Source organism: Bariatricus sp. SGI.161, assembly GCF_050313695.1.
Lineage (GTDB): Bacteria > Bacillota > Clostridia > Lachnospirales > Lachnospiraceae > JAFBIX01.
This window is the reverse complement of the sequence record NZ_JBNPLX010000010.1, coordinates 1-57671: the sequence shown is the minus strand read 5'-3', so window position 1 is coordinate 57671 and position 57671 is coordinate 1. Positions and strand designations below refer to the sequence as shown.

57 protein-coding genes, 1 tRNA gene and 1 riboswitch (1 of these 59 running past the window's edge) are annotated in these 57671 nt (G+C 41.2%); of the genes, 18 read left to right on the top strand and 40 right to left on the bottom strand.

The window, feature by feature from the left end:
- From ACQRBH_RS07770 to rho, 3 genes are all read right to left on the bottom strand, one after another.
- A protein-coding gene (locus ACQRBH_RS07770) for a DUF1385 domain-containing protein (protein WP_235233275.1) crosses the window boundary here: on the bottom strand, positions 1 to 126 show its 5' end (the start). It extends 813 nt beyond the left edge of the window; the window shows 126 of its 939 coding nt (coding positions 1-126); the start codon lies at positions 124 to 126; its stop codon lies beyond the left edge, outside the window.
- Positions 127 to 198: 72 nt separating this feature from the next.
- Positions 199 to 402 carry a 50S ribosomal protein L31 gene (gene rpmE, locus ACQRBH_RS07765; protein WP_235233274.1) on the bottom strand — a complete coding sequence of 68 codons (204 nt, stop codon included), beginning with the start codon at positions 400 to 402 and terminating at the stop codon, positions 199 to 201.
- Between the two features lie 98 nt (positions 403 to 500).
- A complete protein-coding gene (rho, locus tag ACQRBH_RS07760; RefSeq protein WP_235233300.1) occupies positions 501 to 1838 on the bottom strand; it encodes a transcription termination factor Rho in 1338 nt (445 codons plus the stop codon).
- A 186-nt stretch (positions 1839 to 2024) separates the two neighbouring features.
- Here rho and ACQRBH_RS07755 point away from each other — a divergent pair, with 186 nt between their 5' ends.
- From ACQRBH_RS07755 to ACQRBH_RS07735, 5 genes are read left to right on the top strand one after another with little or no spacing between them, the layout of a single operon-like run.
- Positions 2025 to 3173: an NAD(P)-dependent malic enzyme gene (locus ACQRBH_RS07755; RefSeq protein WP_235233273.1), complete on the top strand. Its 1149-nt coding sequence runs from the start codon at positions 2025 to 2027 to the stop codon at positions 3171 to 3173.
- A 1-nt stretch (position 3174) separates the two neighbouring features.
- Positions 3175 to 4098 (top strand): TIGR01212 family radical SAM protein, encoded by a 924-nt coding sequence (locus ACQRBH_RS07750; RefSeq protein WP_427741916.1) that lies wholly within the window; start codon positions 3175 to 3177, stop codon positions 4096 to 4098.
- A 2-nt stretch (positions 4099 to 4100) separates the two neighbouring features.
- Positions 4101 to 4613 (top strand): DUF4364 family protein, encoded by a 513-nt coding sequence (locus ACQRBH_RS07745; RefSeq protein WP_427741917.1) that lies wholly within the window; start codon positions 4101 to 4103, stop codon positions 4611 to 4613.
- A 16-nt stretch (positions 4614 to 4629) separates the two neighbouring features.
- On the top strand, positions 4630 to 5181 hold the full coding sequence (locus ACQRBH_RS07740; RefSeq protein ID WP_427741918.1) for a chromate transporter: 552 nt from the start codon (positions 4630 to 4632) through the stop codon (positions 5179 to 5181).
- Complete coding sequence (locus ACQRBH_RS07735; protein ID WP_235233269.1) at positions 5178 to 5732, top strand: chromate transporter; 555 nt, start codon at positions 5178 to 5180, stop codon at positions 5730 to 5732. The genes ACQRBH_RS07740 and ACQRBH_RS07735 overlap by 4 nt, the downstream gene beginning before the upstream one ends.
- Before the next feature lie 68 nt (positions 5733 to 5800).
- On the opposite strand, the gene hemW is transcribed toward ACQRBH_RS07735, so the two are convergent.
- The 15 genes from hemW to argC all read right to left on the bottom strand — a co-directional run bounded on the left by hemW (position 5801) and on the right by argC (position 22255).
- Positions 5801 to 6913 (bottom strand): radical SAM family heme chaperone HemW, encoded by a 1113-nt coding sequence (hemW, locus tag ACQRBH_RS07730; protein ID WP_427741919.1) that lies wholly within the window; start codon positions 6911 to 6913, stop codon positions 5801 to 5803.
- A complete protein-coding gene (gene lepA, locus ACQRBH_RS07725) occupies positions 6913 to 8724 on the bottom strand; it encodes a translation elongation factor 4 (protein ID WP_235233267.1) in 1812 nt (603 codons plus the stop codon). The genes hemW and lepA overlap by 1 nt, the downstream gene beginning before the upstream one ends.
- Before the next feature lie 65 nt (positions 8725 to 8789).
- The gene (holA, locus tag ACQRBH_RS07720; protein WP_427741920.1) at positions 8790 to 9770 is read right to left on the bottom strand and encodes a DNA polymerase III subunit delta; all 981 of its coding nucleotides are present in this window, start codon (positions 9768 to 9770) and stop codon (positions 8790 to 8792) included.
- 3 nt (positions 9771 to 9773) lie between these two features.
- A complete protein-coding gene (locus ACQRBH_RS07715) occupies positions 9774 to 10787 on the bottom strand; it encodes an alpha-hydroxy-acid oxidizing protein (protein ID WP_427741921.1) in 1014 nt (337 codons plus the stop codon).
- A gap of 92 nt (positions 10788 to 10879) precedes the next feature.
- Positions 10880 to 13081, bottom strand: a complete 2202-nt coding sequence (locus tag ACQRBH_RS07710) for a DNA internalization-related competence protein ComEC/Rec2 (RefSeq protein WP_427741922.1) — start codon at positions 13079 to 13081, stop codon at positions 10880 to 10882.
- Between the two features lie 2 nt (positions 13082 to 13083).
- On the bottom strand, positions 13084 to 14010 hold the full coding sequence (locus ACQRBH_RS07705) for a GerMN domain-containing protein (protein ID WP_427741923.1): 927 nt from the start codon (positions 14008 to 14010) through the stop codon (positions 13084 to 13086).
- 19 nt (positions 14011 to 14029) lie between these two features.
- Positions 14030 to 15364, bottom strand: a complete 1335-nt coding sequence (locus ACQRBH_RS07700; protein WP_427741924.1) for a sensor histidine kinase — start codon at positions 15362 to 15364, stop codon at positions 14030 to 14032.
- 88 nt (positions 15365 to 15452) lie between these two features.
- The gene (locus tag ACQRBH_RS07695) at positions 15453 to 16142 is read right to left on the bottom strand and encodes a response regulator transcription factor (RefSeq protein WP_427741925.1); all 690 of its coding nucleotides are present in this window, start codon (positions 16140 to 16142) and stop codon (positions 15453 to 15455) included.
- A gap of 15 nt (positions 16143 to 16157) precedes the next feature.
- Entirely contained in the window at positions 16158 to 16751 is a 594-nt protein-coding gene (locus tag ACQRBH_RS07690; RefSeq protein WP_427741926.1) for a helix-hairpin-helix domain-containing protein, read from the bottom strand.
- 65 nt (positions 16752 to 16816) lie between these two features.
- On the bottom strand, positions 16817 to 17248 hold the full coding sequence (locus ACQRBH_RS07685; RefSeq protein WP_347376239.1) for a DMT family transporter: 432 nt from the start codon (positions 17246 to 17248) through the stop codon (positions 16817 to 16819).
- 56 nt (positions 17249 to 17304) lie between these two features.
- Entirely contained in the window at positions 17305 to 18480 is a 1176-nt protein-coding gene (locus tag ACQRBH_RS07680; RefSeq protein WP_427741928.1) for an aspartate aminotransferase family protein, read from the bottom strand.
- Positions 18481 to 18484: 4 nt separating this feature from the next.
- Positions 18485 to 19384 (bottom strand): acetylglutamate kinase, encoded by a 900-nt coding sequence (argB, locus tag ACQRBH_RS07675; RefSeq protein WP_235233299.1) that lies wholly within the window; start codon positions 19382 to 19384, stop codon positions 18485 to 18487.
- Between the two features lie 78 nt (positions 19385 to 19462).
- On the bottom strand, positions 19463 to 20686 hold the full coding sequence (argJ, locus tag ACQRBH_RS07670; RefSeq protein ID WP_427741929.1) for a bifunctional glutamate N-acetyltransferase/amino-acid acetyltransferase ArgJ: 1224 nt from the start codon (positions 20684 to 20686) through the stop codon (positions 19463 to 19465).
- 31 nt (positions 20687 to 20717) lie between these two features.
- On the bottom strand, positions 20718 to 21161 hold the full coding sequence (locus ACQRBH_RS07665; protein WP_427741930.1) for a GNAT family N-acetyltransferase: 444 nt from the start codon (positions 21159 to 21161) through the stop codon (positions 20718 to 20720).
- Positions 21162 to 21214: 53 nt separating this feature from the next.
- The gene (argC, locus tag ACQRBH_RS07660; protein WP_235233255.1) at positions 21215 to 22255 is read right to left on the bottom strand and encodes an N-acetyl-gamma-glutamyl-phosphate reductase; all 1041 of its coding nucleotides are present in this window, start codon (positions 22253 to 22255) and stop codon (positions 21215 to 21217) included.
- Between the two features lie 602 nt (positions 22256 to 22857).
- Between argC and ACQRBH_RS07655 the strand changes: the two genes are divergently transcribed.
- Complete coding sequence (locus tag ACQRBH_RS07655) at positions 22858 to 24087, top strand: argininosuccinate synthase (protein ID WP_427761298.1); 1230 nt, start codon at positions 22858 to 22860, stop codon at positions 24085 to 24087.
- Positions 24088 to 24149: 62 nt separating this feature from the next.
- Here ACQRBH_RS07655 and ACQRBH_RS07650 read toward each other — a convergent pair whose 3' ends face one another.
- Entirely contained in the window at positions 24150 to 25112 is a 963-nt protein-coding gene (locus ACQRBH_RS07650; protein WP_427761297.1) for a dipeptidase, read from the bottom strand.
- An 87-nt stretch (positions 25113 to 25199) separates the two neighbouring features.
- Here ACQRBH_RS07650 and ACQRBH_RS07645 point away from each other — a divergent pair, with 87 nt between their 5' ends.
- Genes ACQRBH_RS07645 through ACQRBH_RS07635 form a run of 3 tightly spaced genes read left to right on the top strand, consistent with a single transcriptional unit; the run spans position 25200 to position 26434 of the window.
- Positions 25200 to 25943 carry a gamma-glutamyl-gamma-aminobutyrate hydrolase family protein gene (locus tag ACQRBH_RS07645; protein ID WP_235233251.1) on the top strand — a complete coding sequence of 248 codons (744 nt, stop codon included), beginning with the start codon at positions 25200 to 25202 and terminating at the stop codon, positions 25941 to 25943.
- Positions 25944 to 25977: 34 nt separating this feature from the next.
- Positions 25978 to 26160: a hypothetical protein gene (locus ACQRBH_RS07640; protein WP_235233250.1), complete on the top strand. Its 183-nt coding sequence runs from the start codon at positions 25978 to 25980 to the stop codon at positions 26158 to 26160.
- 13 nt (positions 26161 to 26173) lie between these two features.
- Complete coding sequence (locus ACQRBH_RS07635) at positions 26174 to 26434, top strand: spore coat protein (RefSeq protein ID WP_235233249.1); 261 nt, start codon at positions 26174 to 26176, stop codon at positions 26432 to 26434.
- 98 nt (positions 26435 to 26532) lie between these two features.
- Here ACQRBH_RS07635 and ACQRBH_RS07630 read toward each other — a convergent pair whose 3' ends face one another.
- The 6 genes from ACQRBH_RS07630 to ACQRBH_RS07605 all read right to left on the bottom strand — a co-directional run bounded on the left by ACQRBH_RS07630 (position 26533) and on the right by ACQRBH_RS07605 (position 33507).
- On the bottom strand, positions 26533 to 27147 hold the full coding sequence (locus ACQRBH_RS07630) for an HD domain-containing protein (protein WP_427741933.1): 615 nt from the start codon (positions 27145 to 27147) through the stop codon (positions 26533 to 26535).
- 38 nt (positions 27148 to 27185) lie between these two features.
- The gene (locus tag ACQRBH_RS07625) at positions 27186 to 29015 is read right to left on the bottom strand and encodes an ABC transporter ATP-binding protein (protein ID WP_427761296.1); all 1830 of its coding nucleotides are present in this window, start codon (positions 29013 to 29015) and stop codon (positions 27186 to 27188) included.
- Between the two features lies 1 nt (position 29016).
- The gene (locus tag ACQRBH_RS07620; protein ID WP_427761295.1) at positions 29017 to 31260 is read right to left on the bottom strand and encodes an ABC transporter ATP-binding protein; all 2244 of its coding nucleotides are present in this window, start codon (positions 31258 to 31260) and stop codon (positions 29017 to 29019) included.
- A 29-nt stretch (positions 31261 to 31289) separates the two neighbouring features.
- Complete coding sequence (locus tag ACQRBH_RS07615; protein ID WP_235233753.1) at positions 31290 to 31799, bottom strand: MarR family winged helix-turn-helix transcriptional regulator; 510 nt, start codon at positions 31797 to 31799, stop codon at positions 31290 to 31292.
- A 198-nt stretch (positions 31800 to 31997) separates the two neighbouring features.
- The gene (dtd, locus tag ACQRBH_RS07610) at positions 31998 to 32444 is read right to left on the bottom strand and encodes a D-aminoacyl-tRNA deacylase (protein WP_235233755.1); all 447 of its coding nucleotides are present in this window, start codon (positions 32442 to 32444) and stop codon (positions 31998 to 32000) included.
- 160 nt (positions 32445 to 32604) lie between these two features.
- The gene (locus ACQRBH_RS07605; protein ID WP_427761294.1) at positions 32605 to 33507 is read right to left on the bottom strand and encodes a DMT family transporter; all 903 of its coding nucleotides are present in this window, start codon (positions 33505 to 33507) and stop codon (positions 32605 to 32607) included.
- Positions 33508 to 33651: 144 nt separating this feature from the next.
- Between ACQRBH_RS07605 and ACQRBH_RS07600 the strand changes: the two genes are divergently transcribed.
- From ACQRBH_RS07600 to ACQRBH_RS07585, 4 genes are read left to right on the top strand one after another with little or no spacing between them, the layout of a single operon-like run.
- Positions 33652 to 34302, top strand: coding sequence for a hypothetical protein (locus ACQRBH_RS07600; RefSeq protein WP_427761293.1), 651 nt, complete (start codon positions 33652 to 33654; stop codon positions 34300 to 34302).
- A gap of 54 nt (positions 34303 to 34356) precedes the next feature.
- The gene (locus tag ACQRBH_RS07595) at positions 34357 to 34977 is read left to right on the top strand and encodes a TetR/AcrR family transcriptional regulator (protein WP_427761292.1); all 621 of its coding nucleotides are present in this window, start codon (positions 34357 to 34359) and stop codon (positions 34975 to 34977) included.
- Positions 34974 to 35867: an ABC transporter ATP-binding protein gene (locus tag ACQRBH_RS07590; protein ID WP_427761291.1), complete on the top strand. Its 894-nt coding sequence runs from the start codon at positions 34974 to 34976 to the stop codon at positions 35865 to 35867. The genes ACQRBH_RS07595 and ACQRBH_RS07590 overlap by 4 nt, the downstream gene beginning before the upstream one ends.
- Complete coding sequence (locus ACQRBH_RS07585; protein ID WP_235233762.1) at positions 35857 to 36657, top strand: ABC transporter permease subunit; 801 nt, start codon at positions 35857 to 35859, stop codon at positions 36655 to 36657. Before ACQRBH_RS07590 ends, ACQRBH_RS07585 begins: the two co-directional genes overlap by 11 nt.
- A 73-nt stretch (positions 36658 to 36730) precedes the next feature.
- Here ACQRBH_RS07585 and ACQRBH_RS07580 read toward each other — a convergent pair whose 3' ends face one another.
- The 3 genes from ACQRBH_RS07580 to ACQRBH_RS07570 are packed head-to-tail and all read right to left on the bottom strand — an operon-like array spanning position 36731 to position 39033.
- On the bottom strand, positions 36731 to 37897 hold the full coding sequence (locus ACQRBH_RS07580) for a M20 family metallopeptidase (RefSeq protein WP_427761290.1): 1167 nt from the start codon (positions 37895 to 37897) through the stop codon (positions 36731 to 36733).
- 48 nt (positions 37898 to 37945) lie between these two features.
- The gene (locus tag ACQRBH_RS07575; protein ID WP_235233765.1) at positions 37946 to 38212 is read right to left on the bottom strand and encodes a TIGR04076 family protein; all 267 of its coding nucleotides are present in this window, start codon (positions 38210 to 38212) and stop codon (positions 37946 to 37948) included.
- A complete protein-coding gene (locus ACQRBH_RS07570) occupies positions 38212 to 39033 on the bottom strand; it encodes a pyridoxamine kinase (RefSeq protein WP_427761289.1) in 822 nt (273 codons plus the stop codon). Before ACQRBH_RS07570 ends, ACQRBH_RS07575 begins: the two co-directional genes overlap by 1 nt.
- Before the next feature lie 200 nt (positions 39034 to 39233).
- On the opposite strand from ACQRBH_RS07570, the gene ACQRBH_RS07565 reads away from it, so the two are divergent.
- Positions 39234 to 40538 carry a glycosyltransferase gene (locus ACQRBH_RS07565; protein ID WP_427761288.1) on the top strand — a complete coding sequence of 435 codons (1305 nt, stop codon included), beginning with the start codon at positions 39234 to 39236 and terminating at the stop codon, positions 40536 to 40538.
- Between the two features lie 151 nt (positions 40539 to 40689).
- Here ACQRBH_RS07565 and ACQRBH_RS07560 read toward each other — a convergent pair whose 3' ends face one another.
- Positions 40690 to 43209, bottom strand: a complete 2520-nt coding sequence (locus ACQRBH_RS07560; RefSeq protein WP_427761287.1) for a heavy metal translocating P-type ATPase — start codon at positions 43207 to 43209, stop codon at positions 40690 to 40692.
- A gap of 28 nt (positions 43210 to 43237) precedes the next feature.
- A complete protein-coding gene (locus tag ACQRBH_RS07555; RefSeq protein WP_427741945.1) occupies positions 43238 to 43543 on the bottom strand; it encodes a metal-sensing transcriptional repressor in 306 nt (101 codons plus the stop codon).
- Positions 43544 to 43672: 129 nt separating this feature from the next.
- Here ACQRBH_RS07555 and ACQRBH_RS07550 point away from each other — a divergent pair, with 129 nt between their 5' ends.
- A complete protein-coding gene (locus tag ACQRBH_RS07550) occupies positions 43673 to 44023 on the top strand; it encodes a hypothetical protein (RefSeq protein ID WP_235233773.1) in 351 nt (116 codons plus the stop codon).
- Between the two features lie 94 nt (positions 44024 to 44117).
- Here ACQRBH_RS07550 and ACQRBH_RS07545 read toward each other — a convergent pair whose 3' ends face one another.
- The 8 genes from ACQRBH_RS07545 to ACQRBH_RS07510 all read right to left on the bottom strand — a co-directional run bounded on the left by ACQRBH_RS07545 (position 44118) and on the right by ACQRBH_RS07510 (position 54086).
- Positions 44118 to 44984 (bottom strand): DegV family protein, encoded by an 867-nt coding sequence (locus ACQRBH_RS07545; protein WP_427761286.1) that lies wholly within the window; start codon positions 44982 to 44984, stop codon positions 44118 to 44120.
- 110 nt (positions 44985 to 45094) lie between these two features.
- A complete protein-coding gene (locus tag ACQRBH_RS07540; RefSeq protein WP_427761285.1) occupies positions 45095 to 46198 on the bottom strand; it encodes an ABC transporter ATP-binding protein in 1104 nt (367 codons plus the stop codon).
- A gap of 2 nt (positions 46199 to 46200) precedes the next feature.
- A complete protein-coding gene (locus tag ACQRBH_RS07535) occupies positions 46201 to 47265 on the bottom strand; it encodes a FecCD family ABC transporter permease (protein ID WP_427741975.1) in 1065 nt (354 codons plus the stop codon).
- Between the two features lie 41 nt (positions 47266 to 47306).
- Positions 47307 to 48515 carry an ABC transporter substrate-binding protein gene (locus tag ACQRBH_RS07530; protein ID WP_427741949.1) on the bottom strand — a complete coding sequence of 403 codons (1209 nt, stop codon included), beginning with the start codon at positions 48513 to 48515 and terminating at the stop codon, positions 47307 to 47309.
- A 54-nt stretch (positions 48516 to 48569) separates the two neighbouring features.
- Entirely contained in the window at positions 48570 to 51074 is a 2505-nt protein-coding gene (locus tag ACQRBH_RS07525) for a hypothetical protein (protein ID WP_427761284.1), read from the bottom strand.
- A 169-nt stretch (positions 51075 to 51243) separates the two neighbouring features.
- Positions 51244 to 51442: riboswitch (cobalamin riboswitch) on the bottom strand.
- Positions 51443 to 51518: 76 nt separating this feature from the next.
- The gene (locus tag ACQRBH_RS07520) at positions 51519 to 51962 is read right to left on the bottom strand and encodes a prepilin peptidase (RefSeq protein ID WP_427741951.1); all 444 of its coding nucleotides are present in this window, start codon (positions 51960 to 51962) and stop codon (positions 51519 to 51521) included.
- Positions 51946 to 53181, bottom strand: coding sequence for a dicarboxylate/amino acid:cation symporter (locus tag ACQRBH_RS07515; RefSeq protein ID WP_427761283.1), 1236 nt, complete (start codon positions 53179 to 53181; stop codon positions 51946 to 51948). The genes ACQRBH_RS07520 and ACQRBH_RS07515 overlap by 17 nt, the downstream gene beginning before the upstream one ends.
- Before the next feature lie 137 nt (positions 53182 to 53318).
- Complete coding sequence (locus tag ACQRBH_RS07510) at positions 53319 to 54086, bottom strand: ZIP family metal transporter (protein WP_427761282.1); 768 nt, start codon at positions 54084 to 54086, stop codon at positions 53319 to 53321.
- 496 nt (positions 54087 to 54582) lie between these two features.
- On the opposite strand from ACQRBH_RS07510, the gene ACQRBH_RS07505 reads away from it, so the two are divergent.
- Positions 54583 to 54653, top strand: a tRNA-Trp gene (locus ACQRBH_RS07505).
- Between the two features lie 160 nt (positions 54654 to 54813).
- On the opposite strand, the gene ACQRBH_RS07500 is transcribed toward ACQRBH_RS07505, so the two are convergent.
- Positions 54814 to 55470 carry an ECF transporter S component gene (locus ACQRBH_RS07500; RefSeq protein ID WP_427761281.1) on the bottom strand — a complete coding sequence of 219 codons (657 nt, stop codon included), beginning with the start codon at positions 55468 to 55470 and terminating at the stop codon, positions 54814 to 54816.
- A 197-nt stretch (positions 55471 to 55667) separates the two neighbouring features.
- On the opposite strand from ACQRBH_RS07500, the gene coaBC reads away from it, so the two are divergent.
- Complete coding sequence (gene coaBC, locus ACQRBH_RS07495; RefSeq protein ID WP_427761280.1) at positions 55668 to 56888, top strand: bifunctional phosphopantothenoylcysteine decarboxylase/phosphopantothenate--cysteine ligase CoaBC; 1221 nt, start codon at positions 55668 to 55670, stop codon at positions 56886 to 56888.
- Positions 56881 to 57078, top strand: coding sequence for a hypothetical protein (locus ACQRBH_RS07490; protein ID WP_427741958.1), 198 nt, complete (start codon positions 56881 to 56883; stop codon positions 57076 to 57078). Before coaBC ends, ACQRBH_RS07490 begins: the two co-directional genes overlap by 8 nt.
- An 82-nt stretch (positions 57079 to 57160) precedes the next feature.
- On the opposite strand, the gene ACQRBH_RS07485 is transcribed toward ACQRBH_RS07490, so the two are convergent.
- Positions 57161 to 57553 (bottom strand): PepSY domain-containing protein, encoded by a 393-nt coding sequence (locus ACQRBH_RS07485; protein WP_427741959.1) that lies wholly within the window; start codon positions 57551 to 57553, stop codon positions 57161 to 57163.
- Between the last annotated feature and the right edge of the window lie 118 nt (positions 57554 to 57671).

The following is a 57671-nucleotide window of genomic DNA, read 5'->3' as shown; positions in this document are numbered from 1 at the left end:
CTGATAAGTCTCTTTCTGTACAAAAATCTCTCCATCCGGCTTGCGCACTGCCACAGCATAATCATCCTTATGCTTCATCATGATTCCCTCCAGCACTGCCTGTCCGCCAATATTTGATGACTTCATACACAACTCCTTTATTTCTATAAACATAAAAGGGTTGAGATTATATCAACCTCAACCCGATACTTGTAAATATTATTTGTCCATTCCGTATTTCTTATTGAACTTATCAACACGACCACGAGCCTGAGTTGCTTTCTGCTGTCCTGTATAGAATGGATGACATTTAGAACAAATTTCTACGTGAATATCTTCTTTTGTAGATCCTGTTACAAATGTATTGCCACAGTTACAAGTTACAGTTGCCTGATGATATGCTGGATGTATTCCTTCTTTCATGATTTTCACCTCTTCTTTATTTAGTCACATGCACGATGTGCAATTAAATTTCGTTTTCTAAACAGCTTTGTCATTGTATCATAAATATCGTATCTTGTCTAGATTAATTTTGTCTTTTTTACTAATTGAATCAATTCTGCATTATTTCTTGTTCGACTGAACATATTCAGAATATTGTCGACCGCTTCTTCTGCCCTCATTCCATTCAATGCTCTACGCATAGAATCCACAGCCTCCTGCTCTTCCCTGGACAACAAAAGATCTTCTCTTCTTGTCCCAGATTTTGGAATATCTATTGCAGGGAACACTCTTCTTTCTGATAACTTGCGGTCTAATACCAATTCCATATTACCAGTACCTTTAAATTCTTCATAGACCACATCATCCATTTTACTTCCCGTATCTACCAATGCAGTTGCCAATATCGTAAGGCTTCCTCCCTCACGCATATTTCTTGCCGCACCAAAGAACCTCTTTGGCATATGAAGGGCAGCCGGATCAAGACCACCTGATAAAGTCCTTCCTGATGGCGGAACCGTAAGATTATATGCTCTTGCAAGCCTTGTAATACTATCCAATAGAATCATAACATCTTTTTTATGTTCTACCAGACGCTTTGCCCGCTCAATTACCATCTCCGACACACGTTTGTGATGTTCCGGGAGTTCATCAAACGTAGAGTATATCACTTCTACATTATCGCCTTCAATTGCTTCCTTTATATCAGTTACTTCCTCCGGCCGCTCATCGATCAGCAAAATTAACAGATGAATCTCCGGATTATTTTTACGCACAGACAACGCCACCTGCTTCAGCAAGGTCGTCTTACCAGCCTTCGGAGGTGACACGATCATTCCACGCTGTCCTTTTCCAATTGGAGACAGAAGATCCACAATACGCATGGCTGTGCTTGTCTTACCACATTCCAGACGCAGCCTTTCGTTTGGAAAAATTGGAGTCATATCTTCAAAATTCGCTCTGCGCATCGCTTTCATTGGATCCATCTCATTAATCTTCGTCAAATATAACAACGCGCTGAACTTTTCCTGTTGTGTCTTAATTCGAGTATTCCCTTCCAGAATATCTCCGGTCTTCAGATTGAACTTACGAATCTGGGATGGTGATACATAGACATCATTCTCTCCTGGAAGATAATTCGCACTTCGGATAAATCCGTAACCATCCTGATGTACCTCCAGAATTCCCCGTGCCTTGACACCACTGTCCAACCTGTCTATGTCATGCATTTCTTTATCTCCTGTATTGGCAGACATTTCTTTCACCGCATCTCTGGAAACCTGCTTCTCTTTTTCATCCTCCTCGAGCATACGTTCAACCAATTCCGCCTTTTTCATGGTTGAAATACCTTTTAATCCCCTTGCTTTTGCAAGGTCTTTTAAAGTAGACAAAGGCAAAGATTCATACTTCTCTCTCATCATAAACGTTCCTCACATATTCTCCATATAACACAATGGGATTTTTCAAGCTCGATTGAGCTTCTCTTGAATATGGTATGATTATACTACAATTCTTCCATTTTTAAAAGCCTTTTTATTGATTTGCTTTTCCAGGAATGATATGATTATAACCAATGAAAATATAAATGAAAAGGTGGTATCCCCATGACAACAAATGAAAAAGCACTTATGATGCATGAAAAATGGCAGGGAAAGATTGAAACAACCGCAAAATCCCATGTAAATTCCCGTGAAGATCTTGCAATTGCCTATACGCCAGGTGTCGCTGAACCTTGCAAAGTCATAGCAAAAGATAAAGAAGCTGCTTATACCTATACAATCAAATCCAACACCGTTGCTGTCGTTTCTGATGGAAGCGCAGTTCTTGGTCTTGGCAACATCGGTGCTCTTGCCGCTATGCCAGTTATGGAAGGCAAGGCAGTGTTATTCAAAGAATTCGGCGGAGTAAATGCTGTACCTATCTGTCTCGACACACAAGACACAGAAGAGATTATCAAGACTGTCGTCAATATTGCTCCGGCATTCGGCGGTATCAATCTGGAAGATATCAGCGCTCCTCGTTGTTTTGAGATTGAAGAGCGACTGAAAGAATTATTGGACATCCCAGTATTCCACGATGACCAGCATGGAACAGCAATTGTAGTTCTTGCCGGAATCATCAATGCGATGAAAGTAACCGGCAAAAATAAAGAAGATTCCAAAGTCGTTGTTAACGGTGCAGGATCTGCAGGTGTCGCTATAACAAAATTACTTCTTACCTATGGTTTCAAACATATTACCATGTGTGATATTAATGGAATTATAGGTAAAGATTCCCCAAATCTGAACTGGATGCAGCAGAAGATGGTGGAAGTTACAAACCTGGAAGGGAAGGCCGGAACATTGGCAGATGCATTGAAGGGCGCAGATATCTTTGTAGGTGTCTCTGCACCTAATATCGTGACTCAGGAAATGGTTGCTTCTATGAATCAGGATGCTATTCTCTTTGCAATGGCTAATCCAGTACCGGAAATCATGCCTGATCTGGCCAAAGCTGCTGGTGCCAAAGTCGTAGGAACCGGACGATCCGACTTTCCGAATCAAGTCAATAATGTTGTTGCATTCCCTGGTATCTTCAAAGGAGCTTTAGAAGGACGCGCAACTCAGATTACCGAAGAAATGAAATTAGCAACCGCCAAAGCAATTGCAAGTCTGGTCTCTGATGATGAATTGAATGAAAACAACATTCTGCCAGAAGCCTTTGATCCGCGAGTTGCCGATGTTGTCAGCCGCGCAGTAAAGGAATTGATCTAACATGACTATCCGATGGGGAGAAAAAAGATATTATTCTCTTGATTATTATATAAAGCAGACTTATGGAGAAAAACTATATAAGATTTCTCTGGATGGAGGAATGACCTGTCCGAACCGAGATGGCACTTTGGGCCGCCGGGGCTGTATCTTTTGCAGTACCGGCGGTTCAGGTGATTTTGCCTCTAATCGAAGATTGTCAATTACAGAACAGATTGAACAGGGTAAATCTCAAGTAGCCAAAAAGCATTCCGGTGTATCTTACATCGCATATTTTCAGGCATACACCAACACCTATGCCCCTGTTTCTTATCTAAGAGAAGTCTTCACTGAAGCAATTCATCACCCTGACATAAAGATTCTGGATATTGCCACACGACCGGATTGTCTCGGGTCAGATATCATAGAATTATTAGATGAATTAAACCAGATAAAGCCTGTGTGGGTTGAGCTGGGCCTTCAGACCATTCACCCTAAAACTGCCCATTTTATCAGAAGAGGTTATGAACTTCCTGTATTTGAGCAGGCAGTCCAGAAGCTTCGCGCTATTCATATCCCAGTCATCGTTCATATGATTCTAGGGCTCCCCGGAGAAAGTACCAAAGATATTCTTGATACCGTCCATTATCTGAATGCGCAGGATATTCAAGGAGTGAAGTTGCAATTATTACACATACTAAAAGATACAGATCTGGCCGATTACTACAACGAACATCCATTCTCGCTTCTGGATATGGAAGAATATTTTTCGCTCATTGGCCAGTGCCTGTGTCATCTCCGCCCAGATATCGTCATACACAGACTTACTGGTGACGGACCGAAATCTCTTCTGATTGCCCCCTTATGGACGGGAAATAAACGTCAGGTATTAAACAATATGCAGGCATATTTGAAAACTCACGACATATGGCAAGGAAAGGAGTTATGACCATGGACACGTCTTTCAAATTATATAAATTAATTGTTCTCTATATGCTGAATAAAGTAGATTTTCCTCTGACCAATGCTCAGATATCAGAATTCATTCTGGACGAAGGATATACCACTTATTTTAAACTGCAGCAGGCAATATCGGAACTCATCGAGTCTGGTTTCATCCGCGAAGAATCAACGCACAGCAGAACCTTCTACCATCTTACTGAAGAAGGTTCAGAGACGATTCATTTCTTTAAAAATGATATATCTCCTGCCATTCAGCAAGATATCAATACTTTTTTAAAAGAAAAGCAATACGAATTAAAAAATGAAGTTTCTGTCAAATCAGATTACTATCGCAATTCCAATCAGGAATATTCGGTACGATGTCAGGTAATCGAACATGGTGTTCCTCTCATTGACTTGACAGTCACTGCTCCGACAGAAGCCGAAGCCGAAACCATAGCAAATAACTGGACCAAAAAGAACCAGGAAATCTATGCAATGATCATGTCAAATCTGCTATGAACAAAAGGGGGATTTTATGAAATTAAAGAAATTAGGAGACTTATACATTAGTTTTTTTAAAATAGGAGGACTTACTTTCGGCGGTGGACTTGCAATGCTGCCAATGCTTCAGAGAGAAGTAGTGGAAGAACGCCATTGGTGTACCGAAGAAGAAATTCTCGATATGTATGCAATCGGCCAATGTACTCCGGGTATCATTGCCGTGAACACTGCAACTTACGTCGGATATAAACAGGCAGGTTTCACAGGAGGAGTTGCCGGAACACTTGGTGTTATCTCACCTTCCATCATTATTATCTGCTTGATTGCATCCATTTTACAGAACTTTATCCATCTTCCACTCGTTGTACATGCACTTGCAGGAATTCGCGTTATTGTCTGTGCATTAATGCTCAACACCGTTGTATCTATGGCGCGTAAGGGTATTATCGATAAGCTCGGAGCTATTCTGTTTCTTGTAGCTTTTCTTCTGGCATGCTTTACTCCGATTCCTACTGCTGTAATTATCATATTGGCAGGTCTCGTTGGAATCATTGCCAAAAAACTAGAAAGGAGATGTGCCAAATGATATATCTGACACTAGCTTTTGAATTTTTCAAAATCGGCTTATTTTCTGTGGGCGGTGGAATGGCTACACTTCCTTTCCTTATGGATCTGACAGAAAAATACGATTGGTTTACTGCCAGTGAGCTTGCAAATATGGTCGCAATCAGTGAAAGTACCCCTGGACCCGTCGGCATTAATATGGCAACTTACGCCGGATACCAGGCAGCTGGTATTCCTGGCGCTCTGATTGCAACTTTATCATTGACAGCTCCAGCATTAGTTATTATTGTCCTGATCGCCAGATTCTTAGAAAACTTTAGTGAAAATCCTACAGTCAAAGCTGTTTTTTATGGAATCCGTCCTACAGTAGCCGCCCTGATAGGTTATGCAGTATGGGAGCTCTTACAGATTACGATGGTCTGTGCCACTGATGGACAGACACGTCTCAATCTGATCAGCATTACTGTCTGCCTGATAGCATTTATTTTCATGCAGATCAAGCCATTAAAAAAACTGCACCCCCTTGTATGGATTATTATGGGTGCAATCATTGGAATTTTATTTCAAATGTAAATATAATATATCTCAATCTATAAAGAAGGCGCAGTAATCCCTGCGCCTTACATTTATTAGTTATATACTTAGTCTTCCAGAAGGAATTCACTCATCACATAATTACTGATATCAATCCCTCTCTCTGTCAGTCTCACATAATCTCCTGATTCTTCTAACAGTTTTTTATCATACATATCCTGCAAGACATTTCCATAAATATCTTCCATAATGCATCCAAAGTCTTTCTGGAACTTACTTTTTGACACGCCTTCTATCTTTCGAAGCCCCAGGAACATATACTCCTCCATCTGATTTGCCCTGCTTAGGACTTCTGGCTCTTCTCCCTGTGTCCAACGTCTGTTTTGCATCAGAGATGCAGCTCCGGTCCCAATACCCAGATATTCTGCCCGATTCCAATATCCAAGATTATGACGGCATTCATATCCTTCTCTGGCATAATTCGATATCTCATATCTGTGATATCCATATTCCTTAAGAATATCTGCAGTAAGCTGATACATCAGACGTTCTGTATCTTCATCGGGAAGCTCTCTTTTTCTTCTTGCTTTGGCCCGCTCTCCTTCGCCATATTTTTCATAAAATGGCGTGCCAGGCTCAATAATCAGACTATATGCTGATATATGTTCCGGTCCCAATTCTGCCACTGTACTCAGGGTCTTCATCCAATCTTTCAGCGTCTGAAATGGTATTCCCGACATCAGATCTACGTTAATATTGGCAAATCCCTCTTCTCTTGCAAGTGCGAAAGTTTCCAGAAAATCTTCATATGTATGAATCCTGCCAAGCATCTTTAATTCCTGATTATTCGTCGACTGAAGACCTATACTCAGACGATTAATACCAACTTTCCGATAGGACTTCATCTTCATCCGGTCTACAGTACCAGGATTCACTTCTATTGAGATCTCTGCATCTGAATCTACCGGAAAGGTTCCTCTGACAGCATCAAAAATCGCATGAATCTGCCCAGGTTCCAGAATAGACGGTGTCCCTCCGCCAATGAAAACACTGACAATATGATAATCTCCTGACAACACTCCATAAGCACGTATCTGCTCACAAAGTTCTTCTACATACCGCTGTCTTTCTTCAGCCGAAGCAGGTGCTGACAGGAAATCACAGTACCTGCATTTCTTCACACAGAACGGTATATGAACATATAATTCTAATGGTCTCATTACTTATCATCCAGCTTTAATACACTCATAAATGCTTTTTGTGGAATCTCAACATTTCCCACCTGTCGCATACGCTTCTTACCTTCTTTTTGCTTTTCCAGAAGCTTTCTCTTACGGCTGATATCACCACCGTAGCATTTTGCCAACACATCTTTGCGCATCGCTTTTACCGTCTCTCTGGCAATAATCTTACTTCCGATTGCAGCCTGAATCGGAATCTCGAACAACTGTCTTGGAATCTCTTCCTTTAACTTCTCACACATCTTACGTCCGCGTTCATATGCTGTATCTGCATGAATAATAAAGGAAAGCGCATCTACCTCTTCTTTGTTAATCAAAATATCCAGTTTCACAAGATTCGACTGTACATAACCATCCATCTCATAATCGAAGGATGCATAACCTCGGGATCGAGATTTTAATGCATCAAAGAAATCATAGATAATCTCATTCAATGGCAAATGATATCTCAGCACTGCACGAGTCTCTTCAATATATTCCATCCCATCATAAATTCCCCTGCGTTCCTGACACAGATCCATAATGGCACCGATAAACTCGGAAGTTACCATGATCTCAGCCTTAACCATAGGTTCTTCCATATACTCTATTTCTGATGGATCTGGAAGATTAGACGGGTTGGTCAATTCAATAACATCTCCATTGGTTTTATGAACCTTGTAGATAACACCTGGTGCAGTCGTTACCAGATCCAGATTATATTCTCTCTCCAGACGTTCCTGAATAATTTCCAGATGTAATAATCCCAAAAAGCCACATCGGAAACCAAATCCTAATGCAATAGATGTCTCTGGTTCAAACTGCAAAGACGCATCATTTAACTGCAATTTTTCCAGCGCATCTCTAAGATCCGGGTATTTCGCGCCATCTGCCGGATACATGCCACAATAAACCATTGGGTTTACTTTCTTATATCCGGGAAGTGGTTCAGCACATGGTTCCACCGCATTGGTAATCGTATCTCCCACACGAGTATCCTTCACATTCTTCAGACTGGCCGTAATATATCCTACCATTCCTGCGCTTAGCTCCTCACAAGGAATGAACTGTCCTGCGCCAAAGTAGCCCACTTCCACGACCTCAGCCTTTGCTCCGGTCGCCATCATCAGAATCGGAGTTCCCTTTCGAACGGATCCTTCCTTGATTCGACAGAATACTATAACACCTTTATAAGAATCATATAAAGAGTCAAAAATCAAAGCCTGCAAAGGTGCCTCTGGATTTCCCACAGGAGCCGGAATCTTCTCAACAATCTGCTCCAGAACCTGATCCACATTCAATCCGGTTTTTGCAGAGATCAATGGTGCATCCGTTGCCTCGATGCCAATGACATCTTCAATCTCCTCAATCACACGCTCCGGCTCAGCACTTGGAAGATCAATCTTATTAATCACCGGCATAACATCCAGATCATGATCCAATGCCAGATAGACGTTCGCCAGTGTCTGAGCCTCCACACCCTGTGCGGCATCAACTACCAGAATTGCTCCATCACAGGCAGCCAGACTTCTGGAAACTTCATAATTAAAATCCACATGCCCCGGGGTATCAATCAGATTGAAAATATACTCTTCCCCGTTCTTCGCCTTATAAACAATACGCACCGCCTGCGCTTTGATGGTAATTCCTCGCTCTCTCTCCAATTCCATATTGTCAAGAACCTGAGACTGCATCTCCCGGCTGGTAAGCAGACCTGTCATCTCAATAATACGGTCTGCCAGCGTAGATTTTCCGTGATCAATATGCGCTATAATACAAAAATTACGAATTTTACTCTGATCTATTGCCACTGATATCTTTCCCCTTAATCATAAATTTACAATTATTATTTTCAGCAATCGCTGCGCTCAGTATATCACGCAGCACTGTATTTTACAATGAAAAGTTCCACACTCATCACATCATTCAGACGTCCTGTTTTTACCATTTCTTCCGCATTGACTGCTTCTTCCATGATACTTCTAAGCTCTTCCCTGGAAAAAGTTCTGCACTGCTGTATATACTTTCCAGCCACAAAAGGATGGAGTCCTACAGTCTTTGCAATCTGTGATTTTTCATATCCTTTTCCACAAAGATCCTTCACTTCAAGAAGTAGTTTGAACTGGCGGGCCAGAAGATACAAGATTCGCATCGGCGGTTCTTTCAATGCAAGCAGGTCATAATAATAATCCAGGGCTTTTTTCTGCTGTTTTACAGCTACCGCTTCCACCATTTCAAAAATCTTGTTGGTAATCTGGGTCGTACAGATATCATCAATGTCCTGTACCGTAATCTCGTTTCTGCCCAATGTATAGGAGAATAACTTTTCCATCTCTTTTTCCAGATTCTCCATGTCTGTGCCTGTTTTTGACACCAGATAACGAGCTGTAGATTCCTTGATCTGTCTGCCTTCTCTTTTCACATTACTGGCAATCCAATACAAAAGTGTCTTCTCATCCTGGCGTCCCATTTCAACGATCCGCCCCTTATCTTTTGCCGCCTTATACATCTTACCGCGCTTGTCCACTTCATTTTCTACAAATAAGAAGCAGACAGTGTCAGGCATATTTTTCATATAATCTGCTAATTCTGGTGTTGCACTTTTAAAAAAGCCAGAATTTTCTATCACGATCAATCTGCGCTCAGCAAAAAACGGCATCGTTTCCGCCAGATCGATCAATTCTGCCGGATTGATTCCTTTCCCCTCATAATAAGCATAATTCACGGTATCCCCATCTGGGAGTATCGCTTTGGTAAGCTTATCTTTATATTGTTTTTTCAAATAAGCCTCCTCCCCATACAGGAGATATATTTGCTTAAATTGACCTAATTTAATATCCTCATTCAAACTTTTCATGAATTATCTTACCATGTCTCTTGAAATATCTTCCAGGGAATGTGCCCCACACATTGCCATAGTATCCTTTAATTCTGAAGCCAGTTTTTCCGTATAGGCTGCGACACCTTCTCCGGCTCCACCATATACAGCCGTCACGTATGGACGTCCAATCAAAACCGCATCTGCACCAAGTGCTAACGCTTTAAAGATATCGACACCTGAACGAATTCCTCCATCGACAAATACCTTCATATCTTTTCCGACTGCATCCACAATGTCTGCTAATACTTCTGCTGTTGCCGGACACTGATCCAGCACACGTCCTCCATGATTCGATACAACAATTGCTGCCGCCCCGGCTTCTTTCGCCTTCAACGCACCTTTTACAGTCATGATACCTTTCAGAATAAATGGAACTTTTGCTTCTCGCACAATCTCCTGAAGTTCTTCCACTGATTTACTTCCAGCCGGAGGAGTAAGATTCTTCAAAAACGGGAGACCTGCCGCATCGATATCCATTGCCACCGCAAAAGAACCAGAATCCTGAATCATAGTCAACTTTTCTCTTAAAGTATTCATGTCCCACGGTTTTACTGTCGGGATTCCTTTTCCTCCCTTTCCCTTGATTGCTTTGGTTGCTGCCACCATAACTGCCGGATTAGTACCATCTCCGGTAAATGCTGCAATTCCTGCATCTGCACAGGCAGATACCAGGATATCATTGTACTCCAGATCATCATATTTATCTCCATAATGCAACTTCATCGCTCCGATTGGAGCGGCAAAAATCGGATATTTAAAAGACTCTCCAAAAATATTCAATGTAGTGTCCACTGGTTTATTTTCACAGATTGTATCCATGTTCACACATAATTCCTGCCATTTATCATAATTACGAATTGCCACCGTTCCACTTCCCTTTGCTCCAGGTCCCGGCATCTTATTGCCACAAGCCTTTCCATTACATACCGGACAGGCTTTGCAATGTTCTCCCATGCAAGTTTTTGCATGATTCAATACTTCTTCATATGTCATCTTCTATTACCTCTTTTCGTATCATTTAAATCAACTTCCTTTTAGAATTATACTGAATCTTTTTCTTGAATTCAACTGTTTCCCCAATGTAATCACGAATTGTCTGCGTAACAATTCCACTTTATGTACATCTCATTTTTATGGATAATTATCATTACCGCACCTGTTTCTTGTGTTGACTTAATTTTGCATTCTGCTTCTTCCAGCCTGGCAATCGTCTCTTGATGCGGATGTCCGTATCGGTTCTTTTGTCCCGCTGATATAATAGCATATCGTGGTTTCACCACATCTAAGAATTCTTTGCTTGAAGAGTTCTTAGAGCCATGGTGGGCTACTTTCAGTACTTCCCAAGAACAATTTTTATACTTATGTTTCAAAAGATCCGTCAATTCTTCTTCTCCTTTGCCTTCTACATCTCCAGTAAGGAGCATATCATATTCCCCATAGGACACTACCATTACCATGGATGTCTCATTTCCCGTCTCTAATCCTTCTTCGGCTTCACCTGGCTGCAGACAAGTCAGAGTCAGCTCCTCTTCCATGATCTCCTGACCTGGAGCGATCACAACTACACGAATCCCTTCTTTTTTTGCTCTCTCTGCCAATGCCACCAATTCTTCTCCCCACACTTCCTGCACCGGAAGAACCAGAGTATCTATGGTCACTCCTATTTTCTTCCGATCTATCAATTCTTCAATCCCATTCATATGATCACTGTCTCCATGCGTCACGATTACATAGTCAAGGTTAGATACTCCCTGTGACTTTAAAAAAGGCTCAATTCTATATTGTCCTATCTTTTTCACATCACTGCTTCCTCCATCAATCAGATATGTTCCTCCATCCGGTCCTTTGATAAAAATCCCATCCCCTTGCCCAACATCTAAGATTGTCGTCATCAGCTTTCCATCTTCACCCCAGCGAAATCCCAGCACAAATACTGCCGTTCCCAAAAGTGCTGCTGCCAGTACTTTGCACCGGTTTGATTTCTTCCATAGCAAAAGTAAGACCATACACAGCACAACATAATATACTGCAATCTGCCACAACTGTGGTCTGCCAGTCACGATTCTAGATGCCGGAAGCCTAATGGCGATGTTACAACCCTTTTTATAAATCCAGAGAATTACTCCACATATCTTCATAAGGATTTTTGCTATTGGCATACACACCACATAGATTCCGCTTCCTGCCATTCCCAGGAATAACAAGACTGACATAAGTGGAATTACAAAAAGATTCAACAGAAATGAATAAAGTGGAAACTCAAAAAAATAATATAACAAAATGGGAAGTAATACGAGATTGATACTGACGCTGGCCCAGATTCCCTGAAACGCGAAATCTTGAAACGCTGGAAGTACCAGTAGAATTGCCAACACTGCTCCGAAAGATAACCAAAATCCGCCATCGAACAGATAAAGCGGTCTCCACAACAATACTACCACTGCAGCAAAAGCAAATGCTGTCGGCGCATCATAATGCCGACCGGTCATATCTGCCCCGACTCTGAACAGGAACATGACAAGTGCACGCATAGCTGATACTGTACATCCGATCATCAAGATATACATGCACAGAAAAAATATTCCAGCCACCCCTCCAACAGAATATGAACCTGTCAGCCGACGTAACATCCGATACATTCCCAGTCCTACAAAGGAAAGATGCAGCCCTGAAATTGCAAGTATATGCGCAATCCCATTTGCCTGATAAAGCGTTCTTAAATCCTGATCCATAGAGGACTTTTCCCCCAACATCATGGCACTTAATACAGTCCCATCTTCGTCTCCCATCATTCTGATCAATTGCTCTTTCCACTGAAGCCGGAACTTCATAAGCCCAGACCGTAATTTCCATTCTTGTCTATCAATTACAGTCACTTTTTCTGCCCACATCAACCCATGAATATTCCGACACTGATAGTACTGTTTCTGATCAAAATTTCCTGGATTTCTGGCATGTTGAAAAAATGAGACTTCTCCTTCTGCCTGTATGACATTTCCTATATTCACTTGTAAATCGGGATCTATGTATACGATAATCTTAGATTCTTGAAACGATTGTTTCTCATATTGAATAGAATTGTTCTTTAGATATACTGCCTGATATTTATCCTTCTGCTCAAAATAATAGATTTGTCCCTGTAAAGATATTGTATCGCCTTGAGACACAATACATTCAAGCGGTGAAGGACGAAGTTCTTTTACAAACCTCTCTCCTCCAACCGCTATACTCACAGCAACCATCATCAATATTATCAGGCACACACTTAACAATGGCCTGTTTTTCATGACTATTCTTTCTCCTCCACAAGGTTCTGATCTCGTGATAATGGCTTACTAAGATCTACTGTTCCCATGTATGTGATATCAGATTCCCCATTCACCAGAATCTGCACCTGACTGGATGCACCTCCATCAACAATAGAATTAACAATTGCATATATTGTAATTTTAGGATCTATCGTGTAAGTATTATTCAGAAATCCTTCATCAAGATTCACATAACACACATTATCCTTGACCGATACGCCAAGCACCTTGGTTTCCGGCGGAATCACCGGATACAGTCCTTCCCTAGACGGACCCTTCAATAATTGTTCTACTATCAGCTTTTCTATCGATGTATTACTATTATAACGGACACTGATATTTTCTGTTATCAGAGCATTTCCTTGCTCATTGGCAAAATATAGTTTCAGTTCTCCAACCTGGTAAGAATACAACAATGAACCTGTATTCTGCACAAAATCTTCTGCCCGCATATACCCCACTTCTTTACCCAGATTATCAGTTAATGGACTGTTCTCAATAAAAAAGCAGACATACTCTACCTCTGAAAGCTGCGACAAAGTCTGTACCACAGCTGCTTTCAGCAGCACCTCTTTGGCAGCACTCATTTTCTCATAAGTACTGTTAAAATGAATCTCTAATTTTTTATCGGATAACGTCCAGTCTTGTATCTTTAATTTTTCCGGGAACACGCTTTTATATTCTATAGAATCTGGTTCCTTTTGCATCGCATTCAATAAGTTCTGAACCTTTTCCTCCGCATTCTCTCCTTTCATCTCATACTTTTCTTTTACCAAAGCGGTATCTTCTGTATTCACGTAACAGATAAAAGACTCTCCTTCTTCTGGTTCCTTTCCTTTTCTGCATCCTGCCAGAAGTGAAAGACACAGCAGTATGCAAACAATCGTATAGCATCTTTTTCGACTCATATTGCTCTTTCCTCCTGTCCTAAGATACATAAGTCAGCGGAATTCGTATTGTAAATGTCGTTCCCTCTCCCACCTGACTATAAGCCTTAATTGCGCCTCGATGCATCACCACCGCACTTCTTGCAATGGCAAGACCCAACCCAGTTCCACCGATTTCTCTGGAATGGGATTTATCGACACGATAAAACCTTTCAAATATATGTTCCAGCGCCTCTTCAGGGATTCCAATTCCAGAATCGGCAACTTCAATATAACAATTTTTGTGATCCGCGTTCAAAGATACATGAATCCATCCATTCTCTTTATTATACTTAATAGCATTTTCTACAAGATTTGTAATCGCAAGTGACAGTTTCATCTCATCTACTTCAGCGGTTACCGGACGGAAGCTTTCAAATACCACTTCGATATTGCGTGTCGCTGCTATTGGCCGAAGCTGCTTCAGTATTCTTTCTACCAGGGCATTAATATTTTCAGACTTGATATTCAAAGTATTTGCCGTCTTGTCCATCTTCACCAGAGACAGGAGATCATTGATAATCTTATTCTCTCTTTCAATCTCTTCTGACAAATCTCCCATAAATTCCTGATATAGTTCTGCCGGAACATCTTCCTGTGCCAACAACGAATCTGCCAATACCTTCATTGATGTCAGCGGTGTCTTTAATTCATGTGACACATTTGCCACGAATTCATTGCGAGAATCATCCAACACTTTCATTCGTTCTACCATTCTGTTAAATGATTCTGAGATCAATATAGTCTCTGCATAAGTGTTCTCCTGCAGATAATTGTCCTCATATCCATCCGTTACCGCCGCCAAAGAACGACTGATTCTTTGGAATGGCCTCACCATAATGATACCTGCTGCAAAAGCCAACGCCAACAGTACTACAGCAATCGTAAGTTCCAGAATCAAGATTCTTTCATCTAATATCTGCATACTGTCAACAATCGAATCCGTCGATACACTTACAAGCATGACTCCTAATACTTTATCCGATCCCATCTCATAGATTGGAGAAGTCACCTCTATATACCTGTTTTTTGCATCATAATTACTGGTGCCCTTTCCCTGAAAGCACCGGATTACTTCTTCGGATACGATGGTTTTTCCCATATCCATATCATATGTATCTTCTTCAATATGGAACTCTTGATCTATGATCAGAACACGTCCACTATAGATATTAGATAGCTGCACCAGCTCCGTTCTGATCACTTCAGACGCTTCACCAGCCAAGTAATTGGAATTACTCAGTTGATTGCCAAGAATAGTACATTGATTCTGTATCTCTGCAGTTCGTACTTCTACTGCTCTTTTCTCATAACTGCTCAGAATCACCCCTCTCATAATAAGGCCCGGCACAATCCCAGCCAAAAATATCAACAGGGTGATTCGAAAACGCAAGCTCTTAAATACATTCTGTTTAAAATACTTTTTAGCCCCTAAAATAATAACCCACTCCCCATTTTGTATATACGTACTTTGGATCACTTGGATTCATCTCAATCTTCTCCCTAAGCCTACGTATATGTACATCTACTGTTCTTGCATCTCCAGGATATTCATATCCCCATACAATGTTCAACAGATTTTCACGGCTATAGACTTTATTCGGATTCATTGCCAACAATTCCAGAAGATCGAATTCTTTTGCCGTCAGATTAACCTCTTTTTTTCCGATAACCACGCGCCGGCTCTCACAATCAATCGTCATATCACCTTTCACAATAATCTTATCGTTCGCCTTGCTTTGATTACTTTTGCTGACACGACGCATGATTGCTTTGATACGTGCCTTTACTTCCAGAATATTAAATGGCTTCGTTATGTAATCATCTGCGCCATATTCCAATCCCAATATCTTATCCATATCATCACTTCTGGCCGTCAGCATAACAATAGGAACATCTGAAAATTCACGAATCTGCTGGCATACTTCAAATCCATCATGCTTTGGCAGCATAACATCTAATAAAATCATGTCATAGGCATTCTCTCTGGCAAGTTTCAATGCTTCCTCCCCGTCATAAGCACAGTCTACTTCCATTCCATCTTGTTCTAAGCTAAAACGAATTCCTTTTACAATTAATTTTTCATCGTCTACTACCAATACTCTTCTACCCATTCACGCTCTCCCTCGCTAAATCTTTATCTGATCCATAATCTTTTGAAACGTACCTTCTTTAATGCCTTCCACTTCCATTAATTCTTCAATCTTCTGAAAACCGCCATGCTCCTCTCGGTACTGGATAATGGCTGTTGCCTTTGCCTCACCAATTCCATTTAAAGTCTTAAGCTGCTCTTTCGATGCTGTATTCAAATTCACTTTGCCATCTTCTTCTGGATCTGCGCTTTGATTTTCTAAGATTTGCTGTTCTTTTTCTTCTCTGGAAGGAACATATATCTGCTGTCCATCCTCTATCTGCTCCGCCTGATTCAACGCTTCTGCTGATGCTTCATCACTAAGTCCCCCAGCCGCTTCCAATGCCTCATAGATACGGCTGCCTGTATGAAGTCTGTATACTCCTGGATTCACAACCTCGCCACATACATGGACATAGATTGTCTCCTGTTTCTCTTCCGTATCTTCTGTCTCTGCATCTTGCGATGTATCTTCTTTTACTTCTGCCAATTGCACCTGCTCTTTTTCCGCTTCTTTTGAACATCCTGCAAGCAGAAGCAAAACTGCCGCCATAATGATAACTTTTCTTTTTTTCCAGATCTTTCTACGCATAAATTCTCCTTTACAGTCTGTCGTAACTGCAAATACCCCGCATATGCCTAGATAAAGTTATTGTACTATTTCCACTGAAAAATTGCAACTCCAATCAAAGCAATCCCCATGCCGATTACCTTTCTCCACTCAAGTGGTTCTTTCTCTACCCCGAACAATCCCAACAATTCAATAATATACGCAACGATTAACTGAGAGATTACGATCAACAACGCTGCTTTTGCCGGGCCCAGCTGTTCCATGCTCTTGATTACTGTCCATGTAATTCCGGCCCCGATCACACCGCCTAAAAGTACATATTTGGGTTCTACCTTTGCGAGCGTCATTACATTATCCCTGCCCGAGATCAACCATGCCACAAAGCATAATGCAAAAGCACTCAATTGTACCCATCCGTTACTGACCCACATTCCTGTCGTCTTCGTCACCTGTGTATTAAACACGCCTTGTACACTCATTAAAGCCCCTGACAAAAGAGCAATTAAAAAACCAATCATCCGATCTACCTCCTACATTCCTGTAAATAGTATATCCAACGATTGATTTTTTATGTCTACAGCACTTTCTTCAATTTCTCTATCATTTCATCCACATGTTCTTTTTCAATAATCAGTGGCGGAACAAAACGAATTACATCCGCTCCTGCACCGATTACAAGAAGACCTTCCTGCAAAGCAGCATTCGCAATCTCTCCGGTCGGTTTTGTAACCTGAATTCCCTGCATCAGACCTTTGCCCTTTCTTGCTGTCACGCAGTCAGATTCCTGTACCAGAATATCCAACTGTTCTGACAGATATGCTCCAATCTCCTGCACATGGGATACAAGATTCTCCCGTCCAAAGATCTCTACCGTCTTACTGACAGCTGTACATGCCAGTGGATTACCTCCGTATGTTGTGCCATGATCCCCCGGTTCAAGAGAATATTGTGCTACTTCCTCTGTCATAGCAAATGCACCGACAGGAATTCCGCTTCCGATTGCTTTTGCCATGGACATAATATCTGGCTTAATGCCATAAGACTGCCATGCGAACATCGAACCAGTCCGTCCCATGCCACACTGTACTTCATCGCAGATCATCAAAATTCCTTCTTCATCACAGAGCTTACGGATCCCTTTCATGAACTCTTCCGAAGCCACATTGATACCGCCTTCACCTTGTAACGGCTCAAGAATAATTGCACAGGTCTTATCTGTCACAAGCGCTTTCACACTTTCAAGATTATTGTATTCTGCAAATGATACACCAGGAACCAATGGTTCAAACGGCTCTCTGTAAGCATCATGTCCAGTAACAGATACTGCGCCAAAGCTTCTTCCATGAAAAGACTCTTTCATCGCAATGAATTCATAACGCCCTGTTTTTCTCTTATAGGCATATTTTCTTGCAGCTTTTAATGTTCCTTCGACAGCCTCTCCTCCACTATTGGTGAAAAAAATACGATCCATACCTGTTACTCGTTTTAGATCTTCTGCTGCCTTCCCACATGCTGTATGATAATAAAGATTGGATGTATGAAACAGTTGATCTATCTGTGCTTTCAGTGCATCATTCAATTCCTGATTGCCATATCCAAGAGACGATACTGCATAGCCTGCAGCAAAATCCAGATACTTTTTCCCTTCGGTATCATACAGATAGACGCCTTCTCCTTTTTCTAACACAATTGGAAACTGATTATAAGTATGGACCAGTCCATTTTGTGTTGCTTCAATATATTTATTCATATGCTTATTCTCCATAGTAAAATCTTCGATCGCTGTCATTAATAATTGCTGTACCAATACCTTTATTCGTGAATATTTCCAGAAGCAGACAGTGTGGAATCCGTCCATCCAATATATGTACTCTGGACACTCCATGTTCAATTGCATCAATACAATTGTGAAGTTTCGGAAGCATACCGCCTCCCACATATCCGTCATTCATAAGCTTATGTGCTTCGGATACCGTCAATTCTGAGATCAAAGTTGACGGATCTTTTGGATCTTTGTATACACCCTCAATATCCGTCAGAAATGCAAGCTTTTCCGCCCGCATTGCTCTGGCTATCGCACATGCCGCATCATCTGCATTAATATTATAAGTATTGTAATCATCATCCAGGCCGACTGGACATACGATTGGCAGGAAATCCTTCTCCAGCAGATCATACAGAATCGGCGCATTGACTTCTTTTACTTCACCCACAAATCCGATATCTTCTCCTTCTGAATACTTTTTATTCACCGATAAGAGCTTTCCATCTTTTCCACTGATTCCGATTGCTCTGACTCCCAGACTCTCTACCAACTGCACCAGGCTTTTATTTACCTTACCTAATACCATCTCTGCAAGTTCCATAGTTGCCTCATCCGTCACACGAAGTCCATTGACAAATTCTGGCTTCATACCGACCTTGCTGACCCATCTGCTGATCTCTTTTCCTCCTCCATGCACGATAATCGGCTTAAATCCTACCAGTTTCAGAAGAGTCACATCCTGAATCACCTGTGCCTTTAATGCTTCATCTACCATGGCGCTTCCGCCATACTTTACTACGATAATCCTTCGGTTGAACCGTTGAATATACGGAAGTGCTTCTATGAGTACTTCTGCCTTTTCCAGATACTTCTGCATATCTTTGTTCATCTCATCTACTTCCTTTCTATATTGCTGTATCGCCATGATTGCAGCATTATGTTCTTCTGTCATTATATAGCATCACAATTAGCTTCTGTAATCTGCGTTAATCTCAATATATCCATGGGTCAGATCACATCCCCATGCCGTTGCAGAGGCATCACCCATCTTGACATCTGCAATTGCAGTTACTTCAGCTTCTGACAGTATCTTCGTTGCTTCCTCCTCACTGTAATCTACCGCCGTTCCATTTTCAATAATCTGGATCTTGCCGGCCTTGCTCTCAAAGAACAGATCCACTTTTTCCGGATCAAACTGTGCTCCAGAATACCCCATTGCACAAAGGATTCTTCCCCAGTTCGCATCATGTCCTGCAATTGCTGTCTTTGTAAGGTTTGAACAAACGATTGATTTTGCCAGCGTCTTTGCCTGCTCCACACTCTCACAGCCAACGGTTTTTACCTCAAATAAAGCAGTAGCTCCCTCTCCGTCTCCAGCAATCTTTTTGGCCAGATATTCATTGATGGTATGCAGTGCCTCTGCAAAGTTCTTGTAGTCATCACTTCCATATATAATCTCCGGATTCTCAGCCAGTCCATTTGCCAGCAAGATAACGGTATCGTTTGTAGAAGTATCTCCATCTACAGAGATCATATTATAGGTATCGTCCACATCTTCACTCAATGCTTTCTGAAGAGTCTCTTTGGAAATCACTGCATCTGTTGTGATAAATGCAAGCATCGTGCACATATTCGGATGAATCATACCAGATCCTTTTGCCATCCCTCCGATAGTCACCGTCTTTCCTCCGACTTCAATCGTTACTGCCAGCTCTTTTTCACAGGTATCTGTGGTCATAATTGCTTTTGCTGCTTCGGTTCCATTTTCCAAAGTGTCATTCTTCTTTCCTGCCAGAGCATCGATACCAGCCACCAGACGATCGATCGGCATCTGCTTTCCAATGACTCCGGTAGAACCGATCAGAACACCATCTTCCGAGATATTCAGTGCTTTTGCTGCTGCCACTGCCGTATCCTTACAGTATCCAAAGCCTTCCGCACCCGTACAGGCATTGGCAATTCCTGAATTCACGATAACAGCCTGTACTTTTGCGCCACTTTTTACTACCTGCTGGTCCCATTTGACCGGTGCTGCTTTTACAACATTTGTCGTAAATGTTCCTGCAGCCACACATGGTACCTGACTATAGATCATTGCCATATCCGTTCTGTCCTTATACTTGATTCCTGCTGCTGTACTTGCTGCTTCATATCCTTTTGCTGCGGTTACTCCGCCTTCGATCTGTTTCATATTCATCTCTTCCTCTCTTGCTATATTTTTCTTACTGAATAAATGCTGTAATGTTCTCTTCGTTCAAAGTAAAATCATAATAATTCAAGTCCAATCTCTTTGTCCAGCCGATTTCGTTCCAAAATGCATTTCCAATATCATTTTTTGTAAATGCAATCAGAGAAACTTTGTTAATCTTTTCTTTTTTTAATGCCTCCATCGCAAATATGACCATGGACTTTCCGATTCCCCGCATACGATATTCTTCATCCACACACACGTGATACAGACAGCCTCGTCGTCCGTCATGCCCACAAAGGATCGCCCCAACGATTTTACCCTCTTCTTCTGCCACCACACTGGTCGTCGGATTGCGTTGTAAGAAACGTTCGATTCCTTCTCGTGAATCATCGACACTTCGAAGACCAAAGCCATGAATCTTCGTCCAAAGTGCATATACCTGATCGTAATCATCGATTGACATAACTCTTACCATATGTATCTCCCATCTGATTTCATTTTGATATGATTGTTCCATGCCAGAAATGTCTATGGGAACATTGGAACTAGTTCCAGACCTTCACTTTCCGGCAATCCGAACATGAGATTCATATTTTGTACTGCCTGGCCGGCTGCTCCTTTTACCAGGTTATCGATTGCTCCCATCATAATGATACGGTTCGTTCTCGGGTCTATCTTAAAATTAATATCTACATAATTACTTCCCTCCACCCATTTGGTCTCAGGACAGACATCCTTTTCCAGAACACGGATGAACTTCTCATCTTTATAATATTTATCATAAATTGCTTTTACTTCTTCATAAGAAACTTCTTTTTTCAAAGTTGCGTATTCTGTAGCAAGAATTCCTCGATTCATCGGAACCAGATGCGGAGTAAAGTTGATAACGACTTCTTCTCCTGATGCGTATCCCAACTGTTCCTCGATCTCTGGTGTATGTCTGTGAGAGGCAACTCCGTAAGCCTTCATATTCTCATTGACTTCACAGAACAGATTCGGCACCTTAGCCCCTCTTCCTGCTCCCGATGTGCCCGACTTTGCATCCACGATCAATGTATTCATATCAATGATACCTTCTTTTGCCAGCGGATAAGCCGTCAGAATCGAACAGGTTGTGTAACATCCAGGATTTGCAACCAGTCTTGCCTTCTTCACAGCCTCGCGGTTAATCTCACACAGCCCATACACCGCCTCTTCAATAAACTGAGGACTCTTATGTTCAATACCATACCACTTCTCATAAGTTGCCACATCCTTAATACGGAAATCTGCACTCAAGTCTACAATCTTCGTCTTGGAAAGAATCTCCTCATTAATTACAGAAGCACAGAATCCCTGCGGCGTCGCAGTAAAAATCACATCCGCCTGCTCGGCCAACTCTTCCATATTATCATCCAGACACTTCGCATCCACAATCTGAAACATATTCTGGTACACATCCGCATACTTCTTATCTATGTAACTTCTGGAACCATACCACACAATCTTCGCATCCTTATGCCCCATGAGCAATCGAACCAGTTCACCGCCAGCATATCCAGTTGCTCCAATAATTCCAACTTTAATCATATATATTACATCCTTCCCGATTGAATTTTTATAAATTGCACACTTGACAATATTAAACCAATTTACGCAGGTTGTCTAGGTCGGGGACGGGGGTTTTTTCAATTTCCTCCGTCCCAAATTAAATTTGCCGTGTCCCAAATTGTAAGTGCTTGCATAAGTATACATCCAAAATGCATATTATGCAAGCACTTTTCGAGGGTTTTCTTTATTACAATCTTTAGGAACGTATCTGACCATTTTTCTGAATACCTTTTTTGCAAATATTCTCCTTTTTCCTCCGCTTTGCCTTCCTGCTAATTCCCTCTGAATCTGCTGACGACAGTTCCCTCTGAATTCACAACAACAAAAGAAACAGAAGCATATGTTACACTTCTGTTTCTTAATTATAAATGATGTTATCCAAGTTCTTAATGTAAATATCATTCACAATCTTATATAATTGCATATATTATACATTGTTTTTGCATAATATTGCACCCTTTAATCTTTTTATAAATTATTCTTGCATATTTATGTAAAATGGTGTATAGTAATCCTTGCGATTAAGAATGCAGAATTTACTTACGTGTAAAAATATATGTTATTTTAGGAGGATATCTATAATGAAAGAGAAAGTTGTATTAGCCTATTCTGGTGGGCTTGACACCACAGCGGTTATTCCATGGTTAAAGGAAACTTTTGGTTATGAGGTCATCTGTTGCTGTATCAACTGCGGACAGGGCGAAGAATTAGAGGGGTTGGATGAAAGAGCCAAATTATCCGGTGCTTCCAAATTATATATTGAAGATATTGTAGACGATTTCTGCGACAACTATATTGTCCCATGTGTACAGGCACATGCAGTATATGAAAACAAATATCTGTTAGGAACTGCCATGGCACGTCCGGCAATTACAAAACGCCTGGTTGAGATTGCAAGAAAAGAAGGTGCTGTCGCTATCTGTCACGGTGCAACCGGAAAAGGAAATGATCAGATTCGTTTTGAACTTGGTATCCGTGCACTCGCTCCGGACATCAAGATCATTGCTCCATGGAGAATGACAGATCTCTGGACTATGCAGTCTCGTGAAGATGAAATTGCATATTGTAAAGCACACGGTATCGATCTTCCATTTGATGCAAGTCACAGTTACAGCCGCGATCGTAACTTATGGCATATCAGTCATGAAGGTCTGGAACTGGAAGATCCTTCAAAGGAACCAAATTATGAGCATTTACTGGTTCTCAGCGTAACACCAGAAAAAGCACCAGATGAAGGTGAATATGTAACGATGACATTTGAAAAAGGTGTGCCAAAGAGCATCAATGGCGTAGAGATGAAAGTCTCCGACATCATCCGCAAGTTAAATGAACTTGGCGGCAAGCACGGAATTGGCATCTGCGATATCGTAGAGAACCGTGTTGTCGGAATGAAATCTCGTGGCGTATATGAAACTCCTGGTGGAACCATCCTGTATGAAGCTCATCAGCAATTGGAAGAACTGGTATTAGACCGTGCTACATATGAAGTAAAAGAAGAGATGGGTAACAAATTGTCTCAGGTTATCTACGAAGGAAAATGGTTCACACCACTGCGTGAAGCAATTCAGGCATTCATTGAAAGCACACAGGAATATGTAACTGGTGAAGTGAAGTTCAAACTCTACAAAGGAAATATCATTAAAGCCGGAACAACTTCTCCATACTCACTGTACAACGAATCTCTGGCAAGCTTTACAACCGGTGATTTATACGATCATCACGATGCCAGCGGATTCATCAACCTGTTTGGACTTCCATTAAAAGTTCGCGCAATGAAAATGCAAGAATTAGATAAAAATAATAAAAAATAGTAATTTGGGACGGGGGTTTTTTCATTTTCCTCCGTCCCAAATTAAATTTACCCTGTCCCTAATTATATTCTTCGAAGTACTCTTTCGACATTTTCTCCCCAGATCTTATCTAACTGTCGTTCTGTTAATCCGGCTTTTTTTAACGCATCCCACAATCGTTCCATTTGAGAAGCATCTGCAATCTCCTGGACTTCCATACCGTCGAATCCGTCAAAATCCGTACCTATTGCTGGAAATGAGCTTCCTCCTACTCGAATCATATGTAAGATATGTGCGGTCATTTCATTAATTCTGGACTCTTTGGGATTGCCCAGAAATGGTCCGTAAAAATTCAATCCGGCTACGCCACCGCAATTAGCCAGTTCCCGAATCATTTCATCCGTCAGATTTCTTGGATGATTACAGAGTTCTCGACAATTGGAATGGGAAGCCACGACCGGTCCTTTTGCATGCTCCATAACATCCCGAAATGTTCCGTCTGATGCATGGGATACATCTATAATCATTCCCAGTTCTCCCATTCGCTCTACAACTTCTCTTCCAAAATGCGTCAGCCCCTGCCACATACAAGTTGCGTCCTTACTATTGGGATGTCCAATACAATTATTATAATTCCATAAAATCGTTATCAGGCGGACCCCTTCCTTGTAAAGTTTTTCCAGACATTCCATCTTCCCATCTAGAATTCCTCCTTCTTCCACAGTAAGGACAACGGATATTTTATTTTTTTCCACATTCTGTCTAAGTTCCGCATAAGATCTGGCAAATGCGATTTCATCCGAATACTCCTCCAACTGCCTCTTCAGATAAGAGATCATTTCCAGTACATGTTCATACGCTTTTTCATAGCCTCCTATATTTTTATAGTCATCAAAATGTGTAAAGCAGGCAAAAAATTGTGCCTTTGTTCCGGCCTGTTTCATAAAAGGAATGTTAACACTGCAATGATTATCCATCAAATCACCGGTCTGATCGAGATCTATGAGTTTCCATAAAGTATCACAATGCATATCAATAAGTTTCATATCTACTGTCTCCTTCTCATACCTTCATATTACAAGTATACTCTTATTTGCCCCAAAATGAATCCCATTCTGAAAGGAAAATATCTTATGAAACCAATTATTGGAGTCGTCTCTTGTGGATACACTAATAACCGCCAGTTTGTCACCCAGACCTATCTTCAAGCCATCCAGGATGCAGGCGGTATTCCTGTCATCCTCCCTTGCACACAGGCAGAAGAATCTTATTCTTATTACGTGAGAATGTGTGATGGTTTTTTATTCTGCGGAGGTGACGATGTCACGCCCCTTCTTTTTGGAGAGGAATTATTGACCACGCAAGGCAGAACAGACACACAGACAGATCTTTTCCATCTGTCTTTGATGAAATATGTATTATCGTCCCACCTTCCCATCCTTGCTATCTGTCGTGGAATGCAGATTCTGAATATTGCACTCGGAGGCACCATTTTTCAGGATCTGTCTCTGCGCCCGATTTCTTCTCTAAATCACATGCAGCTATCGGAGAACCGAGAAGATACCAGCCATAAGATTACCATTTCATCAAATAGCATACTATATAATATTCTTGGTACTTCTGCTTCTGTTAATAGTTTTCATCATCAGAGTATCCATGTTCTTGGCACGAATCTTAAAATTACAGCCATCGCTTCCGATGGTGTTATAGAAGCTATTGAATCTGTTACTTCTTCTTTCATTATTGGTGTTCAATGGCATCCAGAATGTATGTATCATTCTTTCCAGCCCATGCAGAAATTATTTCTTACATTTGTGGAAAAAGCAAAAAATGCAAAAGATATTCCGTATATTTCCGCTCATCACAGGACACAATAATCAGGAAACCATAGGGAAAAAGGAGGAAACAGATATGGCTGAAATATCAGTACTCGATTTACAGAACCTGCGCCACCTGATCGGCGGATACGACACAAGTCACTGCAAAATGCAGGATTATGCTTCTCAGGCAAAAGACCCTGAAGTAAAAAAACTTTTTCAGGATGCTGCCGATTCTGCCATGAAAAATAAGCAGGACTTGATGAAATTCTTATAGGAGGTAATAAGAGATGTTAGATGAAAAGACAATGGTGAGTGACGCTTTGGCTGGCGTCAACGGCGAGCTTGTCCGCTATGGAGAAATGATTTCCCAGACAGAAAACCAAGAATTAAAGCAATGCCTGAAGCAGATCCGCAATCAGTGTGAAATGTCACAGGAAAAGCTCTATCAGGTAGCAAGAGAAAAAAGTTATTATGTCCCTGCTCAAAAAGCTTCACAGCAGGAAATCAATCATGTCAAATCAGTATTGACCGGACTTTCCATGAAATAGCAAAAATAAAAAGTCTTACCATAAACAAGGCGCTGTCAGAAAACAGAGAGGATATCTCTGACTGACAGCGCCTTGTTTATGAAATAATCCCAGGATGTTTATGCTTCCTGTTCTCCCTGGATATTCTCGCTCTTAATACGTCCCTTCTCTACATTTGGAAGAATGAAATTCTGATAAGCATATTCCCAGAGAGTCTCTGACCCCTCGGCAGTATTCTGGTTTCTTTTCATAATCTGTTCCAGATGCACTCCATGCTCTACCCAGGCTTTTCCATCGGTTGCATCGTTGAGCATCACCGGCTGCAGATTATCCATCGTTCGTGCAAAACGGGCTTCCTTCGTCTCTCTTGCTTCAAATTCTTCCCATATCTTTTTGAATTTTTCACCCTGATCAGGCGGCAGCAACCCAAAGATTCGTTCTGCCGCTTTCTGTTCACGTTCCTTCTGTGTCTTCTTCGCCTCTTCATCGTAAGCATACGTATCGCCGGCATCAATCTCGACAATATCATGGATCAAAAGCATGGTGACCGTCTTAAGCACATCAATCTCTTCATTGGCATATTCACTGAGCAGAATCGTCATGATTGCCATATGCCATGCATGTTCCGCATCATTTTCCTTGCGCTTGCCATCCGACAGATAGGTCTGACGGCCGATAAATTTCTCTTTGTCAATCTCACGTATAAATTCAAATTGTTGTTCCAGACGATCCATCTCTCATTCCTCCATTATCCTGACCAAACACTTCTATCTTAGGCACTTCTCTCAAACTGCGAATTGTAAAGCTCTGCATAGAAACCATTTTGAGCCAGCAGTTCTTCATGATTGCCCTGTTCTATGATATCTCCATCCTTCATGACCAGTATCAGATCCGCATCCCGAATCGTAGACAGACGGTGTGCAATAATAAAACTTGTTCTTCCACGCATCAGGTTATCCATCGCTTTCTGGATTCTTACTTCTGTACGTGTATCTACAGAACTGGTCGCTTCATCCAGAATCAGGATCTTTGGATCTGCCAGAATTGCCCTCGCAATGGTCAAAAGCTGCTTCTGTCCCTGAGACACATTACTTGCTTCTTCATTCAATTCCATATTGTAGCCACCCGGCAGCGTCTGAACGAACCGGTGTACATATGCCGCATTGGCTGCTTCTACCACTTCTTCATGAGTTGCATCCAGCTTCCCATAACGGATATTCTCTTCAATACTACCCTTAAACAGCCAAGTATCCTGCAATACCATTCCGAACATCTGTCGCAATTCACTTCTGTTAAAATCACGGATATCGTGCCCGTCAACTTTGATAGAGCCACTGTTCACATCATAGAATCTCATCAATAATTTTACCATAGTTGTCTTTCCGGCGCCAGTCGGTCCCACAATTGCAATCTTCTGTCCCGGTTCGACTTTTGCGCTGAAATCCTTAATGATCGTATGATCCGGATTGTATCCGAATTTTACATGGTCAAATTCCACCCGGCCTTCCAGACCTTCTACAGATACAGCATTTGGAACTGTCTGATCTTCTTCTGGTTCCTCCAAAAATTCAAACACACGCTCAGAAGCTGCTGCCGTTGACTGCAGCATATTTGCTACCTGTGCCACCTGTTGAATTGGTTGTGTGAAGTTACGTACATATTGGATAAATGACTGAATATCACCAACCTCAATGGCATTTTTCATTGCCAGATATCCGCCCAGAATAACGACCGCTACATATCCAAGATTACCGACAAACTGCATGATCGGCATCATCATTCCTGACAAGAACTGTGACTTCCAGGCTGACTGGCACAGGATATCATTATCCTTATCAAAAGCAGCGATTACGTCATCCTCTTTATTGAATGCCTTCACAATATTGTGTCCGCCATAGACCTCTTCCACCTGTCCATTGACATGCCCCAGGTACTCCTGCTGCCTCATGAAATATTTCTGAGAGCGCTTAACGATTACAGAGATCAATCCCATAGACACCGGCAAAATCAAGATTGCAATCACCGTCATTATTGGACTGATACTTAACATCATGACCAGAACTCCTATGATGGTTGTTACAGATGTGATGACCTGTGTTGCACTTTGGTTAAGGCTCTGACTTAACGTATCTACATCATTGGTAATACGAGATAATATCTCTCCATGAGTCATCTTATCAAAATAATTCATCGGGAGCCGATTAATTTTCTCAGAGATTTCTTTTCTTAAACGATAAGTTAACTTCTGTGACACTCCCGTCATAATGTATCCCTGGATAAAGGAAAATAATGCACTACAGATATACAGACATAATAATGTCAGCAATATTCTGGCAATTTTATCAAAATCAATTCCACTTCCTCCGGATATCTTTCCAACCAGACCATTAAAAATCTCTGTGGTCGCTTTTCCAAGAACCTTTGGACCTACAATATTAAATATCGTACTTCCAATGGCAAATAAAATCACAAAAAGCAATGCAATCTTATACCGCCCGAGGTAGGTCATCAATTTTCCCATTGTTCCTTTAAAATCTTTGGCCTTTTCCCCCGGCATATTGCCGTGGCCAGGTCCATGTCCATGTCCCATGCCTTTTGCCATATTAACCTACCTCCTTCATATCTTCTTCCAGTTCTTTTTCTGACAACTGGGAAGATGCAATCTGATAATAAGTGTCACAGTTTTTCAATAACTCTTTATGCGTTCCTTTGCCCACAATCTTTCCATCATCCAATACAATAATCTGTTCCGCATGCAAAATAGTACTGATTCTCTGTGCAACGATCATTACTGTACTGTCTTCCGTCTTTTCTTTTAATGCAGCACGTAAGGTTACGTCCGTTTTATAATCTAACGCAGAAAAACTATCATCAAAGATATAGACATCCGGATGTTTCGCAATTGCTCTGGCAATGGATAGTCTCTGCTTCTGTCCACCGGATACATTGGAGCCTCCCTGTGAGATCGGACTATGATACTTCTTTTTCTTCGTATCGATAAACTCGGTTGCCTGTGCAATCTCTGCCGCTTCTTTCATCTCATCCTCTGTTCCTTCGGAATTTCCATACATAATATTGGACGCAATATCACCAGAAAAAAGAATACCCTTCTGTGGGACATATCCCAGCTTATCACGCAGATTATGCTGCGTGATATCACGGATATCTTCCCCGTCAATTGTAATCTTTCCTTCTGTCACATCATAGAACCTTGGAATCAAATTTACCAATGTTGACTTCCCACATCCGGTACTTCCGATAAACGCAGTTGTCTGCCCTGGCTTCGCGGTAAATGTAATGTCCTGAAGAACATCTTCTTCTGCCCCTGGATACCGGAAAGAAACATGCTCGAAAGTAACCTCTCCTTTTCCGTCTTCTGGCAGACTCTGAGGCTGATCAGGATCCAGAATTGATGCATCACTGGTCAGGACTTCATCCACACGATCGGCAGAGACAGCTGCTCTCGGCAGCATAACAGATATCATACATATCATCAGGAAAGACATGATAATCTGCATCGTGTACTGAATAAACGCCATCATATCTCCCACCTGCATGTTCCCGTCATTGATACTGTGACCGCCAGTCCATACGATCAAGATAGAAATACAGTTCATGATCAGCATCATCAATGGCATCATAAAGGTCATGGCTCTATTTACAAACAGGTTAATTCTGGTCAGATCTTTATTCGCTTTATCAAATCGCTGCTCTTCATATTTTTCTGTACTGAAAGCACGAATGACTGAAAGGCCTGTTAAAATCTCACGACTGACCAGATTCAACCGGTCTACCATATTCTGTACAATTCTGAACTTTGGCATTACAACGATGAATAATACGCTGACGACCATTAAGATCAAGATAACTGCAAGTGCTATAATCCAGGACATATCAACGTTGGTATTAAACACTTTCCAGACGCCTCCAAGCGCCATGATCGGAGCATACAGGACCATCCTGAGAATCATAACTGTCAGCATCTGAATCTGCTGAATATCATTCGTACTTCTCGTAATCAGAGATGCTGTCGAAAACTTGTCAAACTCACTGTTGGAGAATCCGACTACTTTACGGAAGACGTCTCTTCGAAGTCCACGGCCGATCTTTGCACCCACAAGCGAAGCCAACAGACCAACAATAATACTTGCTGCCATTCCCAACGCTGCCAGCGCAAGCATTTTTCCTCCTGTAATCAAAATATACTTCTTCTCTAAAGCATCTGTATCAATTCCTACATTTTCATAAGCATGCTTAATATACACTGCTGCCGTCTGTTCAACCATAGAGTCCGGCATGGAATCCAACTGACTCTCTATCTCATCTATGACCGAATCTCTCTGTTCCTCTTCCATCATACCGAAGAGATCATAGATGGACATCTGACTTATATCAGGTACCTGCTGCATCTGCTCTTCCATCTGACTCTTCATCTGCTCTTCCATCTGTTTTGTGGTGTCACTTCCCGAGTCAAAGCCTTCGGTCAAAAGCATCGGTTTCCCAAGAATTGCTGCCAGATCATCCATTTTCCTATTATTATCTTCTACCGATTCTTTCAATTCCAGTACAGTTCCGTCATAATCATAATCCTGCTCACTCTTTTCATAAGAATTTTTCACTGTCTCCTGATCATCAGAATGCACGAACAGAAGCAAATGATTCAAGTCCTCTTCTGCAATCGTCAAAGGAACTTTCTCATCAACACCACTTTGTTGAATTCCTATATTGACAATATCAGATGTGTATGTCGGCAAAGACAGATCACAGTACGCCTGTACAACTAATACACACAACACAGCGAAAACAACACCTGCATATGGTTTTAAGAATTTTATTAATTTGCGCATATCTTACCTTTCCTTTCAACTAGTATTTTCTATTCAAGTCTGCAATCATGCGGCATCGGGGGACGCGTCTTTTCCATGACTGTTTTGATGTCCATACCCTTAAACTCTCTGGAATCGAGAAGATTCTGCCTCATTTCCATAAGAAGCCGACGGAGGAGCATCCTCTCTTCCGGAGAAATTCCATGATATACAATGTCTTCCATGCCAGTCAGTACATGCTTTAATTCCTCTATACATTCTCTTCCCCGATCAGATAACTGAATCTGAATAACCCTTTGGTCTTTTGCGTCCGGTTTCTTCAAAATCAGCCCCTGGTCCTCTAACTTTCTCAACGCAACCGTCATAGAAGGCGGTGTAATTCCAATCTTCTCTGCCAATTGCCGTTGAGACATCTTCCCCTCACAATACAGAACAAACAAGATTCCTGCCTGATTTGGCTTGACACCCAGCGCTTCCATACCTTTCATCGCCCGATATCGACTGATATGTGCTACCTGATGCAATAATATAAAAATAGAAGCATCCTCAAATTTTTCCATACTGCACCTCCTCATATATTCATAAAACAAATCTAAAATTAATTAGATATCTAACGGATATATTAGGCATTATAGATATATATGTCAATACTTTTATATTTATTTAAGAATTATTATGGGAAATTTTACAAAAGAATAGTTAGATAATTTAAGAATAGGGGACGGAGGAAAATGAAAAAACCCCCCCGTCCCCAACTATTACAGTGTGTCGGAATCAAGAACGATTGTGAATGGACCGTCGTTTACAAGGCTGACTTTCATATCTGCTCCGAACTGACCTCTTTCTACCACGTTTACCTGCTCTTTGCATTTTGCGATGATGTATTCGTACATATCGGATGCCATGTCAGGTGCGCCTGCTTCGATGAAACTTGGGCGATTGCCTTTTTTACAATTAGCGTATAATGTGAACTGGGAGATCAAAAGTAACTCTCCACCTACCGCCTCTAAAGACAGATTGGTCTTTCCCTGTTCGTCTTCGAAGATTCGAAGTCCAAGCATCTTTTTTACCATCTTATCGGCAATTTCTTTTGTATCTGAATCACTTACGCCGATCAATACCATAAAGCCTTTCCCTATCTTGCCAAGTACTTTTCCATCCACCTTGACTTCACTTTCACTCACCCTTTGTATTACAAATCTCATATTTTTAAACCTCCTGTCATAATGCAAACATTGTTTTGCAGATGTTTTTTGCTGTTTTGGTCACAAATAATCGTTCCATAACGGTTCGTGCAGATTCTTTACTTTCCTGAATTTTGGACAATCTGTCTCATATTCTATCATCCGCATAATCAATTCATGGTTATTCATTTTTCGCCATCTCCTTATCTTTTTTGTCCGGCAGCTGTGCAAGAATAATTGCAGCAAACATCAGAATACATCCGATGGACTCACGGACGGACAGCTTCTCTCCAAGTATCACCCATCCGGCCAATACTGAAAAACAAGACTCCAGACTCAGGATCAGGGATGCAATTGCGGGGTTTACATTCTTCTGTCCGATGATCTGCAGCGTATATGCCACACCACAAGACAAGACTCCAGCATAAAGCAATGGCCATGCAGCATCAACAATCGCTCCCATTCTTGGTGTCTCCAGCAAAAACATAAAAGGCAATGATATGATTCCACAGACCAGGAATTGAATGCAAGACATCTTCACACCTTCCACTTTCGGCGAAAAATAATCAATGACCAGAATATGAAGTGAAAATACCAGCGCGCATGCAAAGAGGAAAATATCTCCTTTTCCAATTGTAAATTTCTCTGTAATGCACAGAAAATATAGTCCTGCCAGTGCAAGTATAACTGCCGTCCATACTTTCCATCCTGTCTTTTTTCCAAGAAAGATTCCTAACACCGGAACAAATACAATATAAAATGCTGTGATAAATCCAGCTTTTCCTGCTGTTGTATACTGGATACCCACCTGTTGCAGACTGCTGGCGGCAAATAAAAGTACTCCACAGGAAATACCACCGATCAGTAGATCTTTCCTGTTTCTTTCTTCTGTCACAGGTTCTGACTTATCATTTAATTTTTGTAAGAGCCAGATACATGGAATCAGAGCTACACCTCCAATCAGGCTGCGGACTCCGTTAAATGTAAATGGTCCCAGATAATCCATTCCTACACTCTGGGCCACAAAAGCGGTTCCCCATATAAATGCCGTTAATATCAGCATAAATGCATTTTTTGGTCTCATACGTGCACCTCATCTTATGTCATTCTTTTCTTGTAGATTGCCTCTGTCCGAAGTTTCAGGACAGACGACATTCGTATTATAGCATATTTATCCAATTCCGTGTATAATAAATAATAATCCGATAATCTTCTCTGGGAGAAACATATGCAGAAACACAAAAACATCTTTTTTTATTGCGGCCTTCTTATGCTTTTCAGTGAGGTCTGGAAACAATGGTGCCTCACTTACATACTAAATAACGGACATTATAACTGGTGGTATTTTCCATTTCAATTATGCAGCATTCCTATGTACATCTGCCTGATACTGCCCTGGATCAGATCACCTCAGATATATGATGCTTTTCTTACTTTCTTAATGGACTTTGGGATGTTGGGAGGCATCTTTGCTTTTTGTGATACAAGCGGAATGTATTATCACTATCCTCCATTGACCATTCATTCTTTTGCATGGCATGTTCTTTTGATTATTCTTGGCCTTTATGCAGGATTTACAATAGGCAAGAACATTTCCATACGAAATTATCTGAAAAGCGCAGGTATCTATCTAATCTGCTGCGTAGTCGCAACAATATGGAACCTTCTTTTTCATCCATACGGCAATATCAATATGTTCTATATCAGCCCGTATTATATAATGGCGCAAAAGGTGTTCTGCAAGCTGGCATTGATTCTTGGAAATAACGCTGGAATCGCAATCTACATTGCCTCTACACTTTTTGGTGCATGGATTTTTCATTGTATATGGATGTTTCTAAAAAGGGGATTGAAAATTTCAGTCAATTCATTATTCTGATAGTAAGGAATGACTCATCTGGTCAATCAAATCTAACAATAAGGAAAACATATTATGAACGAAAAATTCTTTTCCCTGCCGGAAGAAAAACAATTGCAGATTATTAACGCTGCTACGGAAGTATTTGCAAAATATGATTATAAACATGCTTCCACGGATTTAATTGTTTCCAAAGCAGGGATCTCCAAAGGTTTATTATTTTACTATTTTCATAACAAAAAAGAACTCTATCTTTATCTATTCACTTACTTGACTCAGATAATCACGCAACAGGTCGTTGACAATGATTTTACAAAAATTACCGACTTTTTTGAACTTCTGGAATATTCCGCCAATAAAAAGGCAGAAATCCTGCAAAAGAATCCTTATGTTCTTGATTTCGCAGTAAAATCTTTCTACTCCGAGAAAGAAGAAGTCTCAGATAAGCTTCAGGATCTCAATTATGGACAACAGGATGCTATTTTCCAGCAATATCTTGGACATGTAGATACTTTCAAGTTCAAGGATAATTGTAATTTTTACGACATCTTCAAGATGCTGGTCTGGATGACCGATGGTTATCTTCACGAGCTTCGCGTCATGAAAAAAACACTGGATGTTGCAGAGCTGAAAGCTGAATTCCACAAATGGGTCACCATGTTCCGAAAATTATTTTACAAGGAGGAATACCTATGAAAAATATAATCGAAATAGATCACATCACGAAAGATTATGGCAATGGACGTGGTGTGTTCGATATCAGTTTCCAAGTAAAAAAAGGAGAAGTGCTCGGATTCCTGGGACCTAACGGTGCCGGCAAGACTACCACGATCCGCCAGCTAATGGGATTCCTCAGACCAGACAGCGGAAGTGTACAGATCCTTGGCATGGATTGCTTCCATGATGCACATAAAATCGCCGGTTCACTCGGCTATCTTCCCGGTGAGATCGCGTTCATTGATGCTATGACCGGCATAAAGTTCATCCGGTTCATCGCAAATATGAAGGGAATGAAAGATCTTGGCCGTGCGCCAGAATTAATGGAGCGTTTTGAGTTGAATCCTTCTGCAAAGATTAAAAAGATGTCCAAGGGGACCAAACAAAAGATCGGCATCATATGTGCATTTATGCAAGACCCTGATATTCTACTTCTCGACGAACCAACCAGCGGTCTTGACCCTTTGATGCAAAATGAATTCATAGACTTGATACTAGAAGAGAAAGAAAGAGGAAAAACCATCCTCCTGTCTTCCCACATTTTCGAAGAAGTCGAACGAACCTGTGATCGCGCTGCTATCATCCGTGAAGGAAAGCTGGCTGCTGTGGAAAATATAGACGCCTTACGCCAGAACAAGCAAAAAATCGTAGAAGTACATTTCCCGACTGTTGAGATTGCCAAAGCATTTGCTAAATCCATGCCTTCTTCTATGCAAAAAGGCAGCATTGTTTCCGTAAAGATAAAAGGAAACATGGATGACTTTATTAAACAAGTTGCCAATTATCCTGTCACCGACCTGGATATCAAGGCTCAGACCCTAGAAGAAATATTCATGCATTTTTATGGAGGAACTACAGATGATCAATAAAACATTATTTCGAAAAGAATTCAAAGCCAATTACATATTGCTTCTTATCTTTCTTGGCATCCTCACCATGTATTCTTGCATGATCGTTTCCATGTTTGATCCGAAACTTGGGGACAGTCTCCAGGCCATGGCAGACAGCATGCCTGAGATCTTCGCTGCTTTTGGAATGGCAGATGCCGGAACGACACTGTTAGAGTTTGTCACCAATTACCTCTATGGAATGCTGTTCATTGCATTTCCGGGTGTATTCATCATTCTCTTGTCCAACCGGCTTATTGCCCGATATGTAGACAATGGCTCCATGGCTTACCTGCTTGCCATACCACGTAAACGCAGCCAGCTCGCAATTACACAGGCAATCTTCATGGGATTCTGCCTGTTGATCATGGCAGTATACGTAACCAGCCTGATCATCATCGAAAGCGAATTATTATTCCCAAAAGAACTGGAAATTCATGCATTTCTACGCATAAACATCGGACTATTCGGGCTGTTCCTGTTCCTCGGAGGCATCTGCTTTTTCTTCTCCTGCTTCTTCAACGAAAGCAAATACTGTACCGGAGCCAGCGCAGGAATCGTTATCTACTCCATCCTGATCCAGATGATCTCTCAGGTAGGAGACAAATTCGAAAATCTAAAATATGTCACACCACTGACCTTATTCGACACCGACGGACTGGCACAATCCGCCTCCAAGGCCTGGGTAGGATGCGGAATATTATATATAATCGGAATCCTGGCATTTTTGATGGGAATACGTGTCTTTAGCCATAAAAATCTTTCTATTTGACAAAAAGGTACAGGGCAAAAGTAAAAAGGGGACGTAGTATTTTGCAAAAATACTACGTCCCCTTTTTACCATTTTACTTCCCTAACCATCTTGTTGCACAATGTGCCATACAGGCGGCGCCGATCGGGCACACATCTTCATTGAACTGTACCTTTGGATTATGAGCAGGGCTTTCTCCTCTTTCATCCAGATATCCTGCGGAAAGATACATGAATGCACTTGGTACTTTTTCTGCAATGGATGCGAAATCTTCGGACGCACTTGCGGATATATTCGGATATGGCGTCAAGCCTGGAATCTCTAATTCTTTCATATATTCAACGATTTCTTCTGTAAATTGTGGATCACAGATCAGTGGTGCAACTTCGGAGATCATTTCAATCTCGGCGGTTCCACTGTATACTTCTGCCGTTTTTACCGTGACTTCTTTCATTCTTCGTACCAGCAATTCTCTGGCATCCGGATCATTTGTACGGATAGTTCCCTGAAGGATTGCTGTATCTGGAATGATATTAGCAGCTGTTCCTGCCTCAAAATTTCCGATCGTCATGACACAGGATTTGGACGGATCCGCCTCTCTTGCCATCAGGGCTTCCAATGCAAGATAGACATGCACGCCGATATTAATCGGGTCAATTGAATTCTGTGGATATGCACCGTGTGCACCTTTTCCATGTATCGTGATCTTAAATCCATCTACAGAATACATCATGGTTCCTGTGCTGTTATACATGAATATCCCGACCGGCATCTTCCCTGGTGATACGTGATAGGCAAGAGCCGCATCTACTGGAGGATTCTCCAGGATTCCATGTTCAATCATGTCTTTACTTCCTTCAAATGTCTCCTCAGCCGGCTGGAACATGAACTTAACCGTACCTTTTAGTTCAGATTCATTTTCCTTCAGCATTTTTGCCGCTGTAAGAAGCATTGCCGCATGAAAATCATGCCCACATGCATGTACTTTCCCTGTGTTACATGCAAATGAAAGGCCGCTTTCCTCCGGCATCGGCAATGCATCCATGTCTGCACGGAGCAGAAGAACTTTCCCACCTTTTCCCAATGTGGCCGTCACCCCATGACCACATTCCTTCGGCTCCAAGCCATATTCTCTAAGTTTTTCCATGACATATGCCTTTGCTTTTGGCATATCCAGTCCTACTTCCGCATTTTCATGAAAGTAACGCCGATTCTCAATCGTTTCTTCTTTTAATTCCTTTGCTCTTTCATAATAATTCATAATTCTGCATCTCCTTTTATTTATTTGTTATTCCACAAAAATAATTTTTTAATCTTCCTCTATTCTTTCTATTTTAAATACATTCAGTGTATCCACATCTGGACATGCAAATACTGCAGTTCCTTTTTCCTGCCCCGGGATCTCGCCCCCATATCTGAGAATATCAATATATGGAAACGCCACATGCATAGCCATCGGGCATAGATTGCCCCGTTCCGTATCAAAATCGAAACTTTCCCCAATCTCATGACCTCTATGGCATCCTTTCGGTCCTTTTCGGTCTATCAATGTGATCTTTATTTTCGGTCGCCTCATCAATCAAGCACCTCCAGATAATTTTCCACAGGGATTCCCTTATATTTATCAGCATTATCCTGATTTCTTTTTATCAATTCCCTTACCGCATCCATGGCATTTCTTGTACTGTCCACAAGCCTATTTCCCGAAAGTACTTTCCCTATCAAAATAGATGAAAATATATCTCCTGTTCCCGGAAATCTTACCGGAATAATGTCAAATGGAAGAACAAATTTTTCATCCAGTTCATGGTCATACCCAATGACCACATCCCTTCCATCCAAACGCGCACTCGTTATAATCACAGATTTTGCACCCATTATCCGCAATCTCTCGACCAATTCATCCGCTTCTTCCTTTGTCAAATCCTGTGAATGATATTGCATTTTGGCCAGATAAACCGCTTCCGTATAATTCGGCACAATATAATCCGCAACCTTTACCAGCTCTCGCATATGCGAAATTGTCTCCTGTGATACACCATTATACAGTTTCCCTTCATCTCCCATAATCGGATCTACAAATATCAACGTCCCATTCTCAGATTTCTTTCGACAATAGTCAGCAATCATCTTCGCCTGAACTTCCGAAACAATAAAGCCCGTCGCAATCGCGTCAAACTGGAACCCCAAATCATCCCACACACTAATCGTATTCTTCATATAATCCGTCGTTTCCAAAATATCAAATTTCCCATAATCCAACGTGTTCGAAACCAACGCTGTAGGAAGATTATAAATCTGATGCCCCATATGCGACAATACCGGTATCATTGCCGATAACGCAACCTTCCCATAACCAGCCAAATCATTAATCAACAATATCTGCTTACTCAGCATATATCCTCCACTTCACATATTCAATAAAAATCCCAATTCTAAATACAATAATCATAACACATTCTCTTGATTATGGCTTAAAATATTTCAAAAAGGTACAGGGCATTTTTCAAATGGGGACGTAGTATTTTTTAATTTTACTACGTCCCCATTTTAGTGTAAAATATAGTAAATGATTTTTAAAAGGGGTGTTTTTCACTATGAATCCTACCGTGAGTATTATTGTTCCTGTATATAATGCTGAAAATACGCTTTCGCGCTGTGTCGACAGTATTCTTCATCAGGAGTACACTGATTTTGAGCTTTTGCTTGTGGATGATGGCAGTTCGGATTCTTCTGGTGCCATCTGTGATCGATATGCTTCTTTGGACTCTCGTGTCCATGTTATTCACAAGGAAAACAGCGGGGTCTCTGATTCCAGAAATATGGCTTTGGACCATGCAAGGGGAACTTATCTCCAATTTCTGGACAGTGATGACTGGATTACGCCGAATGCGACGGATCTTTTGGTGCAGACTGCCGAATATTATCATTGTGACATGGTTATCTCTGATTTTTACCGTGTTATTGGGGAGCGTGTCTCTCACAAGGGGGATATTGAGGATGACTGTGTTCTGACTCAGGAGGAATTTGCCACACATATGATGGAAAATCCGGCTGATTTCTATTATGGTGTGCTGTGGAATAAGTTGTTTCGCCGTGATATTGTGGAAAAATATCACCTTCGCATGAACCCTGATATCAGCTGGTGTGAGGACTTTATGTTTAATCTGGAATATATCCGACACGCCGATGTTTTTTATGCACTTCAGGTACCGATCTATTATTATGTAAAGACAAAGGGTTCGCTGGCAAGTCAGGGCATGAATATTACGAAAACGATTAAAATGAAGCTTATGGTATTTGAATATTATAATAATTTCTATAAGCATGTATTAGATGAGGAAGATTATGAGAAAAACCGCCTGCAGGTCTATCATTTTCTGATCGATGCTGCCAAAGACGGAGCCGTGCCGCCTTCTATTATGCCCAATTCTCAAAAGCTTGGTGAAGAGCGCAGCCGTATCTCTGAAGCTGCTCTTTGCGGAGAGGGATTTCTTATGGATGAATATCGCAACCGCAAGCTTCTGGATTATTATCTGGAACCTGTCGCCCACAAAAATGATCTGACTCTGGATGAAACACGTCTGCTTCTCTTTTTGAATCAGCCACACCAGAGCAGTAACCGCCGGGAACTTGCAGATTTTGTAAATATCACTACAAGGAATCTAAATATGCTGCTTCAAAAACTTACTTCTAAAGGATTCATAAAGATTGAGAATAAACGAAGCCAAAAGCAGTTAAATATCCTGTTTCTTCCTGCTGCCACACCGATTTTGAATGAACTCGCAGCCGCACAGAATAACTATGATCAGGCACGGTTTACAGATTTTACCGATGAAGAACTTATCCAATACGCATATTTTACGGAAAAGATCAAACAGAATACACAGAAAATCCTTTAATATCACTGTAAAGCTCAGTTTTGCCAGGCATCTGTCTGGCTCTTCTCCTATAATAAATACGTAATAAGCACGGACAAATTGAACGCACAATTAAGGGCAGGATATCCAAAAGCTGGAATCCTGCCCTGTCTGTAATCTACTGCTCTGATGCTTATTCAATTCCCAGAACTTTATAATCCTGGTCTTCTACCGTCTTCTTTAACACATCATCGGCCAGTTCGGCATTTAATGTTACCACAGCCGTCCCTGCTTCATGACTTACTGCTGCTTCAGCCACCTCAGGCAGAGCCTCCAGACACTTCTTTACTCTTGCCTCACAGTGTCCACACATCATTCCTTCGATTTTCATTGTCTTTTTCATTATAATTTCCTCCTGTCTCTTTTTTGATTTTCTTTTTTTATCTTTTTTTGCATCATGCATATCAAACCAATTCAGCCGCAGTGCATTGGTCACCACACAGAAACTCGACAGACTCATTGCTGCTGCGCCGAACATTGGATTCAATTTTAATCCGAACAGCGGATACCACACACCGGCTGCCAGCGGAATCCCAATCACATTGTAGAAAAATGCCCAGAACAGATTCTCATGAATATTGTGAAGAGTTGCCCTGCTTAAACGGATTGCTGCCGGCACATCACTTAACCTGCTCTTCATCAATACTACATCTGCAGCATCAATGGCTATATCCGTTCCTGCCCCAATGGCAATTCCGATATCCGCCCGTGTCAGTGCAGGTGCATCGTTGATTCCATCACCGACCATAGCAACCTTGCCTTTTTTCTTCAGCTTGCGTATCACGCTTTCTTTTCCTTTCGGAAGGACACCGGCAATCACTTCATCCACACCAGCCTGCTTTCCAATCGCCTGTGCAGTCCTTTCGTTATCTCCCGTCAGCATAACTACATGAATCCCCATGTTCTGTAATTCTTTTACTGCCTGAGGGCTGTCTTCCTTGATTACATCAGCTACCGCAATGATTCCCACAAGCCGACCATTTTGACTGAAGAACAAAGGCGTCTTTCCTTCTTGTGACAACGCCTCTGCCTGATGCTGTAACTCTTCCGGTATCGTTCCATTTGCACAAACATACTCCAGATTACCGCCACACAATACATCCTCTCCCAATTTTCCTGACAGCCCATTTCCCGGCACCGCCTGAAATTCTGTAACTTCTTTCTCTGTAAGATGCTTTTCTTCTGCCAACGCAAGAATAGCTTTTGCCAGAGGATGTTCACTTTTTCTTTCTAATGCATATGCCATTCGAAGCAGATCTTCTTCTAATATGTCTACTGGAATAATGTCCGTAACTTTCGGCTCTCCACTGGTAATAGTTCCGGTCTTATCCAAGGCCACAATCTGCATCTTTCCAGTCTCCTCCAGTGAAACTGCCGTCTTAAACATAATCCCATTTCTGGCACCCATTCCATTTCCGACCATGATTGCAACTGGTGTCGCAAGCCCCAATGCACATGGACAGCTGATGACCAGAACAGAAATCCCTCTTGCCAGTGCAAACCCAACACTCTGTCCGGCAAATAACCAGATCACAATGGTAACAACAGCAATTGAAATAACTGCCGGAACAAACACACCCGATACTCTGTCCGCCACTTTGGCAATCGGGGCCTTTGTAGCCGCAGCATCACTGACCATCTGGATGATCTGCGATAAAGTAGTATCCTCTCCAACCCTCGAAGCCTCACATTTTAAGAATCCAGACTGATTCAATGTAGCGGCTGATACCGAATCGCCAGACGATTTATCCACCGGAATACTCTCTCCTGTCAAAGCCGACTCGTTGACCGCACTGCTTCCTTCTATGACAATTCCATCCACCGGAATATTTTCTCCCGGCCGGACTACAAAGAGATCCCCTTTCCTCACCTGCTCAATCGCCACACTCTGTTCGATTCCTTCCCGGATTACCACTGCTGTCTTTGGCGCCAGCTTCATCAGACTCCTAAGAGCATCCGTCGTCTTCCCTTTGGAATGGGCCTCCAGCATCTTTCCCACAGTAATTAATGTCAATATCATTGCTGCCGATTCAAAATAAAATTCATGCATATAAGACATGACAACCTCCATGTCCATTCGCATCTGGGCATCTGTCATGGCAAATAATGCATAGGTACTGTAGATGTAAGAAGCGCTTGCTCCTAACGCTACCAGTGTGTCCATATTCGGCGCTTTATGCCACAGACTTCGAAATCCGCTGATAAAAAACTTCTGATTGATAATCATAATCGTAGTTGTAAGCAGGAGTTGAATCAACCCCATCGCCACATGATTTCCTTCCATAAAAGCCGGAAGCGGCCAGTTCCACATCATATGTCCCATGGAAACATACATTAGAGGAATCAGAAAACATAATGATGCGATCAATCGCTTCTTTAATATCGGGGTTTCCTTGTCTATGAGAAGTTCCTCATCCGCCATGCCTGATGAAGACTGTTCCTTTGATCCGCCTGCTCCTTTTTCAGAAGCTCCATACCCGGCTTCTTCCACAGCAGCGATGACAGCAGCCGGCAAGGCAGTCCCCTCCACTCCCATTGAATTGGTCAACAGGCTGACCGAACAGGAAGTTACCCCAGGGACTTGCGAAACCGCCTTTTCAACACGCGCACTACAAGCCGCACAACTCATTCCTGTCACAGTATACTGTTTCATTTCCTTGGTCTCCTTTAATTACTTCGTATTACTTCATTAGTTTCTGTAAGGTAGCTACAAGTTCATCGATTGTCTCCTCCTTACCTGCAATGATATCTTCCGCAACACAGGTCCGGATATGATTGGCAAGCAGCACTTTATTAAAACTGTTCAGTGCAGCATTGACTGCGGATACCTGTATTAAAATGTCCGTACAATAAGCATCTTCCTCAACCATTCTTTTTATACCACGGACCTGTCCCTCGACACGATTTAACCGATGAATCAGGTCTTTATACTCTTTATCTGATCTCTCTTTAGTTCTGTGAGAGCAACATTGCTTTTGTTCCTCCATATTACATTCATCTCCTTTACATCCATCATTATATACCCCTATTGGGTATATTGCAACAAATTCTTTTGTTTTCTTGCTTTTTGAGGACAGATTTGTTACTGTTAAAGAGTAAGAAATGGAGGGATTCCTATGTTATCAGAACGTTTATTAAAATACCCCGGATTTATCTATGATATCAATGGCACTTATTATTATCTTGGGAAATGGATCTGCAAAAAATGTACAGATATAGAGGCAACCGACTGTGTTTCTATGTATCAGATGTGCCGAAGCAATCACGAAGAGCCGGAGACAAATATGTATTTCCAGAAGATTCGTGCATTCAGCGATTTTGCTCTAGAGATTCCCTATAATCCAGAAAAGATTGAAAAAGATATGCAGACAGTTACAGAGAATCTATCTGATGCCTCTTTCGCCTCTTTGGATACTCAGATGCAGAATTTTGAAGAAGACTGTCTGAAATACTGCGGCAAATTATAATTCAGATATCAAAGTAAAAAGATGCTCCGACGAATCCTGAAAGGATTCCATCGAGCATCTTTTTTATAATATGTAATATTCTTTTCCCTATGATTTATTTTCCTACAAGAATCATGGATAACATTCCCGGACCTGTGTGGGCCCCGATAATTGGTGACAGCATCGTACGTCTTACCTCAACACCCGGACAAGATTCCCTGACTCTTTGTTCCAGTTCTTTTGCAAGCTCCGGCGTATCAGCATCACAGATGTAGACAGTATTCCCTGATTCTTGGTCGAAATTTTCGGCAAAGAACTTATACAGCGAAGTCATTGCAGCTTTATTCCCCCGTTTTTTATCTACCGTAATCAGTTTTCCATTCTTATCAATTTCTAACATCGGTTTAATATTCAGTGCAGATCCGACGATTGCAGTTGCCGCGCTGACACGTCCGCCTCTCTTCAGGTACATAAGATCCTGTACCATAAAATAATGCCGCAGCTTGGGAACAATCGCCGTTATGGCATTATAGTTTTCATGGATGTCCATTCCATTTTTCTGATTTTCTATGGCTCTTTCAACCAAAATCCCGATTCCGCCAGTTGCTGCCAAAGTATCAACAGGAAGTACCTCCTGTTCAGGATATTTTTCCTTTAAATTCTCAGCAGCAAGCTTTGAACTGTTAAATGTTGAGGAAAGTCCGCTTGACAGGCAGAAATACAGTATGGATTTCCCCGCCTCCAGATATTGCTTAAAATACTCCTCATACATAAAAGGAGAAATCTGTGATGTCTTTGTCAGATCACCATTACGCTGACCATCATAGAACTTCTTCAATACTTCTTCCTCTTCGCAGCCATGAGAAGTACGCATTTCGTCTCCCAGAGAATATTCCATCGGGACAAATGCAACATTGTGTTCTCTGGCAATATCTGCAATAATATCACCGGATGCATCCATACAAATGATGTAATCGTTCATAATAACCTCCAATTGTTACAAAAGCTCGTGATATGTAACACTTATTTCGTCCCAATTGTATCATCTTACAGAACAATCCACAACATATTTATTTTGAAATTCATAAATATTCAGAAATTCTTAAAAAGTTTTCCCATACGCTCTGCCTCATGAACCAGCTCCTCGAGCCGTCGGTTGCATGGTCCAATCTCTATTCCCGCATTTATGACCCTCTTACACTTTCTCATTGTCTGAACCGCCTCTTCGTAGCTCTCGTCAGAGATCTCATAAAACGGCTTTTCTACAATGACCTGTGATGCCAGTAATCTTGCAAGCTGATAATCCATATCGTTCGTATACAGGATTCCCGCTATAAAAGGTGTATTCTCTTTTTGAAGCTGACGATAAACCGGGATTCCTCTTCCACATCCAGAGATTACAAACACTTCCACTTCTCCTGTCGGACGCGGCAATTCAATACTTCCTAGCGTCGGGTCAAAGAAACCGTTGTCTATCTCATACAATTCCCGGATGATATCTTCCTGAAATACTTCTTCAGGAATTCCATAATGGGAGATTGTCTCACCCTTCACGCATATGATCTTATCCGATATCTTCTGGGCCAGATCAATCTCATGCAAAGACATGATCACTGTAATTCCATTCTCTTTCGCCATTCTGCGAAGAATCGCAAGAAGCTCCAGCTTATGGCGTACATCTAAAAATGAAGTCGGCTCATCCAATATAATAATATCCGGTTCCTGACAGATAGCGCGTGCCAGAAGGATTCTCTGACGCTGTCCATCACTGATCGCATTGAAATCACGGCCTCCCAATTCCTGGGCATGGACAGCTTCCATCGCTTTATCTACCTTTTCTTCGTCCTCTCTGGTCAGGATACCAAGTCTGCCCGTATATGGATACCGGCCGGTCGCAACAATATCATGGCACGTCATAAGTTCCGGCTTCATACGTTCCGTCAGCACTACGGCCATACGAGTGGATAATTCCTTATATGATAATGCCTGGAGGAAACTGTTATCAAAAAAAACTTTCCCGCCGATCAATTTCAGCTGGCGTGTAATACTCTTAAGAATCGTCGATTTTCCAGAACCGTTCGGCCCGATCAGTGTCACGATCTCTCCCTGATCTATTCCAATATTAATATCATGGATCAGCGGCTTTCCATTATAGCCGACCGTCATATTCTGCATTTGAAAATAATAATCAGCCATATCTATCTTCCTTTCTCCCGCTTCAACATCATAAGAATTACAATCGGAGCCCCCAGTACAGAGGTTACCGTGCTGATATTCAGTTCCATTGGTGCAAATGCCATACGTGCAATCAGATCACACAACATACAGAACACCGCCCCTCCCAGAAACGTCGCCGGAATCACCACAAGCGGTCTGGACGTATTCAAAGATTTTCTAACCAGATAAGGAACCGCGATTCCTACAAAAGAGATTGGCCCGGCAAATGCTGTGACGCATGCAGAAAACACACTGGAAAGAAGAATCAGCACCACACGGAACACCTTGATATTCACTCCCATACTCTGCGCATAAGCCTCTCCCAGCTGATACGCACCAATCGGCTTTGACAAAAAGAAAGTAAATACCAGTGTGATGCCAACGACAATCGTTGCAACCTTTACATTACTCCAGCTCATACCTGAAAAACTTCCCTGAGACCAGCCATGAAGATTCACAATATCCGAATCTTCCGCAAAAGTTACAACAAAATCCGTCACCGCAGAACAGATATAACCAATCATAATACCTCCCACCAACAGAGATGCCATATGGTGGATCTTCCTTGACAGCATAAGGATAAATCCCGTGGAAATCAGCGATCCGATGAACGCCGCAAAAATCAAAGTATAGGAAGAAAATGATCCCATATATTCCAAAAATATGATCATCGTCAGCGCAACAACCATCTTTGCCCCGGAAGAGATTCCCAGCACATATGGTCCGGCAATCGGATTCGCAAAAAATGTCTGCAGTAAAAATCCTGACAAAGACAGCGCCCCGCCTAATATGGCCGCCATCAGGATTCTTGGCAGCCTGATCTTCCAGATGATACTATATTCCACATCATTTCCGCCATGCTGGAATAGTATATCGAGAATCGTTGGTACAGAGATTCTTACATTCCCTGTATTGATATTCAATACTGTAATTACGCAAAATGCTACTGCCAGCACAATGAAAACCATCGTATATCTGGTCCGTCTTCTAAAATTCTCACTGTGAAAGCTGCTCGTTTCCTGTGCAGTACTAACCTTCTTCTGCATCATTTCCTCACCAAATTCTTTCATATATCCGTCTTCTATGCTTATTGCACTTTATATAAGAATGTCATACCATCCTCGCCCTGATCCGTCAGCATCAGATGAATATCCATAATCAGATTCCCAACGATATCGGTTGCCTGATACAGATACTTTCCGGTACACCACACATTTTCATCCTTGACCGCCTTAAAATCTGCAAATAATTCACTTTTTGCCAACAGATCATCGATGCTCGCAATCGGACTGTCAATCGATGAATTATAGATCAGATAATCCGCATCTACAGCAGTCGCGTAAAATTCTTCCATCGTAAGATTCACAGCCGCACTGTTATTCTCTGTATTTTCCAGATCATCAAAAATATAACGTCCGCCGGCAATCTCTATCATCGTCGGAATATAATCTTCCGTTTTACGTACAACAACAGAGCCATCCGACTTCACATAGAAAAATGCTACCGTTTTTTCTGTATTCTTAAAATCCTTTAATTCTTCAATGACCTTTGTCTGTTCTTCAAAAAAGGCTTCTGCTTCATCATCTTTATCTACCATCGCCCCATACAACTTGATCCATTCTGTTCTTCCAAGAGGATGTATCTCATAGCTGGAGCGGTCAACAAATACCGGGATGCCAAGATCTTCAATCATCTCTTTTACTTTTGGCGAATGCTGAATCATGGTAGATTCAATCGCAAGATTACATCCTTCGTCAATCATAAGCTCATAATCCGGCTCACTGTATTTGCCTGCAAACAGGATATCACCTGCCTCCATTGCAGCGACCGCATGATCAATATACCACCCCGAAACATCTGTTCCGCTGAGTCTGATTGATCCCAATGCATCAATCGCATCAAACAAAGCCATTGCGGAGGTTGCCGCCAAATATATCTTATCCAAAGGTTTCTGTAATATAACAATATCTTCATCTATTCCTTCCGGAACTTCTCCATCTTCCGGTACAAGCAGATACGTTGCACTATCATAAACTTCAATCACTTCATAGCCATCATTGTAATAATATACATCGAAGCCCTCTGCATAATCAAGTTCCAGTGTCCGTTCATAAGTAAGCCCGGGAATCTCCAAAGCCTTTTTACTTTCCTCTTTCTGCTCTGTCTGTATCGTCTCTTCTGATTGCCCTGCATCATCAGGTGTCTCTTTACTTTCAGAAGCACATCCAATAATTCCTTCCATCACCATCAGCAAAGCCAGAAGCAGACTGATTATTTTCTTCCTGTTTTTTTTCATTTCACCATCTCCATTAACAGAGACGGCCGTTACGCCGTCCCTGTCTCTACCGTATTATTTTTTTGCTGCTACAGCCGCATGAAAAAGCTCTTCTGCTTTCTCTTCACACCCGAAAATGGCTCCATAAATCTTTACCCATTCCTTCTGTGCCAGCTCTTCTTCTTCATCTGCAGAACGATCTATAACCACCGGGATATCAAGAAGCGCATATTTCTCTGCCTGTTCAAAGAAACGCTCTTCCTGTTCTTCTACTGTCAGGTCTTCTTTCTCATCCTCCTGCGGAAGAATGTCAGCCGGAAGAAGGGAAAGATTACATTTACTGCTGATTAATTTCTTAAAGTCCGGTTCCTCATATGTACCTGCAAAGGATATTTCTTCCTTCTCCATCTTATCTGCTATCGCATCAATCTTACAGTCATCTTCCTCACAGGCAACTGCTGCCACCTGATCCAACATATCCATCTGTTCCAACTGTTCCAGAATATCATCGGAAGCCGCATAGGTCTTATCAACCGGCTGTTGGATCACAACAACTTCTTTATCAAGTCCGGCCGGAATCTCTACACCTTCCGGGACGATCAGATATTTCACAACATTTTCTTTATAAAGCTCTGCTACAATCTCTTCCTGTGTCTGAACATTCGAAGCCGTTTCCTCCGAAGTTTCTGCCGAATCATCATCTTCTACATTCTCTGTCTCGTCTTCTGACTCAACCTTCTTCTTAGAATCTTTCTCTGTCTCTTCGTCCTCTGCATCTTCTCTTACCGTACCTGATACCAGATCAATCTCAAGAAGCGTAATGCCCTGTTCATATTTATAGAGCTTAAAGTACTCAGCATAATCCAAAGTCACTTCATCTTCGTATTCTAAACCAAGAATATCCGGTGCCTCTTCGTCCAGTTTCTTGCTGCTTCCCATACCGCTTCCAAGAACTGTTTTGCCGTCTGCTTCTCCTGCTGCCACAAGATATATAAAGATATTGTAAGCAACTTCATGTGCCGTTGACATCGCCGTTGTCATACCAATAATCTGGTTATTTTTATTCAACTCAACCGGAATCGTAAAAACAGAAGTTCCGCCCACAACTGTAGCATAGTATTTATTGCCGTTAGCCTTTACATAACCGTAGTTCGGACTGCTGAATACGATTGTCGCATATGCCTGACCGTTCGTTATTGTAATCTTTGTACAAGAAATGCTCACACGTCCGGTTCCACCCGACCATGTGAAGCTGTCTGGTGTATAGACGCCGTCTTTTAACTTGGTGGTATTGTTCACTTTTCCAGTCGAACCGCTTAAGTCAGACTCATACTTGGATTCGGAATCTGGATTGCTATTATTCTGACTGCCGGAAGAACCGGTGCTGCCGCTGGAACCTGAATTACCAGTGCTGCCTGTGCTGCCAGACGGATGATTCCCAGAATCTGAATCTGTTACTTTTTGCGCACCTTCAGAAGAAAATGTAACATGACGATCATACCACTCATCATTCGCGATTGAATGTGCAGCAATTAAAATTTCCTTATCCAGAACAAGAACAGGAATATCAAATGTACGGTAGGTTGTATCCCCCTCTTTATATTCCTTTCTAGCTCCTATCCATCCTGAACCTTTTTCTGCATCTTCTCCTGAACCAACAAACAAATAATCATAACCTGTTTTTTTAGTGCTTAGAGTCAATTCTGCCGTCATCATACCGTTATCAACTGTGAGTATGCAATTATCAATGCTAAACATTCCCTCTGTACAAGTTGCATTTATTATATATCTTCCATTCTCCAAAGCACCTGGTGTTGGAATTGGATCCGGCTCTGTTTCTCCAAGTATTTCTGCTGGAATCTGAAGTACCAAAGGAGTTGTTTTATACCATCCCTTTCCTTCACCTGGATTATATAAAGCGATTGGTACATTGCTACCTGCGTCAGATACTGACACGGAGAAATGAAATACCCATCCTGATTTCCCGTCTTGATTAACTTCTATTCCGTCTATTGCTTTTTCCAACGTTGCATCTTCAACATTTCCAAGATAAATCTTACTGTAACTTACATTGGCTGTATACATGCTGATATTAATCTGATTCCCACTAATAACTGCTTCTGAATTTGCTATTTTAAACATTTTATATTCTGCATTATCAGAAACCTTTAATACCTTTATTCCCACATCTCCTGTTGGAATCTGGATACTAGTATTATCAGCCTCATCCTCTTCCAAGAGCATTGGTACTCCTAATAGACTTTGATTTATTATCTCAGTTGTGGTAATTTCCTCATTTTCAGAAATATTTTGCTGATTCTCCAGCTGTACTGTTTCATTCTCTATTGTCTGTGGATTCTCCACTTTCTCTTCGGTCTTCGAAGGTTCTACATTCTGCGGAATATCAGAAGTATTTCCCTGTCCAGCTTCTTCTCCTTCTACCACTTCTTCTTGCTGTTCATTCTCTGCATTTTCCTGTCCTTGTACATTCGGCTCTTCTGCTCGAAGCGAGGTCACAGGCGTTACTGCCATAGCCACAGCCAGAAGAAGGGTAAGAAATTTTTTCGTGTTACTTTTCACTTAAATCCTCTCCTTTTGATTATTTTCGGCCTTCTGGGGAAGTGGCCCCTTGTTGGTATTGCAAAGAAAAAGCCTGCTATCATTCCGAAAGCAGACATTCTTCAAGAGCTGTGAAAAATATTTTCCCACAACTTTTACTTTATTACATGAAAACACTTTCTTCGGAAGCTATTCACCAACATTTTCAGCAGGTTTCCTGGCTTGCATATCAACGCTCGGCTGCACCTTCTCACATATAAAATATATGCAATGGCATATCACAGCCTTACTCCTTGCTTACAGTGACCGGATCGCTCAGGACTTGCACCTGATTCCCTTTTACCCCTACAGATGAACATCTGTCTGGCACTGAAAACCCCATATATTTGATATTATCAATCACTACCTCATTGTAGCAGACTTATCAGTCAATTACAATATTTCCCAAAGAAAGTCCTTCCTTTTTCACATTCTCAAAAAATAAGCTGTAGCCATACCAAGGCATAAGAATGGCCCAAATGGAAATGATGTTTTATATCCAGCTTTCTTTTTCACCATAATCCATACTGCATAGATTCCTGCGCTAAATACCGCGATTACGAATGCAAGCATCATACACCGCCATCCAAGATACCATCCACAGACAGCCGTGAGTTTGATATCACCGCCACCGAAGCTTCCCGGAACAATACACGTAATAATGAGAAGCAGTATGCTGATACAGAAGGCACCGATTCCTCTCTCCATCAGACTGATTTCTGTGAAAAAAGGGGTTGATGCCAGACCAACCCCTCCAGTTATTATGATTAATTTGTTCGGAATCTTCATTGTCTTCCAATCATTATAGGCTATCATTGCCAATAAACTTAAGAATCCTGCCGTGAATAATATTCTACAGACATTCACCATCCGATCTCTCCTTCTGTTTTTTGTTCTCAGTTGCCTGAATCACAACAGAACATGCAATATCTCCAGTAATGTTCGTAGCCGTTGGAGCCATATCTGTAATCCGGTCGATTCCAGCCACCAGTCCGATACCTTCCAGCGGAAGCCCGACAGACTGCAGAACCATGGAAAGCATGACCATTGCAGACCCTGGGATTCCTGCCGCCCCTATAGACGCAAATGTACACGTCAGCACAATTGTAATCTGCTGCACCAGACTCAGATGAATTCCATATACATTTGCAATAAATAATGCACAGATTCCCTGATAAATAGCAGTTCCGTCCATATTGATCGTAGAACCGAGCGGAAGCACAAAAGAACGCACCTCTTCTGTGACACCCAACTGTTCTGCTGATTTCATAGAATATGGCAATGTCGCTGAACTACTTGCTGAAGTAAAAGCAAATACGATTGCTTCTGCTGCTTTTTGAAAGAATTCTTTTGGTCCCACACCGGAAAATAATTTTACAGAAGATGAATATACAATGATTGCATGCAATATACAAGTACCATAAACTGCCAGAACCACACTGACCAACGGAAGCAGTACTTCTGCCCCATTTTCTGCCACAATCGGTGTAATCAACGCAAATACTGCAACAGGTGTAAACTTCATAATCACTCCGGTAATGGCATACATTGCTTCAGCCAGTGAATCGAATGCTTTGAAAATTGGTTTACCCTTATCTTCAATCATCACAATTCCGCCGCCAATGACAATGGCAAACGCAATAATCTGGAGCATATCTCCATTTGCCAGTGATTGTATCGGATTTGACGGAATAATATTAACTAAGGTATTGATAACTCCCGTACTCTCCGGAATCGTTACCTCTGCAACTTCTCCTGTAATCTCAAAGCCCTGACCAATCTTAAATATATTGGACACAATAATACCAAGTGTTGCTGCACAAGCAGTTGTACATAAGAAATATACCACTGTCTTTCCGCCGATTCTTCCAATCTTTTTTGCATCACCGATTCCACATACGCCCACGATAATTGAAGAAAATACCATTGGTACAACAATCATCTTGATGCAATTCAGGAACAATGTTCCAAATGGGCTGATATATGTATTGGCAAAATCAGAATGATTCTGCAATGCCAATCCCGCTATGACACCAAGCGCTAATCCTATTAATGTCTTCACAGGCATACTTAACTTTTTCTTTTCCATAAGTCCTCCTCATCAGTATCTTTTTTATTACTCTCATATTAAATTAGTATATCACAACCCCGATTTTATTACTATTATTGTTTATTTTTTCACTTACTCTGGTTTTTCTATGCATATTTACTATACAATTTACTCCCTTATCCAAACGCGACATCCAGAATCATCATCACAAGAAATCCCACAATAAATCCCAACGTCCCTGATTTTTCTTCTTCTCCGATATATGCTTCCGGTATCAGCTCCTGTACTACGACATAAATCATGGCTCCTGCTGCAAATGCCAGAAACCATGGCATCCCTCCCTGCACCAGATTTGCTGCTGCAGCTGCCAGAACTCCAAAGACTGGCTCCACAACCGCCGACATGCTCCCAATAAAAAAGGCTTTTTTCTTACTTATTCCATTGTTAATTAGTGGCAATGCAACGGCAGTCCCTTCTGGAAAATTCTGAATTGCAATACCGACCGTTAAAGCAATGGCCCCTGACAACCTTGATGCATCCTGAAGATCTTGAGCTGCCAATGCAAATGCAATGCCAATCGCCATTCCTTCCGGGATATTGTGCGCTGTAATTGCCGTCACCAGCATCGCCGTATTCCTTTTAACCTGAAAACTCTCCCACTTTCGAATCAAGTAATCCACTAGAATCAACAGCCATACACCTATCAAAAAACCACAGGTAATGACCAGCCAGCTAATCTGTCCATTCTCTTCTGCGTATTCGATTCCCGGCAACAGCAAAGACCATACCGAAGCCGCAATCATCACACCGCCGGCGAACCCCAGAAATCCACTCTGTAATCTTCCTCCAATCTCCTTTTTTACAAAAAACACCCCTGCTGCACCAAGTGTCGTCATAGAAAACGTCAATAAAGTCCCCAAAAAAGTCCATATAATTCCATTCATTCTTCTCACCCATTAGTCAATATATGGAATTAAATAAAGATTGTTCTTCATATATCTGGAATTCTATCCTATTTCAGACTATAATAAAACTAGTCCATACAATAAAAAAGGAGAAAGCTGCATGAATTTTCGTTATGAAGAACCTTTAAAAGAATATATGAGAAAAAAAGACATTTCAGATATCTTTATCGAAGTCTATATGTGCCATTCCTGAGCGGGAATCACAGAGATCTATGCGAGGTTCGCTAACAAGAAAAAAACGGAATTTTTAAAATCCAAAAAGCATTATCGCAGTATTCCAACTGAAATGGGCGAGATTCTTCTCCCTCCAATAAAATTGGAATACGCCAATCCCGTTGTGCTGGGTTTACAGTCTTCTATCTTCGGAAAACTGATCACGCTCCAGGGTGTTAAAATTTAATGTGTTATTTTCAATTTTTCTATTGACAACCATCAATGTTATATGGTATAAATATCTAGTGCGACAGAGAAATATAGGGGATTGGTCAAGTGGTATGATAGGGGTCTCCAAAACCTTTGGCGGGAGTTCGATTCTCTCATCCCCTGCTTAATCAAAAAGAAGTCTTGAATTTACAAGACTTCTTTTTGGTTTCGAGAAAATTTCCATGCAATCAAATTTTTGTTTTACTTTATTTTAAAATAAAAGCCCCGGATTTTCGGGGCTTTTGGTTTTATTCTTAATCTCTATTCATTTATCATAACTAATTTATTTTGCAGTCTGGGCGCTCACTATGTTAATATTCATCTTCTTGAACACTTGAATCAATACCTTTCCAAGCGCCAATACAAGAACTGCTGCTGCAATTGCTTCTGGAATACCTGATGCTGTTACAGTTCCCATAACGAGTCCCCATACAGCTGTCACAGCAACATCTTTTGCTTCTGCATACTGCTGTGCAAATAGCAGATAAATGCTTCCCATAACTGTTATGGTATTTACCATAGAACCTACAAATCCTACAATTGGAAGCGCAATTACCTGATTTACTTTTAGTTTACTTAGTAAAATCCATAACCATCCTGCAGCCACTCCAATCAAAATACGGCATCCTACTGATATCCAGATTGCTTTCATTACTCCTGGAATCCCTGTTGTGCTCATAAATGGCGAAAATGCAAAGGATAAGAGTGTAGGTGCCATTGTATTACTAATCATTGAACACATACCAAAAACAAATCCTAAGATTGCTCCTGCAGAAGGTCCTAACAGAACCGCTCCAATAATTACAGGAATGTGTACAGTTGTCGCCTTAATAATTGGCAGTTGGATCATACCTAAAGGTGTATTCGCTAACACAATGACGATTGCTGCCATAAGTGCGACACTGACCATCCATCGAGTGTCATGTTTCTTTTCTTTCATTATTCAATTCCTCCTTGTTATCATTCCCGACTGCCGGGATACAATACAATTACTGTGTCATTATATCATCGGAATTTATTGAGAACAAGTATAAAATCGAATACAATCCTGTTAATTTAGTTCTTTGATTCTTGCAAGATAAGCAGAAACACGCTATAGTTATTTTGTATTATATCAATATAAAGAGAGGATTTACTATGCAATTGAAAAATAAAACAATTCTTCTTGGTGTGACTGGAGGAATTGCTGCTTATAAAAGTGCATCTCTGACCAGTCTGTTGGTAAAGTCTGGCGCAGAAGTCCATGTTCTTATGACGGAAAATGCCAAGAACTTCATAAATCCCATTACCTTTGAGACTTTAACAGGCCATAAATGTGTAACAGATACTTTTGATCGTAATTTTGAATTTAACGTAGAACATGTTGCGCTTGCCAAAAAAGCAGATGTTGTTATGGTTGCACCAGCAACTGCCAATGTTATCGCTAAGCTTGCACATGGTCTTGCCGATGATATGCTTACCACTACCGTTCTTGCCTGTAAATGTCCTAAAATCATAGTACCAGCTATGAATACAGCCATGTATGAGAATCCCATCACTCAAGATAATCTCGAAACTTTGCGTCGTTATGGTATGGATATTGTAACCCCTGCCAGTGGTTATCTTGCATGTGGTGACACCGGAACTGGAAAGATGCCAGAGCCGTCAGATTTGTATGAACATATTCTTCGTCATTGTGCTTGTCCAAAAGATATGGAAGGATTGAAAGTTCTTGTTACTGCTGGCCCAACTCAGGAAGCTATTGATCCGGTTCGATATATCACCAACCATTCTTCTGGAAAAATGGGTTACAGTATCGCCAAAGCTTGTATGTTAAGAGGTGCCAATGTCACACTCGTAACTGGAAAGACGACATTAGAACCGCCTAAATTCGTTCATGTTGTTCCAATTATCACAGCAAAAGATATGTTTGATGCCGTTACTTCCAGAAGCAAAGATATGGATATTATAATTAAAGCTGCAGCTGTTGCAGACTATCGCCCAAGTCAAGTCTCAAATGAAAAAGTAAAAAAGGCAGACGCAGAATTATCCATTCCATTAGAGCGAACAGATGACATCTTAAAGTATCTCGGAGAACATAAACTTCCTAACCAATTTTTATGTGGCTTTTCTATGGAGACAGAAAACATGCTTGAAAATTCCAGAAAGAAACTTGCAAAAAAAAATCTGGACATGATTGTAGCAAATAATTTAAAAATAAAAGGTGCTGGTTTTGAAACCGATACAAATATAGTGACTCTTATTACTAAAAACTCTGAGACTGAGCTTCCTATTATGGGAAAAGATGATGTTGCATTCCGACTATTGGATGCCATTTTAGAATTAAGATTGAAAAAGGAGAATACGTCTCATGAATAAAGATTTTTCCCAGATTCAACAAGATGTAACACACGTAATTGAACTCAACGAAAGCGGAAAAAATATGGCTGAGATTGCTGAGCGGCTAGATCTTTCCATAGATTATATTAAACTCATTTTGACCTGTGCACAAGGATTTACAGAAGACGATCCGATTGCTGTAGCACATTTGGTGGAAATGGAATTTTAAATATTATCACATTAAAAATCCTGTCTACTATATAGATTTTCTTTCATATAATAGGCAGGATTTTCATAATTATCATCTGATATTATAGCTTTTCTTCGCTCCATTCCAGAAATTCTCCTGAATATGCATCTATCTCAAAATCATATTCTTTCTGCTCATATATAATATCACCATCATATTTATAATATCCATCATCATATTCCAATTTGATTTTGACATTTTGCTCTGTTGCTCCAGGGACTTTTTCAAGAACAAGTTTTATTGCTTCTTCTTCACTGACAGTCACTTGTTCTTGTGAAGGTATTTGTTCGTTATTCTGGCTATTATTTTGATTCTGTTGCGTATTAGTTGACGTAGTATTTCCATCTTTTCCGGTATTGGAAGCAGTATTCGAATTTCCATTCGTGCATCCACTCAAAACAATTGTCAAAAACATCATAAAAGCTACTAATAAAGTAATGTATTTTTTTCGCATATCTTTCCTCCTAAGATTTCATTTTTTCTTGCATTTAGTATATCCATTTAAATTGAAAGAAAGACTAAAATACACATTTTATTTTTTACAAATTCTGGTAAAAAAAAGACAGTCAAAC

Bases quoted from the DNA above. Each gene is read 5' to 3' on its own strand.
- ACQRBH_RS07755 (WP_235233273.1), top strand. From the start codon at position 2,025: ATGACAACAAATGAAAAAGCACTTATGATGCATGAAAAATGGCAGGGA.
- ACQRBH_RS07585 (WP_235233762.1), top strand. From the start codon at position 35,857: ATGATCAATAAAACATTATTTCGAAAAGAATTCAAAGCCAATTACATA.
- ACQRBH_RS07715 (WP_427741921.1), bottom strand. From the start codon at position 10,787: ATGACATATGAAGAAGTATTGAATCATGCAAAAACTTGCATGGGAGAA.
- ACQRBH_RS07530 (WP_427741949.1), bottom strand. From the start codon at position 48,515: ATGAAAAAAAACAGGAAGAAAATAATCAGTCTGCTTCTGGCTTTGCTG.
- ACQRBH_RS07650 (WP_427761297.1), bottom strand. From the start codon at position 25,112: ATGAAACTTATTGATATGCATTGTGATACTTTATGGAAACTCATAGAT.
- ACQRBH_RS07590 (WP_427761291.1), top strand. From the start codon at position 34,974: ATGAAAAATATAATCGAAATAGATCACATCACGAAAGATTATGGCAAT.
- ACQRBH_RS07640 (WP_235233250.1), top strand. From the start codon at position 25,978: ATGGCTGAAATATCAGTACTCGATTTACAGAACCTGCGCCACCTGATC.
- ACQRBH_RS07750 (WP_427741916.1), top strand. From the start codon at position 3,175: ATGACTATCCGATGGGGAGAAAAAAGATATTATTCTCTTGATTATTAT.
- ACQRBH_RS07550 (WP_235233773.1), top strand. From the start codon at position 43,673: ATGTTATCAGAACGTTTATTAAAATACCCCGGATTTATCTATGATATC.
- rpmE (WP_235233274.1), bottom strand. From the start codon at position 402: ATGAAAGAAGGAATACATCCAGCATATCATCAGGCAACTGTAACTTGT.
- ACQRBH_RS07665 (WP_427741930.1), bottom strand. From the start codon at position 21,161: ATGGTAAGAGTTATGTCAATCGATGATTACGATCAGGTATATGCACTT.
- ACQRBH_RS07645 (WP_235233251.1), top strand. From the start codon at position 25,200: ATGAAACCAATTATTGGAGTCGTCTCTTGTGGATACACTAATAACCGC.
- ACQRBH_RS07615 (WP_235233753.1), bottom strand. From the start codon at position 31,799: ATGGAAAAATTTGAGGATGCTTCTATTTTTATATTATTGCATCAGGTA.
- ACQRBH_RS07635 (WP_235233249.1), top strand. From the start codon at position 26,174: ATGTTAGATGAAAAGACAATGGTGAGTGACGCTTTGGCTGGCGTCAAC.
- argJ (WP_427741929.1), bottom strand. From the start codon at position 20,686: ATGAAACAGATCGAAGGCGGAGTAACCGCAGCAAAAGGATATGAAGCA.
- ACQRBH_RS07700 (WP_427741924.1), bottom strand. From the start codon at position 15,364: ATGAGAGGGGTGATTCTGAGCAGTTATGAGAAAAGAGCAGTAGAAGTA.
- coaBC (WP_427761280.1), top strand. From the start codon at position 55,668: ATGCAATTGAAAAATAAAACAATTCTTCTTGGTGTGACTGGAGGAATT.
- ACQRBH_RS07545 (WP_427761286.1), bottom strand. From the start codon at position 44,984: ATGAACGATTACATCATTTGTATGGATGCATCCGGTGATATTATTGCA.
- ACQRBH_RS07695 (WP_427741925.1), bottom strand. From the start codon at position 16,142: ATGGGTAGAAGAGTATTGGTAGTAGACGATGAAAAATTAATTGTAAAA.
- ACQRBH_RS07710 (WP_427741922.1), bottom strand. From the start codon at position 13,081: ATGAAAAACAGGCCATTGTTAAGTGTGTGCCTGATAATATTGATGATG.
- ACQRBH_RS07565 (WP_427761288.1), top strand. From the start codon at position 39,234: ATGAATCCTACCGTGAGTATTATTGTTCCTGTATATAATGCTGAAAAT.
- hemW (WP_427741919.1), bottom strand. From the start codon at position 6,913: ATGAGACCATTAGAATTATATGTTCATATACCGTTCTGTGTGAAGAAA.
- ACQRBH_RS07685 (WP_347376239.1), bottom strand. From the start codon at position 17,248: ATGATTGGTTTTTTAATTGCTCTTTTGTCAGGGGCTTTAATGAGTGTA.
- ACQRBH_RS07535 (WP_427741975.1), bottom strand. From the start codon at position 47,265: ATGCAGAAGAAGGTTAGTACTGCACAGGAAACGAGCAGCTTTCACAGT.
- ACQRBH_RS07570 (WP_427761289.1), bottom strand. From the start codon at position 39,033: ATGCTGAGTAAGCAGATATTGTTGATTAATGATTTGGCTGGTTATGGG.
- ACQRBH_RS07555 (WP_427741945.1), bottom strand. From the start codon at position 43,543: ATGGAGGAACAAAAGCAATGTTGCTCTCACAGAACTAAAGAGAGATCA.
- ACQRBH_RS07690 (WP_427741926.1), bottom strand. From the start codon at position 16,751: ATGCGTAGAAAGATCTGGAAAAAAAGAAAAGTTATCATTATGGCGGCA.
- ACQRBH_RS07600 (WP_427761293.1), top strand. From the start codon at position 33,652: ATGCAGAAACACAAAAACATCTTTTTTTATTGCGGCCTTCTTATGCTT.
- ACQRBH_RS07735 (WP_235233269.1), top strand. From the start codon at position 5,178: ATGATATATCTGACACTAGCTTTTGAATTTTTCAAAATCGGCTTATTT.
- ACQRBH_RS07510 (WP_427761282.1), bottom strand. From the start codon at position 54,086: ATGAATGGAATTATATGGACTTTTTTGGGGACTTTATTGACGTTTTCT.
- ACQRBH_RS07625 (WP_427761296.1), bottom strand. From the start codon at position 29,015: ATGGCAAAAGGCATGGGACATGGACATGGACCTGGCCACGGCAATATG.
- dtd (WP_235233755.1), bottom strand. From the start codon at position 32,444: ATGAGATTTGTAATACAAAGGGTGAGTGAAAGTGAAGTCAAGGTGGAT.
- argC (WP_235233255.1), bottom strand. From the start codon at position 22,255: ATGATTAAAGTTGGAATTATTGGAGCAACTGGATATGCTGGCGGTGAA.
- ACQRBH_RS07620 (WP_427761295.1), bottom strand. From the start codon at position 31,260: ATGCGCAAATTAATAAAATTCTTAAAACCATATGCAGGTGTTGTTTTC.
- ACQRBH_RS07540 (WP_427761285.1), bottom strand. From the start codon at position 46,198: ATGGCTGATTATTATTTTCAAATGCAGAATATGACGGTCGGCTATAAT.
- ACQRBH_RS07580 (WP_427761290.1), bottom strand. From the start codon at position 37,897: ATGAATTATTATGAAAGAGCAAAGGAATTAAAAGAAGAAACGATTGAG.
- ACQRBH_RS07745 (WP_427741917.1), top strand. From the start codon at position 4,101: ATGGACACGTCTTTCAAATTATATAAATTAATTGTTCTCTATATGCTG.
- ACQRBH_RS07500 (WP_427761281.1), bottom strand. From the start codon at position 55,470: ATGAAAGAAAAGAAACATGACACTCGATGGATGGTCAGTGTCGCACTT.
- ACQRBH_RS07705 (WP_427741923.1), bottom strand. From the start codon at position 14,010: ATGAGTCGAAAAAGATGCTATACGATTGTTTGCATACTGCTGTGTCTT.
- ACQRBH_RS07655 (WP_427761298.1), top strand. From the start codon at position 22,858: ATGAAAGAGAAAGTTGTATTAGCCTATTCTGGTGGGCTTGACACCACA.
- ACQRBH_RS07515 (WP_427761283.1), bottom strand. From the start codon at position 53,181: ATGGAAAAGAAAAAGTTAAGTATGCCTGTGAAGACATTAATAGGATTA.
- ACQRBH_RS07595 (WP_427761292.1), top strand. From the start codon at position 34,357: ATGAACGAAAAATTCTTTTCCCTGCCGGAAGAAAAACAATTGCAGATT.
- ACQRBH_RS07560 (WP_427761287.1), bottom strand. From the start codon at position 43,209: ATGAAACAGTATACTGTGACAGGAATGAGTTGTGCGGCTTGTAGTGCG.
- ACQRBH_RS07740 (WP_427741918.1), top strand. From the start codon at position 4,630: ATGAAATTAAAGAAATTAGGAGACTTATACATTAGTTTTTTTAAAATA.
- ACQRBH_RS07485 (WP_427741959.1), bottom strand. From the start codon at position 57,553: ATGCGAAAAAAATACATTACTTTATTAGTAGCTTTTATGATGTTTTTG.
- ACQRBH_RS07520 (WP_427741951.1), bottom strand. From the start codon at position 51,962: ATGGTGAATGTCTGTAGAATATTATTCACGGCAGGATTCTTAAGTTTA.
- ACQRBH_RS07575 (WP_235233765.1), bottom strand. From the start codon at position 38,212: ATGAGGCGACCGAAAATAAAGATCACATTGATAGACCGAAAAGGACCG.
- rho (WP_235233300.1), bottom strand. From the start codon at position 1,838: ATGAGAGAGAAGTATGAATCTTTGCCTTTGTCTACTTTAAAAGACCTT.
- ACQRBH_RS07630 (WP_427741933.1), bottom strand. From the start codon at position 27,147: ATGGATCGTCTGGAACAACAATTTGAATTTATACGTGAGATTGACAAA.
- ACQRBH_RS07605 (WP_427761294.1), bottom strand. From the start codon at position 33,507: ATGAGACCAAAAAATGCATTTATGCTGATATTAACGGCATTTATATGG.
- argB (WP_235233299.1), bottom strand. From the start codon at position 19,384: ATGAACAAAGATATGCAGAAGTATCTGGAAAAGGCAGAAGTACTCATA.
- ACQRBH_RS07490 (WP_427741958.1), top strand. From the start codon at position 56,881: ATGAATAAAGATTTTTCCCAGATTCAACAAGATGTAACACACGTAATT.
- holA (WP_427741920.1), bottom strand. From the start codon at position 9,770: ATGAAAAGTTTGAATGAGGATATTAAATTAGGTCAATTTAAGCAAATA.
- ACQRBH_RS07680 (WP_427741928.1), bottom strand. From the start codon at position 18,480: ATGAATAAATATATTGAAGCAACACAAAATGGACTGGTCCATACTTAT.